The sequence below is a fragment of the Streptomyces sp. NPDC053427 genome, assembly GCF_044544985.1.
Classification (GTDB): domain Bacteria; phylum Actinomycetota; class Actinomycetes; order Streptomycetales; family Streptomycetaceae; genus Streptomyces.
Map to the genome: position 1 here is coordinate 1 of NZ_JBITYA010000010.1, position 54,092 is coordinate 54,092.

Annotated in this window: 57 protein-coding genes and 1 riboswitch (1 of these 58 running past the window's edge); of the genes, 28 read left to right on the forward strand and 29 right to left on the reverse strand. The window is 72.8% G+C overall.

What is annotated here, in order from left to right; genetic code table 11:
* Together ACIGWZ_RS26430 and ACIGWZ_RS26435 are read right to left on the reverse strand one after the other, a co-directional pair.
* Positions 1-1,141: CapA family protein (locus tag ACIGWZ_RS26430; protein ID WP_400068777.1), on the reverse strand; the 1,141-nt coding region annotated here is incomplete at its 3' end.
* A gap of 44 nt (positions 1,142-1,185) precedes the next feature.
* On the reverse strand, positions 1,186-2,664 hold the full coding sequence (locus ACIGWZ_RS26435) for a protein kinase (RefSeq protein WP_400068779.1): 1,479 nt from the start codon (positions 2,662-2,664) through the stop codon (positions 1,186-1,188).
* Between the two features lie 244 nt (positions 2,665-2,908).
* Between ACIGWZ_RS26435 and ACIGWZ_RS26440 the strand changes: the two genes are divergently transcribed.
* The gene (locus ACIGWZ_RS26440) at positions 2,909-3,802 is read left to right on the forward strand and encodes a D-alanyl-D-alanine carboxypeptidase family protein (protein ID WP_400068781.1); all 894 of its coding nucleotides are present in this window, start codon (positions 2,909-2,911) and stop codon (positions 3,800-3,802) included.
* A 95-nt stretch (positions 3,803-3,897) separates the two neighbouring features.
* Here ACIGWZ_RS26440 and ACIGWZ_RS26445 read toward each other — a convergent pair whose 3' ends face one another.
* On the reverse strand, positions 3,898-4,644 hold the full coding sequence (locus ACIGWZ_RS26445; RefSeq protein WP_400068783.1) for a PP2C family protein-serine/threonine phosphatase: 747 nt from the start codon (positions 4,642-4,644) through the stop codon (positions 3,898-3,900).
* 7 nt (positions 4,645-4,651) lie between these two features.
* Positions 4,652-5,785: a site-2 protease family protein gene (locus tag ACIGWZ_RS26450; RefSeq protein WP_400068785.1), complete on the reverse strand. Its 1,134-nt coding sequence runs from the start codon at positions 5,783-5,785 to the stop codon at positions 4,652-4,654.
* Between the two features lie 148 nt (positions 5,786-5,933).
* Between ACIGWZ_RS26450 and ACIGWZ_RS26455 the strand changes: the two genes are divergently transcribed.
* The gene (locus ACIGWZ_RS26455) at positions 5,934-6,221 is read left to right on the forward strand and encodes a hypothetical protein (protein ID WP_400068787.1); all 288 of its coding nucleotides are present in this window, start codon (positions 5,934-5,936) and stop codon (positions 6,219-6,221) included.
* A 111-nt stretch (positions 6,222-6,332) separates the two neighbouring features.
* Here ACIGWZ_RS26455 and ACIGWZ_RS26460 read toward each other — a convergent pair whose 3' ends face one another.
* Positions 6,333-7,112 carry an aminotransferase class IV gene (locus ACIGWZ_RS26460; protein WP_400068789.1) on the reverse strand — a complete coding sequence of 260 codons (780 nt, stop codon included), beginning with the start codon at positions 7,110-7,112 and terminating at the stop codon, positions 6,333-6,335.
* Positions 7,113-7,369: 257 nt separating this feature from the next.
* Here ACIGWZ_RS26460 and ACIGWZ_RS26465 point away from each other — a divergent pair, with 257 nt between their 5' ends.
* A complete protein-coding gene (locus ACIGWZ_RS26465; RefSeq protein ID WP_400068791.1) occupies positions 7,370-7,540 on the forward strand; it encodes a DUF5708 family protein in 171 nt (56 codons plus the stop codon).
* A gap of 68 nt (positions 7,541-7,608) precedes the next feature.
* The gene (locus ACIGWZ_RS26470; RefSeq protein WP_400068793.1) at positions 7,609-8,298 is read left to right on the forward strand and encodes a DUF1707 domain-containing protein; all 690 of its coding nucleotides are present in this window, start codon (positions 7,609-7,611) and stop codon (positions 8,296-8,298) included.
* Between the two features lie 654 nt (positions 8,299-8,952).
* On the opposite strand, the gene ACIGWZ_RS26475 is transcribed toward ACIGWZ_RS26470, so the two are convergent.
* From ACIGWZ_RS26475 to ACIGWZ_RS26490, 4 genes are all read right to left on the reverse strand, one after another.
* The gene (locus ACIGWZ_RS26475) at positions 8,953-9,363 is read right to left on the reverse strand and encodes a DUF6344 domain-containing protein (RefSeq protein WP_400068795.1); all 411 of its coding nucleotides are present in this window, start codon (positions 9,361-9,363) and stop codon (positions 8,953-8,955) included.
* A gap of 378 nt (positions 9,364-9,741) precedes the next feature.
* Positions 9,742-9,948, reverse strand: coding sequence for a hypothetical protein (locus ACIGWZ_RS26480; protein ID WP_400068796.1), 207 nt, complete (start codon positions 9,946-9,948; stop codon positions 9,742-9,744).
* 216 nt (positions 9,949-10,164) lie between these two features.
* Complete coding sequence (locus tag ACIGWZ_RS26485) at positions 10,165-10,353, reverse strand: hypothetical protein (protein WP_400068798.1); 189 nt, start codon at positions 10,351-10,353, stop codon at positions 10,165-10,167.
* Positions 10,353-10,670, reverse strand: coding sequence for a hypothetical protein (locus ACIGWZ_RS26490; RefSeq protein ID WP_400068800.1), 318 nt, complete (start codon positions 10,668-10,670; stop codon positions 10,353-10,355). Before ACIGWZ_RS26490 ends, ACIGWZ_RS26485 begins: the two co-directional genes overlap by 1 nt.
* 284 nt (positions 10,671-10,954) lie before the next feature.
* Here ACIGWZ_RS26490 and ACIGWZ_RS26495 point away from each other — a divergent pair, with 284 nt between their 5' ends.
* Positions 10,955-12,187 carry a helix-turn-helix transcriptional regulator gene (locus ACIGWZ_RS26495; RefSeq protein ID WP_400068802.1) on the forward strand — a complete coding sequence of 411 codons (1,233 nt, stop codon included), beginning with the start codon at positions 10,955-10,957 and terminating at the stop codon, positions 12,185-12,187.
* Here the strand turns inward: ACIGWZ_RS26495 and ACIGWZ_RS26500 are convergent.
* The 4 genes from ACIGWZ_RS26500 to ACIGWZ_RS26515 all read right to left on the reverse strand — a co-directional run bounded on the left by ACIGWZ_RS26500 (position 12,168) and on the right by ACIGWZ_RS26515 (position 14,736).
* On the reverse strand, positions 12,168-12,830 hold the full coding sequence (locus tag ACIGWZ_RS26500) for an HAD family hydrolase (protein ID WP_400068804.1): 663 nt from the start codon (positions 12,828-12,830) through the stop codon (positions 12,168-12,170). The two genes, ACIGWZ_RS26495 and ACIGWZ_RS26500, sit on opposite strands and share 20 nt — an antisense overlap.
* Before the next feature lie 153 nt (positions 12,831-12,983).
* Positions 12,984-13,466 carry a DUF5994 family protein gene (locus ACIGWZ_RS26505; protein WP_400068806.1) on the reverse strand — a complete coding sequence of 161 codons (483 nt, stop codon included), beginning with the start codon at positions 13,464-13,466 and terminating at the stop codon, positions 12,984-12,986.
* 50 nt (positions 13,467-13,516) lie between these two features.
* Positions 13,517-14,503, reverse strand: a complete 987-nt coding sequence (locus ACIGWZ_RS26510) for an acyl-CoA desaturase (protein ID WP_400068808.1) — start codon at positions 14,501-14,503, stop codon at positions 13,517-13,519.
* On the reverse strand, positions 14,500-14,736 hold the full coding sequence (locus tag ACIGWZ_RS26515) for a hypothetical protein (RefSeq protein ID WP_400068810.1): 237 nt from the start codon (positions 14,734-14,736) through the stop codon (positions 14,500-14,502). Before ACIGWZ_RS26515 ends, ACIGWZ_RS26510 begins: the two co-directional genes overlap by 4 nt.
* 202 nt (positions 14,737-14,938) lie before the next feature.
* On the opposite strand from ACIGWZ_RS26515, the gene ACIGWZ_RS26520 reads away from it, so the two are divergent.
* Positions 14,939-15,394: a tellurite resistance TerB family protein gene (locus tag ACIGWZ_RS26520; protein ID WP_400069437.1), complete on the forward strand. Its 456-nt coding sequence runs from the start codon at positions 14,939-14,941 to the stop codon at positions 15,392-15,394.
* An 88-nt stretch (positions 15,395-15,482) separates the two neighbouring features.
* On the opposite strand, the gene ACIGWZ_RS26525 is transcribed toward ACIGWZ_RS26520, so the two are convergent.
* Positions 15,483-16,058 (reverse strand): TerD family protein, encoded by a 576-nt coding sequence (locus tag ACIGWZ_RS26525; RefSeq protein WP_400068812.1) that lies wholly within the window; start codon positions 16,056-16,058, stop codon positions 15,483-15,485.
* Positions 16,059-16,294: 236 nt separating this feature from the next.
* On the opposite strand from ACIGWZ_RS26525, the gene ACIGWZ_RS26530 reads away from it, so the two are divergent.
* From ACIGWZ_RS26530 to ACIGWZ_RS26545, 4 genes are all read left to right on the forward strand, one after another.
* Positions 16,295-16,717, forward strand: a complete 423-nt coding sequence (locus ACIGWZ_RS26530; RefSeq protein ID WP_400068814.1) for a BlaI/MecI/CopY family transcriptional regulator — start codon at positions 16,295-16,297, stop codon at positions 16,715-16,717.
* Positions 16,718-16,720: 3 nt separating this feature from the next.
* Positions 16,721-17,686: a M56 family metallopeptidase gene (locus tag ACIGWZ_RS26535; protein WP_400068816.1), complete on the forward strand. Its 966-nt coding sequence runs from the start codon at positions 16,721-16,723 to the stop codon at positions 17,684-17,686.
* Positions 17,687-17,849: 163 nt separating this feature from the next.
* On the forward strand, positions 17,850-18,098 hold the full coding sequence (locus tag ACIGWZ_RS26540; RefSeq protein WP_400068818.1) for a hypothetical protein: 249 nt from the start codon (positions 17,850-17,852) through the stop codon (positions 18,096-18,098).
* A 276-nt stretch (positions 18,099-18,374) separates the two neighbouring features.
* A complete protein-coding gene (locus tag ACIGWZ_RS26545; RefSeq protein WP_400069440.1) occupies positions 18,375-19,706 on the forward strand; it encodes an LCP family protein in 1,332 nt (443 codons plus the stop codon).
* Between the two features lie 38 nt (positions 19,707-19,744).
* Here ACIGWZ_RS26545 and ACIGWZ_RS26550 read toward each other — a convergent pair whose 3' ends face one another.
* Complete coding sequence (locus tag ACIGWZ_RS26550) at positions 19,745-20,245, reverse strand: VanZ family protein (protein ID WP_400068820.1); 501 nt, start codon at positions 20,243-20,245, stop codon at positions 19,745-19,747.
* 113 nt (positions 20,246-20,358) lie between these two features.
* Entirely contained in the window at positions 20,359-20,631 is a 273-nt protein-coding gene (locus ACIGWZ_RS26555; RefSeq protein WP_400068822.1) for a DUF1876 domain-containing protein, read from the reverse strand.
* 252 nt (positions 20,632-20,883) lie between these two features.
* Here ACIGWZ_RS26555 and ACIGWZ_RS26560 point away from each other — a divergent pair, with 252 nt between their 5' ends.
* Positions 20,884-22,137 carry an MFS transporter gene (locus ACIGWZ_RS26560; RefSeq protein WP_400069441.1) on the forward strand — a complete coding sequence of 418 codons (1,254 nt, stop codon included), beginning with the start codon at positions 20,884-20,886 and terminating at the stop codon, positions 22,135-22,137.
* 67 nt (positions 22,138-22,204) lie between these two features.
* Here the strand turns inward: ACIGWZ_RS26560 and ACIGWZ_RS26565 are convergent, their stop codons facing one another.
* Positions 22,205-22,495 (reverse strand): hypothetical protein, encoded by a 291-nt coding sequence (locus ACIGWZ_RS26565; protein WP_400068824.1) that lies wholly within the window; start codon positions 22,493-22,495, stop codon positions 22,205-22,207.
* A 201-nt stretch (positions 22,496-22,696) separates the two neighbouring features.
* The gene (gene cobN / locus ACIGWZ_RS26570) at positions 22,697-26,320 is read right to left on the reverse strand and encodes a cobaltochelatase subunit CobN (protein ID WP_400068826.1); all 3,624 of its coding nucleotides are present in this window, start codon (positions 26,318-26,320) and stop codon (positions 22,697-22,699) included.
* A 56-nt stretch (positions 26,321-26,376) separates the two neighbouring features.
* Positions 26,377-26,449, reverse strand: a riboswitch (cobalamin riboswitch).
* 157 nt (positions 26,450-26,606) lie between these two features.
* Between cobN and cobG the strand changes: the two genes are divergently transcribed.
* The 3 genes from cobG to ACIGWZ_RS26585 are packed head-to-tail and all read left to right on the forward strand — an operon-like array spanning position 26,607 to position 30,161.
* On the forward strand, positions 26,607-28,004 hold the full coding sequence (cobG, locus tag ACIGWZ_RS26575; RefSeq protein ID WP_400069443.1) for a precorrin-3B synthase: 1,398 nt from the start codon (positions 26,607-26,609) through the stop codon (positions 28,002-28,004).
* A gap of 1 nt (position 28,005) precedes the next feature.
* Positions 28,006-28,638 (forward strand): precorrin-8X methylmutase, encoded by a 633-nt coding sequence (locus ACIGWZ_RS26580; RefSeq protein ID WP_400068828.1) that lies wholly within the window; start codon positions 28,006-28,008, stop codon positions 28,636-28,638.
* Entirely contained in the window at positions 28,635-30,161 is a 1,527-nt protein-coding gene (locus ACIGWZ_RS26585; protein WP_400068830.1) for a precorrin-2 C(20)-methyltransferase, read from the forward strand. Before ACIGWZ_RS26580 ends, ACIGWZ_RS26585 begins: the two co-directional genes overlap by 4 nt.
* A gap of 25 nt (positions 30,162-30,186) precedes the next feature.
* Here ACIGWZ_RS26585 and ACIGWZ_RS26590 read toward each other — a convergent pair whose 3' ends face one another.
* Together ACIGWZ_RS26590 and ACIGWZ_RS26595 are read right to left on the reverse strand one after the other, a co-directional pair.
* A complete protein-coding gene (locus tag ACIGWZ_RS26590) occupies positions 30,187-30,744 on the reverse strand; it encodes a CchlQ (protein ID WP_400068832.1) in 558 nt (185 codons plus the stop codon).
* A gap of 40 nt (positions 30,745-30,784) precedes the next feature.
* Positions 30,785-31,591 (reverse strand): cobalt-precorrin-6A reductase, encoded by an 807-nt coding sequence (locus ACIGWZ_RS26595; protein ID WP_400068834.1) that lies wholly within the window; start codon positions 31,589-31,591, stop codon positions 30,785-30,787.
* 17 nt (positions 31,592-31,608) lie between these two features.
* On the opposite strand from ACIGWZ_RS26595, the gene ACIGWZ_RS26600 reads away from it, so the two are divergent.
* Positions 31,609-32,772, forward strand: coding sequence for a cobalt-precorrin-5B (C(1))-methyltransferase (locus ACIGWZ_RS26600; RefSeq protein ID WP_400068836.1), 1,164 nt, complete (start codon positions 31,609-31,611; stop codon positions 32,770-32,772).
* Here the strand turns inward: ACIGWZ_RS26600 and ACIGWZ_RS26605 are convergent, their stop codons facing one another.
* Positions 32,773-33,519, reverse strand: coding sequence for a TetR/AcrR family transcriptional regulator (locus tag ACIGWZ_RS26605; protein ID WP_400068838.1), 747 nt, complete (start codon positions 33,517-33,519; stop codon positions 32,773-32,775). It abuts the gene before it with no gap.
* Positions 33,520-33,758: 239 nt separating this feature from the next.
* Here ACIGWZ_RS26605 and ACIGWZ_RS26610 point away from each other — a divergent pair, with 239 nt between their 5' ends.
* The 3 genes from ACIGWZ_RS26610 to ACIGWZ_RS26620 all read left to right on the forward strand — a co-directional run bounded on the left by ACIGWZ_RS26610 (position 33,759) and on the right by ACIGWZ_RS26620 (position 36,628).
* Complete coding sequence (locus ACIGWZ_RS26610) at positions 33,759-33,986, forward strand: hypothetical protein (RefSeq protein WP_400068840.1); 228 nt, start codon at positions 33,759-33,761, stop codon at positions 33,984-33,986.
* A gap of 31 nt (positions 33,987-34,017) precedes the next feature.
* Positions 34,018-35,607: an MDR family MFS transporter gene (locus ACIGWZ_RS26615; protein ID WP_400068842.1), complete on the forward strand. Its 1,590-nt coding sequence runs from the start codon at positions 34,018-34,020 to the stop codon at positions 35,605-35,607.
* Positions 35,608-35,689: 82 nt separating this feature from the next.
* Positions 35,690-36,628 (forward strand): MerR family transcriptional regulator, encoded by a 939-nt coding sequence (locus tag ACIGWZ_RS26620; protein WP_400068844.1) that lies wholly within the window; start codon positions 35,690-35,692, stop codon positions 36,626-36,628.
* A gap of 86 nt (positions 36,629-36,714) precedes the next feature.
* Here ACIGWZ_RS26620 and cobM read toward each other — a convergent pair whose 3' ends face one another.
* Together cobM and cbiE are read right to left on the reverse strand one after the other, a co-directional pair.
* Positions 36,715-37,494, reverse strand: a complete 780-nt coding sequence (gene cobM, locus ACIGWZ_RS26625; protein ID WP_400068846.1) for a precorrin-4 C(11)-methyltransferase — start codon at positions 37,492-37,494, stop codon at positions 36,715-36,717.
* Positions 37,495-37,540: 46 nt separating this feature from the next.
* Positions 37,541-38,797, reverse strand: a complete 1,257-nt coding sequence (gene cbiE, locus ACIGWZ_RS26630; protein ID WP_400068848.1) for a precorrin-6y C5,15-methyltransferase (decarboxylating) subunit CbiE — start codon at positions 38,795-38,797, stop codon at positions 37,541-37,543.
* A gap of 214 nt (positions 38,798-39,011) precedes the next feature.
* On the opposite strand from cbiE, the gene tsaD reads away from it, so the two are divergent.
* From tsaD to ACIGWZ_RS26660, 6 genes are all read left to right on the forward strand, one after another.
* Complete coding sequence (gene tsaD / locus ACIGWZ_RS26635; protein WP_400068850.1) at positions 39,012-40,154, forward strand: tRNA (adenosine(37)-N6)-threonylcarbamoyltransferase complex transferase subunit TsaD; 1,143 nt, start codon at positions 39,012-39,014, stop codon at positions 40,152-40,154.
* Positions 40,155-40,615: 461 nt separating this feature from the next.
* A complete protein-coding gene (locus tag ACIGWZ_RS26640; RefSeq protein WP_400068852.1) occupies positions 40,616-42,280 on the forward strand; it encodes an ATP-binding protein in 1,665 nt (554 codons plus the stop codon).
* On the forward strand, positions 42,277-42,705 hold the full coding sequence (locus ACIGWZ_RS26645) for a roadblock/LC7 domain-containing protein (protein WP_400068854.1): 429 nt from the start codon (positions 42,277-42,279) through the stop codon (positions 42,703-42,705). Before ACIGWZ_RS26640 ends, ACIGWZ_RS26645 begins: the two co-directional genes overlap by 4 nt.
* Positions 42,702-43,058, forward strand: a complete 357-nt coding sequence (locus ACIGWZ_RS26650; RefSeq protein ID WP_400068856.1) for a DUF742 domain-containing protein — start codon at positions 42,702-42,704, stop codon at positions 43,056-43,058. The genes ACIGWZ_RS26645 and ACIGWZ_RS26650 overlap by 4 nt, the downstream gene beginning before the upstream one ends.
* On the forward strand, positions 43,039-43,683 hold the full coding sequence (locus tag ACIGWZ_RS26655) for a GTP-binding protein (protein ID WP_400068858.1): 645 nt from the start codon (positions 43,039-43,041) through the stop codon (positions 43,681-43,683). The genes ACIGWZ_RS26650 and ACIGWZ_RS26655 overlap by 20 nt, the downstream gene beginning before the upstream one ends.
* A gap of 35 nt (positions 43,684-43,718) precedes the next feature.
* Complete coding sequence (locus ACIGWZ_RS26660; protein WP_400069445.1) at positions 43,719-44,969, forward strand: cytochrome P450; 1,251 nt, start codon at positions 43,719-43,721, stop codon at positions 44,967-44,969.
* A gap of 93 nt (positions 44,970-45,062) precedes the next feature.
* Here ACIGWZ_RS26660 and ACIGWZ_RS26665 read toward each other — a convergent pair whose 3' ends face one another.
* Entirely contained in the window at positions 45,063-46,274 is a 1,212-nt protein-coding gene (locus ACIGWZ_RS26665) for a cytochrome P450 (protein ID WP_400068860.1), read from the reverse strand.
* Between the two features lie 305 nt (positions 46,275-46,579).
* Between ACIGWZ_RS26665 and ACIGWZ_RS26670 the strand changes: the two genes are divergently transcribed.
* Positions 46,580-47,608 (forward strand): cation diffusion facilitator family transporter, encoded by a 1,029-nt coding sequence (locus ACIGWZ_RS26670; protein ID WP_400068862.1) that lies wholly within the window; start codon positions 46,580-46,582, stop codon positions 47,606-47,608.
* Positions 47,609-47,775: 167 nt separating this feature from the next.
* Complete coding sequence (locus ACIGWZ_RS26675; protein WP_400068864.1) at positions 47,776-48,456, forward strand: DUF899 family protein; 681 nt, start codon at positions 47,776-47,778, stop codon at positions 48,454-48,456.
* A gap of 93 nt (positions 48,457-48,549) precedes the next feature.
* Here the strand turns inward: ACIGWZ_RS26675 and ACIGWZ_RS26680 are convergent, their stop codons facing one another.
* On the reverse strand, positions 48,550-48,855 hold the full coding sequence (locus ACIGWZ_RS26680) for a hypothetical protein (protein ID WP_400068866.1): 306 nt from the start codon (positions 48,853-48,855) through the stop codon (positions 48,550-48,552).
* A gap of 141 nt (positions 48,856-48,996) precedes the next feature.
* Between ACIGWZ_RS26680 and ACIGWZ_RS26685 the strand changes: the two genes are divergently transcribed.
* Complete coding sequence (locus ACIGWZ_RS26685) at positions 48,997-49,986, forward strand: hypothetical protein (RefSeq protein ID WP_400068868.1); 990 nt, start codon at positions 48,997-48,999, stop codon at positions 49,984-49,986.
* A 274-nt stretch (positions 49,987-50,260) separates the two neighbouring features.
* Here ACIGWZ_RS26685 and ACIGWZ_RS26690 read toward each other — a convergent pair whose 3' ends face one another.
* The 4 genes from ACIGWZ_RS26690 to ACIGWZ_RS26705 all read right to left on the reverse strand — a co-directional run bounded on the left by ACIGWZ_RS26690 (position 50,261) and on the right by ACIGWZ_RS26705 (position 53,977).
* Positions 50,261-50,821 carry a DUF4291 domain-containing protein gene (locus ACIGWZ_RS26690; protein ID WP_400068870.1) on the reverse strand — a complete coding sequence of 187 codons (561 nt, stop codon included), beginning with the start codon at positions 50,819-50,821 and terminating at the stop codon, positions 50,261-50,263.
* Positions 50,822-50,917: 96 nt separating this feature from the next.
* On the reverse strand, positions 50,918-51,859 hold the full coding sequence (locus tag ACIGWZ_RS26695) for an NADP-dependent oxidoreductase (RefSeq protein WP_400068872.1): 942 nt from the start codon (positions 51,857-51,859) through the stop codon (positions 50,918-50,920).
* A 208-nt stretch (positions 51,860-52,067) separates the two neighbouring features.
* Positions 52,068-53,261, reverse strand: a complete 1,194-nt coding sequence (locus ACIGWZ_RS26700) for an ABC transporter permease (RefSeq protein WP_400068874.1) — start codon at positions 53,259-53,261, stop codon at positions 52,068-52,070.
* Entirely contained in the window at positions 53,258-53,977 is a 720-nt protein-coding gene (locus ACIGWZ_RS26705; protein ID WP_400068876.1) for an ABC transporter ATP-binding protein, read from the reverse strand. Before ACIGWZ_RS26705 ends, ACIGWZ_RS26700 begins: the two co-directional genes overlap by 4 nt.
* Before the next feature lie 18 nt (positions 53,978-53,995).
* Here ACIGWZ_RS26705 and ACIGWZ_RS26710 point away from each other — a divergent pair, with 18 nt between their 5' ends.
* On the forward strand, positions 53,996-54,092 hold the 5' end (the start) of the coding sequence (locus ACIGWZ_RS26710) for a sensor histidine kinase (protein WP_400069447.1). It continues 128 nt past the right edge of the window; only the first 97 of its 225 coding nucleotides appear in the window; the start codon lies at positions 53,996-53,998; its stop codon lies beyond the right edge, outside the window.

Genomic DNA, 54,092 nt, shown 5'->3' on the forward strand with positions numbered 1-54,092 from the left:
ACGGGCCCCGACCGGCACCCGGCAGGGGGTGGAGGGTGAGCATGCCCTCCGCTCCCGAGGCGCCGGAGCCGGTGCACGGGCGGAAGCCGCTGCTCATCCGGTCGAGGAGCGCCCGCAGCCAGTTCGTGTCCGCGGACGAGGCGTGCCGCAGGGTCATCCGCCGGGCCTGGAGCGGGGCGATGCGCAGGTCGTGGAGCCGGCCGGTGTCCGCCTCCAGCGCGGCCAGGTACAGCGGGCGCAGGTCGTCGCGGTAGCGCTCGTAGCCGGTGATGCCCTCGTAGTCGTCGATGAAGTCGCCGCAGCCGTGGAGGATGAGCTTTCCCCGGTAGACCTCCAGGGGGCGGGGGTGGTGCGAGGAGTGCCCGTGGACGATGTCCACGCCGCCGTCGACGAGCGCATGGGCGAAGGCGATCTGCTCACGGCAGACCCGGTAGCCCCAGTTGGAGCCCCAGTGGACCGAGGCCACCGCCACATCGCCCGGCCGCTTCGTCTGCCGTACCCGCCCGGTCACCTCGGCCGCGGCAGCCTCCGACGGCCCGGCCACGAACGCGACGCCGCCGCGCCGACCGGTGGCGGCCCAGGTGCGCGGGATCCCGCTGGACGGCATCCCGAAGGAGAGGACCAGCACCCGGCGGCCGGCGGCGCCGGGGACGACCGCCGGCCGCCGGGCCGCGGCGGCGTCCGCGCCCGCCCCCGCCGTCCGCAGGCCCGCGTCCGCCAAGGTCCCGAGCGTCTCGGTCAGGCCGAGGGGGCCGAAGTCCAGGACGTGGTTGTTGGCCAGTACGCAGACATCGGGGCGGCCGGCGGCCAGGCAGGGCAGGTTCGCGGGGTTCATCCGGTAGTGGATGCCCTGGCCGGGCGCGTAGGTGTCGTGCCGCGTGACGCTGGTTTCCAGATTGATCAGCCGGGCGGCGGGCGCGGCCTCGTCGAGCACCGCCAGCGCGTCCCCCCAGGGCCAGGAGAACCCGACCGGACGGGGAATGCGGCCGTTCGCCTCCTCCGCCAGCGCGACATAGGTGCGCGCGTCGCGGACGTACCCCTCCCGCAGCGCCGGGTCCCCGGGATACGGAAGGATCTGGTCGACGCCGCGGCCGAGCATCACATCGCCGCAGAGGGACAACGTGATCAAGCCGCCGTCCATTTCTCCAGGCTAGGTCCTGTCCGGTCGGGGCCGCGCCCGCGGGCCTACGGGGCGCGGTGGTCGGCCGTCCGGGTGCGGGCCTTCAGCACCTGCGCGCCGATGGCCAGCGTCACCCCCAGCAACAGCACATAGAACACCCCGATCTTGCGCAGGTCGTCGAGGAAGAACCAGACGGCCGTCAGGGCGGTGAACCAGAACGCCACCAGCGCGAATCCGCCCGCGCGCTCGTCCCGGTAGCCGGCGGCCAGGCAGAGCCCGGCGACGATGGCCAGGACCAGGGCGATGATGACGAAATGGGTGTCCCAGCCGACGTTGCCGCGGGCGAGTTCGGACCAGGCCGCCACGGCCTCGGCCACCGGGCCCCAGGCCACCGCGCAGGCGAGCCGCGCGGACCACAGCAGGAACACCGCCCCGGCCACGGCGGCGAGCAGGGCGACGCGGTTGAACTGGCCGATCTCGATCATGTCCGTGCGGGATATCGCGACCGACAGGACGCAGCCGAGCAGCGCGACCGCGCCCTCGGCGGTGGGGTGGAACACCACGCGCAGCGGTCTTCTCCGGCGGGCGGACCGCGGGGCGGGGGCCGCCGGGGCCGGGGCGGGGGCTTTCGTGGCGGGTGCGGCGGCCGCACGGGCGCCCGGCGCCGGGTCCACCGTGGTGGGCGTCCGCACCGGGGTCGCCGGCGCCGGCCCGCCGCGGGAGGCCTCGCCGAGTGCTGCCCTCATGGCGGAGGCGTCCGCGAAGCGGTCCGTCCGGTCCTTGCGCAGCGCGGTGACGACGACCGCGTCGAGGGCGGGCGGCAGCTCCGGGCGGAGCTGCGAGGGCGGCACCGGTTCGGCGGCCAGGTGCTGGTGCATGACGGAGAACGGTGAGTCCCCGGTGTACGGGGGACGACCCGTCAGCAGCTCGTAGAGGAGACAGCCCACGGCGTACAGGTCGGTGCGGTGGTCGGTCTCGTGGCCGTTGATCTGCTCCGGGGCCAGATAGGCGGGCGTGCCGACCGCCACGCCCGTGCCGGTCAGCCGGGTGGCGACCTCGCTGAGCGCCTTGGCGATGCCGAAGTCGACGACCTTGACCCTGCCCGTGGCGGTGAGCATGACATTCGCGGGCTTGATGTCCCGGTGCACGATGGCGTGCCGGTGGCTGTGCTCCAGGGCCTCCAGCACCTGGCCCGCGATGTCGGCCGCCTGCGCCACCGGCAGCGCGCCGTCGCCCAGGACGCGGCTGAGGGTCCTGCCCGCCACGTACTCCATCACCAGATACGGCTCGGTGCCGCCGCCACCGTCGTCCTCCCCCACGTCGTGAACGGTGGCCACACCGGGGTGGTTGAGCGCGGCGGCGGCGTGCGCCTCGCGCTGGAACCGCGTGAGGAACTCCGGCTGCAGCGCCAGCTCGGCGGAGAGGGTCTTCACGGCGACGGTCCGGCGCAGCCGGTGGTCGATGGCCCGGTACACCGTGCCCATCCCGCCGTGCCCGAGCTGTTCCACCAGCTCGTAGCGCTCCCCCAACATTCTGTGCTCCACCGGATTCCTCCACGGCCGTCAGCGCCAACAGGACGGAAGACGTGCAGGAAGAGGGTGGGGTTCCCCCCAACGGGTGTGACGGAAGACGGATCCGGGCGGGCCCCGGGCGCCGCCGTCGGGCCACCGGTCCGGCACGCGGACCAAAAAATTCCGTCATTCGCGCATCCATGGACCCGTCTCAGTCGTCTCAAGAGCAAGCGGCATTCTCATGTGACCGCACTGCGTGGGTATTTGGAGTATTCGATTGAAAATCCGCATTAAGGGCATTCGTCGCGCATCCGCGGTAGCCGTCACCGCAGGCGCCGTTCTCTCGGCCGGGGCGTTCGCCGCTCCGGCGCAGGCCGCCGCGCCGGTGGCTCCCACGATCACCGCCAAGGGCGGTTTCGTGATGAACAACGGCACCGGCAAGAGCCTGTTCACCAAGGCCGCGGACACCCGCCGTTCCACCGGATCCACGACCAAGATCATGACGGCTCGGGTGGTTCTCGGGCAGTCGAACCTCAACCTGGACTCCAAGGTCACGGTCCAGAAGGCCTACAGCGACTACATCGTCGACAACGACTGGGCCTCGTCGGCGCGTCTGATCGTCGGCGACAAGGTCACCGTCCGTCAGCTGCTGTACGGGCTGATGCTCCCGTCCGGCTGCGATGCGGCGTACGCGCTGGCCGACAAGTTCGGCAGCGGCTCCACCCGGGACGCGCGGGTGAAGTCGTTCATCGGCAAGATGAACTCCACCGCCAAGAGCCTCGGCCTGACGAACACGCACTTCGACTCGTTCGACGGCATCGGTAAGGGCTCGAACTACTCGACGCCGCGCGACCTGACCAAGCTCGCCAGCAACGCGATGAAGTACTCCACGTTCCGTTCGGTCGTGAAGACGAAGTCGACGAAGCAGAAGGTCACGACCAAGAGCGGTGGCTACCGCTACATGGAGTGGACCAACACCAACACCCTGCTCGACAGCTACTCCGGCACCATCGGCGTCAAGACCGGCTCCGGCCCCGAGGCCAAGTACTGCCTGGTCTTCGCCGCCACCCGCAACGGCAAGACCGTCATCGGCACGGTCCTCGCCGATTCGTCGGTGGCCGCCCGTACGACGTCGGCGAAGAAGCTGATGGACTACGGGTTCAAGAAGTAACCCGGAACGGATACAGGCGAGGGGCCTGCGCGCGGCCGGTGGCCGCGGGTGGGCCCCTTTGCCGTGTGTCGGGGAGGGCCGGCGCCGCGGGGCGGTCACTCGCCGACGGCGATCAGCGCCAGCGTGATGTTGTCCGGGCCGCCCGCTTCGATCGCGGCCTTCCACAGCTCGAACGCGGCCTTGCCGTTGTCGTTGCCGTGGGTCCGCAGCAGAGCGTCGAGTGCGTCCTCCGGTACCGGGTCGGTCAGGCCGTCGGTGCAGGCCAGGTAGCGGTCGGAGAGGGAGAGGGGGGTGACGGCGAGGTGCGGGACGACGGGGGTGAAGCGCAGGCCGCCGCCCAGGGACTGGGTGATGAGGGAGGTGGTGCGGCGGCCGGGGGAGGGCGGCGGGCTGTCGTCGGTGCTCAGCTGGCGGAGGCCGTCCGGGGTGGCGGCGAGGACCTTGCTGTCGCCGACGTTGAAGACGAGGAGCGAATCGGGGAGGACGACGACGCCGGCGACGGTGGTGCCCATGGTGGCGAGGGCCGGGTCGCGGCCGGCGGCGGCGTAGACCGCGTGGTTGCAGACGTTCAGGGCGTCGCGCAGCGCTTCCTCGGAGTCCAGGGCCGCGCCGACGGTGGCCAGTTGGCGGACGGTCAGCTCGCTGGCCACCTCGCCACCGGGCTGCCCGCCGATACCGTCGGCGACCGCGACGACGAGGGGATGGCCGAGCGGGAAGACCAGGGTCTGGGGGTTCTCGGTGACCGTGCCGCACAGCGTCCAGGGGCCGGCCACCAGGCTGTCCTCGTTGTGGTCGCGGACCAGCCCGGTGTGGCTGAGGGCGGTGACCGTCACGTACCGCATCGCCGCATCACCCTCGCGTCCCGTCGCCGAGCGTGTGCCGTTGCATCAGCCGGGCGACGTCCTTGCCGGTGACGATGCCCACCAGATGCCCCGCGTCGACGACGAGGAGGCGCATCCCGGTGCGCAGGCTGATCCGGTCGAGGGCCTCGGTCAGCAGATCGTCCGGGGCGGCGACCGCGCACTGGGAGAGGGGGATGGCCAGCTCCCGCACCCGCAGCGACGCGCGGCTGGCCGCCGGGACCGCCGCCAGCCTGCGGATCTGCACGACTCCGCTGGGGCGCCCCTCGAAGTCGAGCAGCGGCACCACGGAGTGGCGCGCGTGCACGGCGACCTCGTCGATGAAGTTCTGCGCGGTGAGCCAGTCGGCGCCGGTGGCCACGGGGGCGGTCATGGCCTCGGAGACGCGGAGGCCGCGCAGCGCGGTGTGGAGGGCGGCATGCCGCCGTTCCGCCCCGGCCACGACCATGACGAAGAGGCCGATGAAGACGAGCCAGAGGCCGATCGGCGCCCCGCGCAGCAGGACGACCCAGCCGGCGCCGGCCATCAGCACTCCGGTCACCTGGCCGCCCCGGGACGCGGCCAGGTCGGCGCGTTCCCGGTCCCCCGTGCGCCACCACAGCAGCGCCTGCACCACCCGGCCGCCGTCGAGCGGCACGGCCGGCAGCAGATTGAAGACGCCGAGGAAGAGGTTGGCCCAGCCGAGCCAGAACAGGACGACGGCGGGAACGGCGGCCCAGCCCGACAGCGCGTGCAGCCCGATGCCCGCGCCGAGCGCCGCGCCGCCGACGACCAGGCTGGTGAGCGGGCCGCTGACCGCGACCAGAAAGGCCGCCGCGGCGGTCTTGGGGCGCCCCATCCGCGTCATACCGCCCAGCGCCCACAGCGTCACGTCCTGGACGGAGATCTCCTTCCGCCGGGCCGTGGCGGCGTGGGCCGTCTCGTGCAGGACCAGGCTGCCCATGAGCAGCGCGGCGCCCACGACGCCGGCCACGGCGTAGACGAGGGGCGGGCGTCCCGGGATCCATACGGGGAGGGTCTGGCGGGCGAGTCCGTAGGCGAACAGGATCACCAGCAGCGGCACGCTCCAGTGCATCCGCAGCGGTACCCCGACCACCCGTCCGAGCCGGATCGAACCGTTCATCGCCGTCTCCCAGCACACCCCGTGCACCACAATTGTCGCTCTCGGGCCGCCCGACGGGTAAGGGGTGCACCGAGACCGGAGGTGACCTTTTTGTTTCGGATGTCGGATTTACCCTGGGGGGTACGTGCGGCGACGTCGGAGGTACACCATGAGCCGGAGCCACCACTTCCATGTGGATCAGGAAGGCAACTCGATCACCGTGAACGTCGGGCCCAGCCGGGAAGGCGAGATAGAGCTGCTGGTCAACGGCAAGGTGGTCGCGTACCGCAAGGTGCACGGGCGAGGAATGAACGTGCTGAGCGGGGAGCTGCCCGGGGAGCCCGCGCACCCGTTCCGGGTCCTGGTGCGGGAGCCGCACCTGGTGCCGACCACGCCCCGGTGCACGCTGGAGCTGGACGGGGTGGAACAGCCGATGCCGGAGCGGCTGGTGATCTGAGCCGGCGGCGCCGGACGGGGCGGGGCCGCTCCTCGCGGCGGCGCGCCCGATCCGCGCGGCGGCGCGCCCGATCCGCGCCGGGCCGGTGCGCGCCCGGCCCTTGCTTGGGCCCTACAGCGGCTCCCCGGGCAGCGCGTCGTAGCGCTCCCGCAGCGCGGCGAGTACGGGGTGCGCCGCGTCCAGCCGGATGTCGTCGACGGCGCCGATCGCCCGTACGCCGATGGCGGTGTTGGTCGCGAACGCGGCCCGCACGGAGCGGAGCGCGCCGACGGCCAGGGGCGAGACGACGTGACCGTGCGCCTCCTGGAGCAGGCCCATGGTGACTCCCGGCAGGACGTCGGCCCGGGGCCACACCACCTCGCCGTCCGCCGCCACGAACCCCACGTTCCAGGTGGGCCCCTCGGAGACCAGCCCGTCCGGCCCCACGAACAGCGCGTCGTCGAACCCGGCCCGTTGCGCCGCCCGCCGCTGGTACAGGGATCCGAACAGCCCGGTGTGCTTCACCCGCGCCACCTCCCGCTGATGGCGCACGGTCCGCACCCGCACCGGCGGCAGCGGCAGCGGGCCCGCCGGCCGGACGCTGACCAGCACATGGGGATCGTCCGCGGCGGCCGGGCGGCCGATGTCCAGCCCGGGATCGAGGACGGTGACCCGTACGACGCACGCCCCGGCCCGGTCGCCCACGGCCTCGGCGACGTACCCGCGCACCCTCCCCGGATCGAGCTCCGCGCCGAAGACCGTCCGGCAGTCGCGCACCAGCCGCGCCAGGTGCCGGGACAGCCCCCGCACCCGCCGGTCCGCCACCCGCATGGTGGTGAAGTGGCCGTAATTGGTGAGCGCGAGGGTGCGCAGGGCGTCGGGGTCCGCGGGGTGTCCGTTCAAGAGCGCCATGGGGCGAGTGTGTCAGCGGGGCGACGGCAGGCAGGTACGGGGCGCGGGCGGCGTCCCGGGGCCCCGCGGGTACGTCGGCGAGGCCGTGGGCGACCGGCCCGGCGAACGGGGCTGCCGGACCGCCGTACATAGAAAGTGGCAGGCGGCGGCCGGTAAGTGCCTACCTGCGGATGATCCGAACGGCCCGGCCGGGCGGGACGCTGGTCCGTATCACCAACTCCGGCACCACACAAGGGACGAGGGATCTCATGAAGGGTATGGCGATCGGCATTTTCCTGGCGATCGTGGGCGTGATCCTCTGGCTGACCACCAAGGAAGTGGAAACGCCGGTCGTCTCGCTGCACAAGGCGGGGCTGATCCTGGCGGTCGTGGGCGCCGCGGAGGCCTTGTTCGCGCTGGTGGGGCTGGGCAAGAAGGCGGGCAAATAGCGGTCGCGCAGGCCCCTCGTCCCCGACGTTCCCCCCACCACTACCGCGGACCCAGCGGAGGCCCCCGCATGACGCAGTCCCCACGCCCGGACCTGAACAAGGAGTTGCCGCCACCCCCGGCCCCTGCTTCCCCGGCCTCGGTGCTCGCCTCGGACGCCGAGCGCGAGGACATGGTCGAACGGCTCAGGGAGGCCGCCGCGGAAGGCCGGCTGACCCTGGAGGAGCTGACCGAGCGCTGCGAGGCGGCCTATCTGGCCCGCTTTCGCGAGGAGTTGGCGACCGTCGGGGAGGATCTGCCCACCGTGGCGGTCGCCGCCGGATCCGGCGAGGCGTCCGGGAAGCGCGCCTTCTGGGCCGTGTTGGGTGACGTCACCCGACATCACCCCGGCCTGGAGGGCCGCCTGGAGGCAACCGCGGTCCTCGGCGATGTGTCCCTCGATCTGTGCGCCTCACCGGCACCGTCGAGCGGCGAACTGGTCGTCGTGGCCCGTGCGGTCATGGGCGATGTGCATCTGCTGCTCCCCGAAGGCGTGCGGGTCGAGGTCGACTGCGGCAACGTCTTCGGCGACATCCGCGATCTGACCCGCGCGCACTCGACACCGGACGCCGTCACCCCGCGCGTCCGCGTCACCGGCTTCGCCCTCTTCGGCGACATCGTCCTCGCCCACCCCAGCAGCGACCGCCGCACGTACTGGCGGAGGTGGCTCGATGAGCGCCTCGGCCGCGCCGGGACGGAGGCGATACCCGACAAGGCCTGATTCCCCGAGCCCTGCCCTGAGCCTGATTCCCTGCCGTACGGAGGGGTCCATTCCCGGCACGCCCCCCTGGCGTGCCGCCTCTCCGTACGAAGAAGACGTGCCCCGACCGCACCACCCGGCTCTCCTCCGAGCCGGTACGGTCCGGCACGCGCGAAGGTCCGGCGGTGTGCGGCGGTGGGAGCCGCACATCGCCGGGCCGCTCTCCACGGCCCGGCGCACAACAAAGAGCCGCCCATCGCTGGACGGCTTCGGCCGACGGAACCGGGCAACCATCGCGTCGGCCGCACCCGGCGTACGGCTACGCCTGAGGGGCCCGCGAATGCCAACGGCTCCACATCGGGGAAAAGTCAACGCCTGTGCGCCGCACCGGAGTCACGTCACCGTCTCCGCGCAGCGCATTGATCAAAGTCTCACCGAACGACGTCTCGGCGATCGACGCCTCGAGGTCTCGATGTCTCGACGGTCGGCATCTCTGTGCTCACCGTCTCCGCGCTCACCATTTCTCTCCGCGATCACGGTCCTGCCATCACGTTCCCTGCGATCGCATTCCTGCGATCACGGCCTTCGGCTGCCTCTCGGGCCCGGCATCCCCGGCGCGGGGTCCTCACGCACCGTCCCGCCGCACAGCGGCGGCCTTGCCGGGTCGGGGCGGCGTCAGACCGAGCAGGCGGAGTGCTCCCGGCGGCGGGCCGCCGGGATGGCCGCGGGAACGGCGGGCCGGAGTTCGGCGCTGGTGGTCAGGCGGCTGCGGGAGGTGGGGGAGGCGCCGTGGGCCTCGGCGCGGATCCGCTGCTTGATGGTCGGCGGGAGCTGGGCGCTGACGAACCTGCGCTGCGCATGGCCGAGTTGGCCGTAGAGCGGTACCGAGGGTGTGGGTACGGGTGGCAGCGAGGGCTCGGTGCGCGGCCGGGCGATGGTCGGCGCCGCGGGGCGCGGGGCGGGGCCGTACAGCGTGGCCTCCCGGCGGGCGGCCGAGGCGTGGGCGGAGACGCCCAGGGATGCGAGCAGCTTGCCGAGCACGGCAAGGCATACCGCCCAGAACTTCATGACCTTGGTCGCAGCCATGGCCCCTCACTTTCATCGGGATCCCAGCGGGAGAGGTACACGGGTTGCACATCCGCCGGAGATCTGTTGCGTTTTCTTATGATGAGTACGCAATGCGAGGATCCGAGGACCGACGCCCCCGAAGCGGCGTTCTTCCGATGAACACCATCCGGATGGCGTAACCGCCCCCGAACCACCAGGTCGTAGGGCTCGGTCAACCGATCGGCTGATGCCGTTCCGAGCGCGCCGGGCGATGCGGCGGGAGACGCCGGGCGCGGATCCTCGGCGCTCGGCAATGGACTGCGCAAGACCTACGCGGGCCGTGGCCGACGGCGTCTCGTTCGAGGCCGAGGGCGGAGACTTCGGGCCCTCCTGCACAGCGGTTGTCCCCGCACCGGCCTACGTGGCGGTTGCGGCACCGCCCGTCGTGGGGTCGGCCAAGGTCGCGCCGAAGTACTGGACCGCCGACAGTTCGTAGCCCGTGTGGTGCGTGGTGCCTGCGTGCTGGAGACACCAGACCTGCGCCTCGTCGGCGTCGGCCGTGTCCGTCGATTGCCCGCCGCACGTCAGGCAGGTGCCGACGTAGCGCAGTGCCATGTCCGTCATGGCCGACAGCGTCCACCGGGCGAACCGATACCGGGCCCTCATGCCGTGCCCTCCGGGCGTTCCGGGGTGTCGCTCCCCGCTGCCTGGACCGCGTCGATGCACGCGCCGAGACCGCGCAGCATCTCCGCGAGATCCTCCTCGCCCGCGCTCACGCCTGCGCCGCCTTCAGGTAGGCGCTCGCTGCCGCCTGGCTGTCTGTGCGCGCCTCGGTCGTCATCAGCCCTCCCGTTCCGGGTGGGGGTGGCGGCGAATCTCGACGTTGCAGTCCGTCGCCTTCGACATGTCCCCCACGGCGCAGGCTTCCGCGCGCTGCTTCACCAGGGCCCCGCACACATCGCACTCGACAACCGGTACGGGCTCCGCCGCCGGTTCCATGAGGTGAACGGGGCGGCAGATGCGGGGCATCAGCCCATCACCTCCACCCCGTGAATCCAGCGGGGCCCCGCGTCGTACCCGTGCACGGCCAGCCACAGCGCCCGCCGCCGACCACGCTGATCCCGGCGTTCTCGCCGCTCCTCGGTGCTGAGGACGTACGGACGGATCAGGTACGAGTCCTCGCCGCGTAGCAGCTCCGGCGGCCGGACGGGCAACTGGGGATGCCGGGGCGTCGGGGCCGCCCCGCACGGGGTGGCGGTGCGAGGGCCGGCCGCGCGATGGCAGCCCCGGGCGGGCAGTAACCGGCACAGCAGCCATTCGAAGATCGTTCCGATAGTGTGCAGCACTGTCGTCAACCTCCCAGGGATTGAGGGCCACGCCCCCGGACGTCCTCAGCGTCGCGGGGGTCTTGTACGTGGCCGGTCGTGTAGGGAAAACCACGCCCCTGCACCGGAGCGTTCGAGTCCGGGGGCGTGCGTCAAGAATTGCGCTGCCGTTCGCCAATAACGAGGACTTCCAGAGGACTTTTAGGCGTGCCAATAAGGACACTTGAGGCCCATACGAGTGATTGGCAGTCGCAGTGAGGACTTTGGAGGGACACTGTCCGGAGACCCCACGACGGAGGTGCAACGTGGCGCGGTCCGCAGGAAACCGCCAACTCAAGTCGGCTCGTGTAGCGGCTGGTTACCCAACCCAGCAGGCATTCGCTGAGGCACTCGGCGTCGATGTACGCCAGGTTCGCCGCTGGGAGTCCGACAAGCCACCCTGGCCGCACCCAGACATGCAGCAACGCCTCACGCAACTCACCGGCCAGAACGTGGAATCACTGGGGTTTGTCATCCCCGCCGGACGCGACCGCCCAACCGAGAGGCGAAGCGCCCCGGTGTCGCTGCGCGGTGGAGCGGTCCACCTGCCCGCCGTACCTTCACAGTCCGGTGCATCCGTGCAGCCCGCATCGGTTGCGTCCGACTACGAGCGCATCACCCGCTCCCATCGACACCTGTATTGGTCCGTGGCCCCCGCCACCCTCCACCCATCCGTCCGCGCTCACGCTGACCTGGGGTGCGCTCTGCTCGCCGAGACCGCTGGGCGTACCCGCCACACTGTGGCGGCGGCCCTCGCCGAGACCTGGCTGCTCGCGGGGCGCATCGAATTCTTCGACCTCCGGGAGCCTGACGACGCCGGCCCCACTTTGCTCCGCGCTCTTCAGGCCGCGGGTGAGGCAGACGATCCTCTTATGGGGGCCGCGATCCTCGCCCACAGCGCCTTCGTCCCCGGTTGGACGGGTGATCGCGAGAAGGCCGGGGAGCGGATTGCGGCGGCCCGGGCGTATGCCCGGCGCGGGCCTGCGTCTGCGGAGTTCCTGTCGTGGCTGGACGCAGTCGAGGCGGAATGCGAGAGCAGGTGCGGGAATACGCGCACCGCGCTGCACCTGATCGGACACGCAGAGGAAGCCCTGACGCGAGGCTCCAAGTACTCCAACCCGGAATGGATGGACTGGTTCAATCCCGTACGTCTGGCGGCGTTCAAGGGCAACACCCAGCTGCAGGCCGGGCACCTGCCGCAGGCGCGCACCACACTGCTGGGCGCCCTTGACCAGATGCCACCCTCGGATGGCAAACAGCAGACCGTGATCTACGGCGACCTGGCAGCCGTAGAGGCCGCCGCCGGGCAACCGGAGGAAGCATGCCGGTACGCCTGCCTCGCGCTCGATCAGCTGGAGATCACCTGGTACGCGACAGGCATGGAGCGCATTCGGGAAGTGCGCCGCGCACTCGCCCCGCACCAACACGATCAGTGCGTGCGGGACCTCGACGAGCGCCTCTACGGTTGGGCGACGACCGTCAGCGCGCTGTCGCGTTGAATGCGGCAATCGCCTCCGGAAGTTCCGAGAGCGAATCGATCCGGAATGTCGGCAGTTCGCGCGCCTCCGGGGTATTCCACTGGATGGTGGCCCAGGGCCCGCGGTGGACGAGAGCGGTGCGCATTCCGGCAGCCGCACCGGGCCGCAGGTCGTTGTCCACACGGTCACCGACGTAGAGGATCTCGTCCGGCTGGAAGGGGACCGCTGCGGCGACGCGGGCGAAGAATTCGAGATCCGGCTTGCTGGCAGCCCAGTCGTCCGATGTGCCGATGAGGTCGACGTCGTCCGCGAAGAGGCTCCGCAGGATGCGCCCCGCCCGTACGGTCTGGTTCCCGGCGATGCCGAGCCACAGCCCCTCTCTACGCAGCTGTGCCAGCGCCGGGCGGACATCCGGATAGAGGTCCGATTCCTCGAAGTGCTCCGGTTGGCCGGCAGCCGCGCGCGCCTCACGCTGCTCGTACAGGTCGAAGCCGGGCCGGAACTCCTGGAATACGTCGCGGTAGTCCCGCCCCTGCGCGATCACCGCCCCGAACATCGCTGCGAAGGTGTGCCGCGGCACACCGAGCCAGTCAGCCCACGTGCCGTACTCCCGCGTCTCATCGACCAGGCACTCACCGACGTCGAAGACCACCGCGCGAATCATGCGGACACCATACTGACCGGCTGTTTCGGGGTGTATGCGTACCGGTAGTTGTAGCGAGGCAGCCGTACGCGTGCACGCCGGGGTGAGGCTGCCCGCAGGACGCATCGGCCCCCGTCTCTGACGCTCACTCGCCGAGGCCGCCCTGCCGGGCGTTCAGCCCGGTTCCGGCTCCGTCGCCTCCTCCGCCACCCTGGCCATGATCTGTACGGCCTCCGCCTCCGGGGTGTCCGGCGGGATGATCCGTAGGTCCCAGCGGCCGTGGCCGGCCGCCACCAGGCAGACGGTGTCCGCGTCCGGGCCCTGCCGGACCTTGATCCGGCGCAGGCGGACGACATGGCCCTCGACCAGGATCCGGGTGGGCAGCGCGGACCAGATCGCGCCGTTCACCGTGGCGTGCGTGATGCGGGGCCAGTCGAAGGGCAACGCCCTGAGCAGTTCGGGAAGTTCGGTGAGCAGGTCGGTGGAGTGGGGCCACCAGGTGCCGTCGATCCGCCGCAGGACGGGGCCGGGCGGGGCGATGGTCAGCCGGGAGACGGCGGGTGGCTCCAGGTGCTCATGGGGCGTAGGTGCCGGGTGTTCGTGGGGACGGTGTGATGTCGGGTGGTCGTGGATGGGCCCGAGGGGGGCGGTGGTCATGGTGTGCTCCTGGCGGTGCACAGGGGGTGGGGTCCTGGTGGTACCCGGTCTCAGCCCGCCTCGATGCGGCGGGCGGCGACCCGGGCGGGATCCGGCCAGCGCACGTTCCACACCCAGCCGGCGCGTTCGAAGAGCCGGATCAGGGCGGCGGATACGTCGATCTGGCCGCGGTCGACGCCGTGCCGGGCGCAGGTCGGGTCGGCGTGGTGCAGGTTGTGCCAGCTCTCGCCGAAGGAGAGCAGGGCCAGCGGCCACAGGTTCGTCGCCCGGTCGTGGCGGCGGGTGCGGAAGGGCCGCGCGCCGATGACATGGCAGAGGGAATTCACGCTCCAGGTGACGTGGTGCAGGAGGGCGATGCGGATGAAGCCCGCCCAGAGGAGGGCCGTGAGGCCGGTGACCCAGGAGCCGCCGATCGCCCAGCCCAGCGCGAAGGGGAGGCCGAGGGTGGCCAGGCAGAGGGCGGGGAAGGCGCGGTCGACGGCGCGGATGCCGGGGTCGGCAAGGAGGTCGGGGGCGTAGCGCTCGTGCGAGGTGGGGTCGTTGCCGAACAGCCAGCCGATGTGGGAGTGGACCAGGCCGCGCAGCTGTCCGCGCAGGCTGGTGCCGTAGCAGTAGGGGGAGTGCGGATCGCCGGGACGGTCGGTGAAGGCGTGGTGGCGGCGATGGGTGGCGACCCAGTCGATGACATCGCCCTGGAAGCTCAGCGATCCGGCGAGGGCGAGCGCGACGCGCAGCGCGGGGGTGGCGGTGTAGCTGCCGTGGGTGAGGCCGCGGTGGAAGCCGACGGTGACGCCCAGGCCGCTGATGACGTAGAAGACGGCCAGGAGGACGAGGTCGAGGGGGCCGACGACGCTGCCCCAGAGAAGGGGGACGGCGAGCCCCAGGCCGACGAAGGGCGCGGCGACGATGATGCCGGTGACCGTGACGTACATCCGGCGGCCGCTGCCGGGCGGGGCTTCGGTGCCGTCGGTGGGGAACGGCGACGTCCCGTCGTACTCGGACGGCGGGGGAGTGGGGGGTCGGGTCGCGGAGGTCACCGGATGTCGCCCCTCCAAGGGGGTTCGCCGCGGGAGGGCGGCGGGGATTGCGGTGGCTCGGAGTCCGCTTCGTCCTGCGGCCGCTTCGGCGTCCGGTGCAGGAACGGCGGGTGCAGGTCGGCGTGGTGGTGAGTGGCCATCCGTCCGGCCTGTTGGCCGTTGAGCCGGGCGAGGAACAGCACGCCGAGCGCGATCAGTGCCAGCAGTACGACGACGGTCAACAGAATCTGCACGGCGCTCACCTCGTCCCGTCCCTCGCTGGTTCCACGGTACCCGTACAACCCCCCTCAATGCTCCTATAGCGGGCGTTTGAGGGCTGATGTGGCGAGGCCGCCTGAACCATAACTTCTACAGCGTTGTAGATTTTACTTCCGCATGACCGCACGGCCCGGCGACATCAGCGCTGCCGCCTCCGCACGACCGAAGGAGACAGACATGGCCCTGTGGGACCGGATCAAGGATTCCGCCCAGACGATGCAGACCCAGCTCGTCGCCAAGAAGAACGACCTCAAGAGCGGCGCCTTCCGGGACGCGAGCATGGCGATATGCGCCCTGGTGGCGGCCGCGGACGGCTCCATCGACCCGGCGGAGCGCCGGCGGGTGGCGCAGCTCATCGCCACCAACGAGGTGCTGCAGAACTTCCCCGCGGACGATCTCCAGCGCCGCTTCGACGGCTACCTGGACAAGCTCACCGCCGACTTCGACTTCGGCAAGGTCGCGGTGCTGCAGGAGATCGGCAAGGTGAAGAAGAAGCCGGTCGAGGCGCGGGCCGTCCTCCAGATCGGCATCGTCATCGGCGGCGCGGACGGCGACTTCGACAAGACGGAGCAGGGCGTGGTGCGCGAGGCGTGCTTCGCGCTGGACATCGCTCCGGAGGAGTTCGCTCTCTGAGCGCTCGGTGAGCGCGGCCCGGTAGGCGGGGCGGGAGGGGAAGCGGCCCCGCCCGCCCCGCCGCGGGTCTCAGACGTTCACGCCGACGTCAGACGTTCACGCCGAAGTCGGCCGCGATGCCCGCCAGGCCGGAGGCGTATCCCTGGCCGACGGCGCGGAACTTCCACTCCGCCCCGTTGCGGTAGAGCTCACCGAAGACCATCGCGGTCTCGGTCGAGGCGTCCTCGCTCAGGTCGTAGCGGGCCAGCTCCACCCCGTCCGCCTGGTTGACGACGCGGATGAAGGCGTTGCGGACCTGGCCGAAGCTCTGGCCGCGGCTCTCGGCGTCGTGGATGGAGACGGGGAAGACGATCCGGGCGATCTCGGCGGGCACGCCGGACAGCGTGACGTTGACGGACTCGTCGTCGCCCTCGCCCTCACCGGTCAGGTTGTCGCCGGTGTGCTGCACCGAACCGTCGGGGCTGGTGAGGTTGTTGTAGAAGACGAAGTGGGCGTCGGAGGCGACCTTGCCCGCCTCGGTGCACAGCAGGGCGCTGGCATCCAGGTCGTAGTCGGCGCCCGTCGTCGTCCGTACGTCCCAGCCGAGGCCGACCGTGACCGCGGTCAATCCGGGTGCTTCCTTGGACAAAGAGACGTTGCCGCCCTTGGCCAGCGAGACTCCCATGGTTCCCTCCAGGTGTTGCCTGCGTTCCGGGGTCAGCGGAAAATCTACAGGAGTGTAGAAGTAAGGCGGCGGGTTCTGCGGCGCCGGGCGACGACCGGCGAACGCCCCCGGATCCGGCGTCCGCCCCGCGGGCGGCGGCACCGATCGCCCCGCGGCGCCCGGCCGCGCGCCGGCCCGCCGTAAAATGCCCCGACGTCCCGGCCGGCGGGACGCCCGGCGCGACGGGAGGCGGCGGCATGGGAGGCAAGCCCTTCGGGAACGCCCGTCGGCGCGGGCAGGGCCAGCTGGAGGCCCAGGTACTGGCCGCGCTGCACCGCTCGCCCGGCCCGGCCACCGCCGCCCGGGTACAGGAACGGCTCGGCGGCGACCTCGCGTACACGACCGTGATGACGATCCTGTCCCGGCTGCACGCCAAGGGCGCCGTCACCCGCGAGCGGGCCGGCCGCTCCTACGTCTGGACCCCGGCCGCCGACGAGGCCGGGCTGGCCGCGCTGCGGATGCGCCGCGTCCTGGACGGCGAACCCGACCGCGACGCCGTCCTCACCAGCTTCGTCTCCGCGCTCTCCGCCCACGACGAGCAGCTGCTGCGCACCCTCCTCGACCGTGCGACGGCCGAGGATCCGGCCTCCGGCACGGACCCGGAAGCGCGCGGAGGCTGACCGGTGGGCGTCTTCGTCTTTCTGCCACTGGTGCTGCCGCTCACCGCGCTGCCGATCGCCCGGCTCGCGGAGCAGCACCTCCATCCGCGCGGCAGCACCCGCCTGCTGACCCTGCTCGCCGCCGTGCTCGGCCTGTGCAGCACGCTGTCCCTGGGGCTGCTGATGGTCGTCGGGACGGCCCAACTGCCCGGCAACCCCTTGCCCGACGGCTGGTCCGACCCGCAGGTACGGGCCGCGGTGCCGGGCGCCGAGGTGGCCGGCGCCGCCGCGATCCCCCTGCTGGCCGCCGCCCTCATCGCCTGCGCCACCGCGCTGCGCCGGCACCGCCGGATCCGCGCCCGTACGCACCGCGCGCTGGACGTGCTGCCGGGCGGCTCGGACACCGCCGTACTGCCGGACGACGCGCCCTACGCCTACGCGGTGCCCGGCGCCCCCGGACGGCTCGGGCGCCCCGGCAGGCCCGGCCGGATCGCGGTCTCCCGGGGCATGCTGCGCAGCCTGGACCGCGACGAACGGCGCGCCCTGTTCGCCCACGAGCGGGCCCATCTGAGCTGCCGTCACCACCGCTACCTCCTTCTCGTGCGCCTCGCCGGCTGCGTCAACCCCCTGCTGCTGCCGCTGCGGTCGGCGGTCGCCTTCAGCACCGAGCGCTGGGCCGACGAGGAAGCCGCCCGGGTGGTCGGCGACCGGCGGCTGACGGCCCGCGCCGTGGGCAAGGCGGCGCTGATCGCCCGCCCGACGCCGTATCCGCAGCTGGCGCACTTCGCGGCGCCCGAACCGGGGCCGGTGCCGCGCCGGGTGGCCGCGCTGCTGGCGCCCGTGCCGCCGGCCCGCAGCTGGCCGCCGGCGCTGACCCCGGCGGGCCTGGCCGCCCTCGTCGCCGCCGCGGGCACGGCCGCCTCCGCGCTCTCCGCGCTGAACGCAGCGGTAGCCCTCTTCGTCGTTCTGAAGGCGGCAACGCCGCTGTGAGTGCACACTTGGCGCAAGTACTCCCCGTACTCCCGCGCCGCTCGGCCCCGTGCTGTGATCCACCACACACCGGCCGGCTTCTCGATCGACTTCTACAGCCCTGTAGATAGTGTCGGTAGGCTTGCGTCCCACAGATGCGCAACAGGCGCGGCCGGAGGGGGAGATGGCGACGAGGTGCGGACTCCTGACCTGGGACAGCCCGCCTCCGGACGGGGAGGTGCGATGGGTCTATCAGCCAGTGGAGGTCCATCACCCCGACGGCAGCTGGCAGTTGGGCCGGATCAGCGGCTGGTGGACGGACGAGGCGGGCCAGGAGTGGTGCCGACTACGCACCGTGCCCGGCGGCGCCCCGCCGCGGTGGCTGTGCTACGACCCGGATTCCGTGCGGCTGCTCCCCAGCACCGGGATCTGACGGCCCGTTCCCCCCGCGGCTCCAGCATCTCTTGCTCTCCCCGTATCTCCCGCACCTCCCGTGCGATACATCTGAAGGACCAGAAGGGCCACCGGCGTGGATGACAGGCAGACCCAGCAGCTGAGGGAGGTCCGGCAGTCCGACAGCGGATCCGGTACCTCCGGCGCGTCCGCATCGGCAGACGCATCCACCGCCTCCCGACGCGCCGCCGACCGGTCCCGCCGCGCCGGAAAGCGCGCCCCCGACGCCCGCTCCCGCCGGTCCGGCAAGGTCCGCATGACCCGCCGCGGCCGGATCCTGGCCTGGACGGGCGGCGTGCTCGGCGTGGTGCTGCTCGCCGGAGGCGGCATCGGCGTCTGGGCCTACATCCAGCTGGACGGCAACATCCGCGGCGGGAACATCGACGTCGACGGCCAGCGGCCCGCCAACCTCAGCCCCGGCTCCAAGAACATCCTGCTCGTCGGCTCCGACACCCGCGCCGGCGCCAACGCCAAGTACGGCAAGGGCCTGACCACCATGCAGTCGGACACGCTGATGGTGCTGCACATCGCCGCCAACCGTGAATGGGCCACCGCGCTGTCCTTCCCCCGTGACTCCTGGGTGCGCATCCCCGCCTGCACCCGCGGCAACGGCTCGAAGTCCACCCCGCACCGCTTCAAGATCAATGAGGCGTTCTCCATCGGCGGCGACACGGGCAACACCCCCAAGGCCGCCAGCTGCGCCATCAAGACCGTCGAGCAGAACACCGGGCTGCGGATCGACAACTTCGTCACCATCGACTTCCAGGGCTTCAAGGGCATGGTCAACGCCCTGGACGGCATCGAGGTCTGCCCCAAGCACGCCATCCACGACAAGAAGGCCCACCTCGACATGGACGCGGGCTGCCAGACCGTACGGGACGAGAAGGCGCTCGGCTACGTGCGTACCCGCTACAGCGTCGGCGACGGCACGGACCTCGGCCGCATCGGCCGCCAGCAGGAGTTCATGAAGGCGCTGGGCAAGAAGGCGCAGGAGAAGCTGACCAGCCCCGGCGACCTCTACGACTTCCTCACCGCGGCGACCAAGTCCGTCTTCACCGACCAGGACCTCAAGGGCATCAAGCCCCTCACCAGCCTCGCCTCGACGGTCAAGGACATCCCCAGCGACCGGCTCACCTTCGTGACCGTCCCCAACTACTACCGCGAGGTCGACGTCCCCACCGACCACGCCAATGTGGTCTGGCAGTACCCGCAGGCCACCCAGCTGTTCAGCGATATCGCCCACGACCGCGAGCTCGGCGCCGCCGGGAAGAAGAAGCTCGCCGAGGCCGCCAAGAGCCCGGTGACCGCCCACTCCGTACGGGTCCGCGTCCTCAACGGCACCGGCACGTCCGGCCAGGCGGCCGCCGGCGCCGAAGCGCTGCGCATCCTCGGCTTCGCGGTCACCGGGACCGGCAACGGCCCCGCGACGAACACCACCACGATCACCTACCCCGCCGCCCTCAAGACCCAGGCCGAGGTCCTCGCCGCCCACTTTCCCGACGCCAAGACGAAGCAGTCGGCCGAGGCGACGCCCGGCGAGGTGACGCTGACGGTGGGGCCGGACTTCACCAAGGACGCCGTGAGATAGGGCGACGGGCGCGCCCGCCAGGCGTTACGGGACAGCCCTCAGCGGCACTCCTGCACCCCGCGGCGCCCCCGGACGGCGACGAGCCATCCCACCAGCGCCCCGATCGCCACCCCCAGGGTGTTGTTCGCCCAGTCGACCGGCTGGCAGGACCGTACGGGATCCAGCGTCTGGAGCAGCTCGACGAGCACCCACGCGCCCGACCCGGCGAGCGTCACGGCCACCGGCCGGCGCGAGACCGCGGTGCCCAGCAGCCCCATCGGGATCCAGAGCACCACGTTGACCGCGTTGTGCGCGAAGCCGCCGGTCAGCGTGCGGACCGACGCACCGGCCAGGCACGCCCCGAGCCGCCCGGCCGCACCGGCGGCGATCTGATCGGGCAACGTCATCCCCAGGCACACCCCCACCGCCAGCAGCGCCCCCAGCGTGGCCTGCGCGGACCGGCCCGTCCGCCGCGCGACCGGCCGGTACGCCACGACCGCGGCAACGACGAGGAGCAGGGTGAGCGCCGCCATCACGGCGGCGTGCGGTGTGGAGGGCATACGGAGAACGTACGCCGCGCATGGCACGTCATGCCATCTCTGCACGGGATGCCGTCTTGAAAAGTCCGTGAACTCCCCCGCCGCCACGGCCCCGTCCCGCACCCGCTCCCCGCTCAGGGACGCAGCCGCTCCACCGGCTTGGCGGTGTGCACCTCGATGTCGTGCGCGGCCCGCTGCAACAGCTGCTGGCTGAGGTCCGACAGCGCCCGCGCCGCCGACAGTTCGTCCCCGATGGCGGGGACGTCCTCGTCCGCCGGGTTACGACGGGCCGTCCCCTGGCCGACCATCTGCCCGCCTTCTTTGCCGCGCAGCCGGGCCTCGGCCCGGACCTCACTGCCGGATTCGGTGATGTTGATCTCCGCGTCCCACATCTTGTTCTCGGTCACCGGAAGCCTCCTCGTACGCCCCCGAGCAGCGCTTGTACCGCCCCCACGACACTCCTCACAAAAATCGTCGCACCGGCGCGCGGAGACCGCACATGGGGCCCGCCGCACCCCCGACCGGGGGATTTCCCCATGGCCGGGGCCGCCGCGGCCGGTCCCACTACCAGGTCGTAAACCTGCCGGATACCGTCCCGCGGCTCTGCTGGACTGGTGAGCACCGCTTCCCCCGCCACCACCGCTCACCGGGACACCTCCATGCCTGTCGCCTCCGACGTCACCGCCCCCACGGGCACGACCACCGCCCGCAGCCCCCTTCTCTCCTGGCTCGCCGTCACCGCCGTCACCCTGGGCATCTTCTCCCTCGTCACCACCGAGATCCTGCCGATCGGCCTGCTGACGGCCATCGCCGCCGACTTCCGCATCTCGGACGGCACGACCGGCCTGATGATGACCCTCCCCGGGCTCCTGGCCGCGGTCGCCGCCCCCACCGTCACCGTGGCCACCGCCCGCATCGACCGCCGCCTGATGCTCTGCGCCCTCATCCTTCTCCTGGCGCTGGCCAACTTCCTGGCCGCGGCCGCCCCGGTCTTCTGGCTCGTCCTGGTCTCCCGCGTCCTGGTCGGGATCACCATCGGCGGCTTCTGGTCCATCGGCGCCGGCCTGGCCGACCGCCTCGTCCGCCCGGAGTCGGCCGGCCGGGCCACGGCGATGATCTTCTCCGCCGTCCCCCTGGGCTCCGTACTCGGCGTACCGGCCGGCACCTTCCTCGGCGACCTCGCCGGCTGGCGCGCGGCATTCCTCGCCATGGGGGTGCTCACCACGGCGGTCTTCCTCCTGCTCCTGCTGCTGGTCCCCGCCCTGCCCGCCGTCCGGCCCACCCGCCTCGCCGCGCTGCGCGCCCTGCTCCGCGGCGGCCGCACCAGGTTCGCGCTGCTCACGACCTTCCTCATCGTGCTGGCCCACTTCGGCGCGTACACCTATGTGACGCCGTTCCTCCGGCACGTCACCCATGCCGGCCCCGGGTCGGTCACCGTCTTCCTGCTCGTCTACGGAGCCGCCGGCGTCCTCGGCAACTTCCTCGGCGGCGCGGCCCTCACCCGCTACCCGCGTGCCACGTTCGGCGCCGCCGCGGGCGCGCTCGCCGGCGCGACCTTGCTGCTGCCGGTGTTCGGCCGGTGGGAGGGGGGCGCGATCGCGCTGCTGATCGTCTGGGGAGCGGCTTACGGCGCCGTTCCCGTCTCGTCCCAGACCTGGTTCGCCCGGTCCGCACCCCATGCACCGGAGGCCGCCGCGGTGCTGTTCACCGCGTCGTTCCAGGCGACCATTTCGCTCGGCGCGCTGGTCGGCGGGGTGGTCGTGGACCACACGGCGCCGTCGGCGGTCATGCTGCTGGGCGGGGTGACCGCGGCCCTTGCGGCACTGACCGTGTGGCGGTACAAGGCGCGTCGAGGCCCTGCGGAGGGGCGCGTTGCCAGTGGCGCCCGGGAGGGTGGCAGGCACGAGCGATGAGCCGCGCGGCCGGAGCGCGCTGCTTCACCGGCCCGGACCCGGCGCCGTCATCACCGGGCCGTCGGGTTCAGCGGTTGCAGTGCGGGGGGCTCCAGTGGCCCCTGACCCACTTCTTGACCCAGTGACCGTTTCCGTGGTGATCGCCGTGGTGATGGTCGCCGTGGTGCCCCTTGACCCAGAACGTGACCCAGTGGCCCCCGACCCAGGTGCACCTGGCGTGGTGGACCGTCGAGATGCTGGTGGTCGAGGGCGCGGGGGCGGCCGCGGCTGTGCCCGCTGTGCCGATCGCCGCGCCGCTCGCCAGCAAGGCGCCGGCTGCCGCTACGGCGAAGGAGCGCCTCATACGTTGCGCCTGCATGGGCTCCACCTCATTCTTGTCCGCGCGACCTCCGACGAGGGTTGCCGCTGACCGAGGAGACCGGCCGAGGGCGGCACCGTCGTCGCGCTGCCTGCACTTCCAGGGTGGGGTATTCACCCGAATGGAGCAAAAGGGCGGCACCACCGCGGGCGGCGCGAGTGCCGCCCGCGGGCCGACCGGCGGGCTCGCGCCCGCCGCCCCTCAGTCCTCCCCCTCCAGCTCCCCCTCCGTCTCCAGGAACGCCTCCCGCAGCGCCGCCAGCGTCTGCGCGTCCGGCTTCTCCCACATGCCGCGGGATTCGGCCTCCAGGAGGCGTTCGGCGATGCCGTGCAGGGCCCAGGGGTTGGCGTCCTGGAGGAAGGCGCGGTTCTCGGGGTCGAGGACGTAGGTCTGGGCGAGCTTGTCGTACATCCAGTCGGCGACGACTCCGGTGGTGGCGTCGTAGCCGAAGAGGTAGTCGACGGTGGCGGCCAGTTCGAAGGCGCCCTTGTAGCCGTGGCGGCGCATCGCCTCGATCCAGCGGGGGTTGACCACGCGGGCGCGGAAGACGCGCGAGGTCTCCTCGACCAGGGAGCGGGTGCGGACGGTCTCCGGGCGGGTGGAGTCGCCGATGTAGGCCTCGGGGGCCTTGCCCTTGAGCGCCTTGACGGTGGCGACCATGCCGCCGTGGTACTGGAAGTAGTCGTCCGAGTCGGCGATGTCGTGTTCGCGGGTGTCGGTGTTCTTCGCGGCGACGGCGATGCGCTTGTAGGCGGTCTCCATCTCGTCGCGGGCCGGGCGCCCCTCCAGGCCGCGGCCGTACGCATAGCCGCCCCAGACGGTGTAGACCTCGGCGAGGTCGGCGTCGGTGCGCCAGTCGCGGGAGTCGATCAGCTGGAGCAGGCCCGCGCCGTACGTTCCCGGACGGGAGCCGAAGATCCGGGTGGTGGCGCGGCGTTCGTCGCCGTGGGCGGCGAGGTCGGCCTGGGCGTGGGCGCGGATGAAGTTGTCGGCGGCGGGCTCGTCCAGCCCGGCGGCGAGCCGTACGGCGTCGTCCAGGAGGCCGATGACGTGCGGGAAGGCGTCGCGGAAGAACCCGGAGATGCGGAGGGTGACATCGATACGGGGGCGGCCCAGCTCGTCGAGCGGGATCGGCTCCAGGCCCGTGACGCGGCGGGAGGCGTCGTCCCAGACCGGGCGGATGCCCAGCAGTGCCAGGGCCTCGGCCACATCGTCGCCGCTGGTGCGCATGGCGCTGGTGCCCCACAGGGACAGGCCCACCGACTGGGGCCAGTCGCCGTTGTCGGTGCGGTAGCGCTCCAGGAGGGAGTCGGCGAGCGCCTGGCCGGTCTCCCAGGCGAGGCGGGAGGGCACGGCCTTGGGGTCGACGGAGTAGAAGTTGCGGCCGGTCGGGAGGACGTTGACCAGGCCGCGGAGGGGCGAGCCGGAGGGTCCGGCCGGGACGAAGCCGCCGTTCAACGCGTGGACGGCGTGGTCGAGTTCGTCGGTGGTGGCGGAGAGGCGGGGGACCACCTGGCGGGCGGCGAAGTCGAGGATGTCGACGACCTGCCGGCCGTGCCCGGCGGCTACGGAAGCCACCGCCGCCGGATCCCAGTCGGCGTCCTCCATCGCCTGGACGAGGGCGCGGGCCGTCTCCTCCGCCTGGTCGGCCGTCGTACGGGTCGCCGCGGACTCGTCCAGGCCGAGCGCCTCGCGCAGGCCGGGCAGGGCCGAGGTGCCGCCCCAGATCTGGCGGGCGCGGAGGATGGCGAGGACGAGGTTGACGCGGGCCTCGCCGGCCGGGGCGCCGCCCAGGACGTGCAGACCGTCGCGGATCTGGGCGTCCTTGACCTCGCACAGCCAACCGTCGACGTGCAGCAGGAAGTCGTCGAAGCCGTCGTCGTCGGGGCGGGCCTGAAGGCCCAGGTCGTGGTCGAGCTTCGCGGCCTGGATCAGGGTCCAGATCTGGGCGCGGATGGCGGGGAGCTTGGCCGGGTCCATGGAGGAGATCGCGGCGTACTCGTCGAGGAGTTGCTCGAGGCGGGCGATGTCGCCGTACGACTCGGCGCGGGCCATCGGCGGGACGAGGTGGTCGACGAGGGTGGCGTGCACCCGGCGCTTGGCCTGGGTGCCCTCGCCGGGGTCGTTGACCAGGAAGGGGTAGACGAGGGGGAGGTCGCCGAGGGCGGCGTCGGGGCCGCAGGCGGCGGAGAGTCCGGCGTTCTTGCCCGGCAGCCATTCCAGGTTGCCGTGCTTGCCCAGGTGGACCATCGCGTCGGCGCCGAAGCCGCCGTCGTCGGCGGAGGCCGCGATCCAGCGGTAGGCCGCCAAGTAGTGGTGCGAGGGCGGCAGATCGGGGTCGTGGTAGATCGCGATCGGGTTCTCGCCGAAGCCGCGCGGCGGCTGGATGAGGACGAGGAGATTGCCGCGGCGCAGGGCGGCCAGCACGATGTCGCCGTCGGGGTCCCGGCCGGGCTCGCCCGCGTGGCTGCGGTCGAGGAACATCTCGCCGGGCGGCGGGCCCCAGTGCTCCTCCACCGACTCCCGGAGTTCCTGCGGAAGAGTGGCGTACCAGCGGCGGTAGTCCGCGGCCGGGATGCGGACCGGGTTGCGCGACAGCTGCTCCTCGGTGAGCCACTCCTGGTCGTGGCCGCCCGCCTCGATCAGGGCGTAGATCAGCTCGTCGCCGTCGCCGGACGCCAGGCCCGGCACCTCCTCGTCGCCGAAGTCGTAGCCCTCGGCCCGCAGGCGGCGCAGCAGCGCGACCGCGCTGGCCGGGGTGTCCAGGCCGACGGCGTTGCCGATCCGGGAGTGCTTGGTGGGGTAGGCGGAGAGGACGAGGGCCAGGCGCTTCTCGGCGGCCGGGATGTGCCGCAGCCGGGCGTGGCGGACGGCGATGCCGGCGACCCGGGCGGCGCGCTCGGGGTCGGCGACGTACACCGGGAGGCCGTCCTCGTCGACCTCCTTGAAGGAGAACGGGACGGTGATCAGGCGGCCGTCGAACTCCGGGACGGCGATCTGCGAGGCGGCGTCGAGGGGGGACAGGCCCTCGTCGTTGGCCTCCCAGGCGGCGCGCGAGCCGGTCAGGCACAGCGCCTGGAGGATCGGCACGTCCAGGGCGGCGAGCGCGCCGGCGTCCCAGGACTCGTCGTCGCCGCCGGCCGAGGCCTCGGCGGGCTTGGTGCCGCCCGCGGCCAGCACGGTGGTGACGATGGCGTCCGCGGCGCGGAGCGCGTCGATCAGCTCGGGCTCGGGGGCGCGGAGGGAGGCGACGAAGAGGGGCAGCGGGCGGGCGCCCGCGTCCTCGATCCGGTCGCACAGGGCCGCTACGAAGCCGGTGTTGCCGCTCATGTGGTGGGCGCGGTAGTAGAGCACGGCGACGGTCGGGCCGGTCACGTCCGTACGGGCCTGCCGCTCCAGCGGTCCCCAGGTGGGGGCGGCGGCGGGCGGCTCGAAGCCGTGGCCGGTCAGCAGCACGGTGTCCGAGAGGAAGCGGGCGAGCTGGTCGAGGTTGGCCGGGCCGCCGTGCGCCAGGTAGGCGTGCGCCTCGGCCGCGATACCCACCGGGACCGTGGACTGCTCCATGAGCTGGGCGTCGGGCGCCTGTTCACCGGTGAGGACGACCACCGGGCGGTGCTGGTCCTCGGCGAGCAGCAGGTCCAGCCCCTCCTGCCAGGCGCGGATGCCGCCCAGGAGGCGGACGACGACGAGGTCGGTGCCCTCCAGGAGCGCGGGCAGCTCGGCGAGGTCGAGGCGGGCGGGGTTGGCGAGCCGGTACGGCACGGGCCCGGTCGCAGCGCGGGCGCTGAGCAGGTCGGTGTCGGAGGTCGACAGCAGCAGAAGCATGCGAGCGCAGGCCTTCCTCGGGGTGTCCGCGCCCCGGGTGGTCGTAAGGACGGCGGGAGTTCCTGACTCACCCGGCGGTGGCCGGGTTCACAGTGGCGGGACCGCGCCGGATTCTCACCGGGCTTCCTCCCTCGGGCCCTGGGGCCCGGCGCCGTCGCTGGCGTCCGGCGGGTCAGCCGACCCACCGACCTGCATAGTAAGGGCTGTGCCGTGGGTACGGGAGGGCACCTCCCGGACCGCCGCCGCGGGCGCCTCCGCCCCGGATCCGGGGCGCACCGACGTCGGTATGCTCGCCGCCATGCCGCCCTCCCCCTCGCCGCGCCCCCATGGCGCCCCGCCGCCCGTACGGGACCGCGGTGACGCCTGCCCGGGAGCGCTGCGGCTGCACTCCGCCGCGGACGGGCAGCTGGCCCGAGTGCGGCTGCCCGCCGGAGATCTGACGGCGCGTCAGGCAACGGCGCTGGGGGACGCCGCGGACCGGCTCGGCGACGGCCGGCTGTCCCTGACCTCCCGGGGGAACGTGGAACTCCGCGGACTGCCGGACGGCTGCGGCGGCGAACTCGCCGGTCTGCTCGGCGACGCCGGGCTGCTGCCCTCCGCGCGCCACGAACGCATCCGCAACATCCTCGCCTCGCCGCTCGCCGGACTCGACCCTCACACCCCGTCTGACGTGCGGTTGTGGGCCCGGCGGCTGGATGAGCTGCTGTGCGCGAGCGCCTCGGCGCCGGCGCTTTCGGGCCGGTTCCTGTTCGTCCTGGACGGCGGGCGGGGCGATGTGGCCGCGCTGGGCGGTGATGTGAGGTTGGTCGCAGAGCGGGGCCCCTCCGGGGACGGCCGGGACGGTGCGCTGCTGCGGGTCGGAGACGATCCGGCGGCGGTACGGGTCGCCGGGGCGGATGTGCCGCGGGCCGCGCTGGCCGCGGCAGAGGCCTTTCTCGCGGCGGCCGAGGCGAGCGGGTCCGGTGCCTGGCGGGTGACGGAGCTTCCGGCCGGGCACGCGCTGACGGCGCGCGGCGTCGCGCGGTGGCTGCGGGAGGCGGGCATCGCGACGGAGTACGTGGCGGAGTCCGCGGACGCGGATCCGACGGCACCTGCTGCCGCTCGCACACCCCCCGACGCGCCTCCCCTCCCCGGCATCGTCGAAGGCCCCGACGGCCGCCGCGCCCTCTCCGTCCTGGCTCCGCTCGGCCGCCTCACCGTCGCCCAGTGGCGCCTGCTGACCGCCGTGGCCGCCGGTCACGGATCCGGCGAGCTGCGCCTCACCCCCTGGCGCGGCGTCGTCGTCCCCGGGCTGTCGGCCGCGGCCGCCGCCCCCCGGCTGCGTGAACTGGCCGCCGCCGGACTGATCACCGACCCTGACTCCCCCTGGTACCGGATCGGCGCCTGCACCGGTCTTCCCGGCTGCGCCAAGTCCCGTACCGATGTCCGCGCCGACGCCGGGTACGCCGTCACCACCGGCACCGTTCCCGTCCCCGCGGACGGCGCCGGCCTGCCCGTCCACTGGTCGGGGTGCGAGCGCCGCTGCGGCCGTCCGCAGGGCGGCGCGTGGGTCGACGTACTGGCCGACGCCGGTGCCGGGGGCGGCTACCGGGCCTCCGTCGTACGCCCCGCAGCCGCCCCCGCACCTCCGCTCCCGCAGCAACGCCGCAACGACCCCCGTCCCCACCACCCCGAGGCGCAGTGACGTGACAGTGTTCGACTACGAGAAGGACGGCGCGGCGATCTACCGCCAGTCCTTCGCCACCATCCGCGCCGAGGCGGACCTCGCGAGCCTGCCCGCCGACGTCAGTCAGGTCGCGGTCCGGATGATCCACGCCTGCGGCATGGTCGACCTGGTACGCGATCTGGCCTTCACCCCGGGGGTGGTGGCCGCCGCCCGTGCCGCGCTCCGTGCCGGTGCCCCGATCCTGTGCGACGCCAACATGGTGGCCAGCGGCGTGACCCGGAAGCGGCTGCCCGCGGACAACGACGTCGTGTGCACCCTGACCGACCCGTCCGTCCCGGACCTGGCGGCCCGGATGGGCACCACCCGCAGCGCCGCGGCGATGGAGCTGTGGCGCGACCGCATGGCGGGCTCGGTGGTCGCGATCGGCAACGCCCCCACCTCCCTCTTCCGTCTCCTGGAGATGATCGAGGAGGGCGCGCCCCGCCCGGCGGCCGTCATCGGCATACCCGTCGGCTTCATCGGCGCGGCCGAGTCCAAGGATGCGCTGATCGCCCATCCGTCGAAGCTGGACCACATCGTGGTGCGCGGGCGGCGCGGCGGCAGCGCCATGACCGCGGCCGCGATCAACGCCATTGCGAGCGAGGAAGAGTGAGCGTGAGCGAGCAGCAGGCCAACGCCCCTGAAACCGGCCGTCTGTACGGCGTGGGGCTGGGCCCCGGCGACCCATCGCTGATGACCGTACGGGCCGTACGCGTCATCGCCGAGGCCGATGTGGTGGCCTACCACAGCGCCCGGCACGGACGCTCCATCGCGCGTTCCATCGCCGCCGAGCACCTCCGCCCCGACCACATCGAAGAGGCGCTGGTCTACCCGGTCACCACCGAGTCGACCGACCACCCCGGCGGCTACCGGGGCGCGCTGGATGAGTTCTACGAGGAGGCCGCGGCCCGGCTCGCCGTCCACCTGGACGCCGGGCGCACCGTCGCCGTCATCTCCGAGGGCGACCCGCTCTTCTACGGCTCCTACCAGCACATGCACAAGCGGCTGGCCCACCGCTACCCGACCGAGGTCATCCCCGGCGTCACCTCCGTCAGCGCCGCCGCGGCCCGTCTGGGGAAGCCGCTCGCCGAGGCCGACGAGGTCCTGACGATCCTCCCCGGCACGCTCCCGGAAGAGGAACTGACCGCCCGTCTGGCGTCGACCGATGCGGCCGTCGTCATGAAGCTGGGCCGCACCTTCCCCACCGTCCGGCGCGCCATGGAGCGCTCCGGCCGCCTCCCGGAGGCGTGCTACGTGGAGCGCGCCACCATGCCCGGCGAACGCACGGACGCCCTGTCGGCCATCGACTCCGACACCGTCCCCTACTTCTCCGTCGCCGTCGTCCCCAGTCGGATCGCCAACCCTCCGCAACCTGCCCACCAGGGCGAAGTGGTGGTCGTCGGCACCGGCCCGGCCGGCCCCCTCTGGCTGACCCCCGAGTCCCGCGGCGCCCTGGCCGCCGCCGAGGACCTCGTCGGCTACACCACCTACCTCGACCGCGTCCCGGTACGCCCCGGCCAGCGCCGCCACGGCTCCGACAACAAGGTCGAGTCCGAGCGCGCCGAGCTCGCCCTCGACCTGGCCCGCCGCGGCCGCCGGGTGGCCGTGGTGTCGGGCGGCGACCCCGGCATCTTCGCCATGGCCACGGCCGTCCTGGAGGTCGCCTCCCAGGACCCCTACCGCTCGGTCCCGGTGCGGGTGCTGCCCGGCGTCACCGCCGCGAACGCCGCCGCGGCCCGCGCCGGCGCCCCCCTCGGCCACGACTACGCGGTCATCTCCCTCTCCGACCGCCTCAAGCCCTGGGAGGTCATCGCCGAACGCCTGCGCTCCGCGGTGGCCGCCGACCTGGTCCTGGCCCTCTACAACCCCGGCTCCCGCAGCCGCACCTGGCAGGTCGCCAAGACCCGCGAACTCCTCCTGGAACACCGCGCCCCGGACACCCCGGTCGTCCTCGGCCGCGACGTGGGCGGCCCCGAGGAGTCCGTCCGCACCGTCCGCCTCGCCGACCTCGACCCCACCCAGGTCGACATGCGCACCATCCTGCTCATCGGCTCGTCCCAGACCCAGGCGGTACGGCGGGACGACGGCACGGACCGGGACGTGGTGTGGACGCCCCGGCGGTATCCGGAGGCGTAGGGAAGGCCGCGGCCCCTGTCCTCGGTCACCCGGACGCCGGTGCGGTGCTCAGGGGCTCCCGGCACAGCGTGCAGCGGTCCGTGCCGTCCCATGCGCCCCAGCCGAACACCCCGGGTGTCAGGGCCTCGCCCTCCAACTCCGTGCGGACCGCCACGCGGTAGGCCCAGACGGCCGAGAGGTAGGGGTGGTAGACGTCGTGGAAGGCGGGTGACGTGTGCCGGGCGCCCGCGGCGACCGTCCGCTGGAGGGCGCGCAGGCGCTCGAACATCTCCTGCCCGGCGCCGGCGATCTCGGCCGTCGCGTCGATGTACAGCCGCTCGCGCACCTCGTGGATCGCGGCATCGTTCAGCGCCGCGCGGGCGGCGACGTCGAGATCGGGCTCGGCGTCCGGGTCCTGGGCGATGTGCCGCAGGCGCGTATGGCACACCCCGGCGGCGGTGATGAACTCGATGTACACCGCCCGGCGCCGCGCCTGGCTGCTGCGCTCGCCCTCATGGCGGTGCCGCAGGTGATCCGCCAGCACCGTGCCGGAGATCGCCATCACGCCACCGCTCACCGTCGCGACGAGGGTCCCCCAGTCCATGCCGTCCCCCTCACGGTGTCGTGGCGTCAGGCAGTATCGCTCAACTGGGCCTGTTCTGCGATCGATTCGCCCCGCCTGGCGCCGTCCCCGAAAGGCGCCGCCACCACTCCACCGCGGCCGCCGGATCCGCCACCTCGGGGACCCCTTCCGGCGTCGGCGGGCGGGTCACGACGATGACCGGCACGCCCGCCTCCCGGGCCGCCGTCAGCTTGGCGGCGGTGGCCGCGGCGCCGCTGTCCTTGGTCACCAGGACGTCGATGCGGTGCTCGCGCAGGAGGGCACGCTCGCCGTCCAGGGTGAAGGGGCCGCGGTCCAGGAGGGTCGCCATCCGGGGCGGGTGCGGGGGTTCGGGGGCGTCCACGGAGCGGACGAGGAACCAGAGGTCGGCGAGGTGGGCGAAGTGGGCGAGGCCCATGCGGCCGGTGGTGAGGAAGACGCGGGTGACGGGGAGGGTGGGGAGGAGGGCGGCCGCCTCGTCGAGGGAGGCGACCGGGTGCCAGTCGTCGCCCGGGGCCGGTACCCAGCCGGGCCGGCGGAGGGCCAGCAGGGGAACATGGGCGGTGGCGGCCGCTTCGGCCGCGTTGTGACTGATCGTGCCGGCGAAAGGATGGGTGGCGTCGATGAGCGCGTCCACCGCGTGCTCGCGCAGCCAGCGGGTGAGGCCGGCGGGGCCGCCGAACCCTCCGATGCGCACCTCTCCGTCGGGCAGCCGGGGCGCGGCGACCCGGCCGGCGAGCGAGGTCGTCACGCGCAGGCCCGGATCCGCCGCCAGGGTCGCGGCGAGGCGGCGGGCTTCGGTGGTGCCGCCGAGGATCAGTACGTGGGCGAGGGGGCGCTCGTCGATCATGAGGTGTGGGTTTCTCCGTGGCTGAAGGACAAGCGAAGGGTACGGGGCACGCCGCGGGAGGCCGTAGCGCCCAGCTCGCGCACACCGGGCTGCGGCCCGGGTGGACGACCGGGGCGTGTGCGACGGCGGCGAGCACGGCCGCGTACACGGCGCTGCTGAGCGGCGACTTCCCGGATCCGGTGACGATCACGCTACCGAAGGGGCAGACGCCGTCCTTCGCCCTGGCCGTGGAGGAGCTGGCGCCGGACCGGACCGGTGCCATGGCCGGGGTGGTGAAGGACGCCGGGGACGATCCCGATGTGACGCACGGGGCGCTGGTGCGGGCGCGGGTGCGGCGGCTGGCGCCCGGCTCGGGGGTGCGCTTCGCGGCGGGGCCGGGGGTCGGGACCGTCACGCGGCCGGGGCTGCCGCTGGACGTCGGCGAGCCCGCGATCAATCCCGTACCGCGGCAGATGATGCGGGAGCATCTGGCGGCGGTGGCCGAGCGGTTCGGTGCCACCGGGGCGGATGTCGAGGTCGAGATCTCGGTCGATCACGGGGAGGAGATCGCCCGCAGTACGTGGAACCCCCGGCTGGGGATCCTGGGCGGGCTGTCCATCCTGGGCACCACCGGCATCGTCGTTCCGTACTCCTGCTCGGCCTGGATCGACTCCATCCGCCGCGGGGTGGACGTGGCGCGTGCGGCGGGGCGGCGGCATGTGGCCGGGTGCACGGGGTCGACGTCGGAGAAGACCGTGGTCGCCCTGCATCATCTGCCCGAGGACGCGCTGCTGGACATGGGGGACTTCGCGGGGGCGGTGCTGAAGTACATCCGGCGGCATCCCGTCGAACGGCTCACGATCTGCGGCGGCTTCGCCAAGCTGTCGAAGCTGGCGGCCGGTCACCTGGATCTGCATTCGGAGCGGTCGCAGGTGGACAAGGGTTTCCTGGCCGAACTGGCCCGGCGGGGCGGCGCGGGGGAGGAGCTGGCGGGCGCCGTCGCCGAGGCCAATACGGGGCTCGCCGCGCTCCGGCTGTGCGAGGCGGCGGGGGTGCCGCTGGGCGACCTGGTGGCGGCCACCGCCCGGGACGAGGCCCTGGCCGTGCTGCGCGGCGCCCCGGTGACCGTCGACGTCATCTGCATCGACCGGGCGGGGCTGGTGGTGGGACGGGCGGAGCCGCGGGGGCCGGACGGCTCGTAGCTAGGACGCGTCTTCGTGGCCGATTCTGACCGCGATGCCGTCGAGCACGCAGTCCAGCCCCGTCTCGAACTGCCAGGCCGCGTCGTCCTTGTGTGCGGCCCCGACGGTGTAGCGCCGGTAGGTCGGGTAGCGACCGGTCTCCATCAGATAGGTCATCTGGGGCGCGAGCGCGCGGCGCCTCTCGTCGCCGCTGTCCCAGCCGTTGTCCGCCATGTACTGGCGCAGCGCCACCTCGGACTGCGTCGCGCCGTGCACATAGGCGTTGACCGCGCGGAAGGCGGCCATGATCGTGTCGGTGTCCATGCCGTGCATGTCGAGCGCGGCCAGCTGGCGTTCCGCGGCCGCCATCCGGTTCGGCGTCAGCACGAAGTGCGGCGCGGGCAGCTGGGCCAGCCAGGGGTGGCGCAGCATCATGGCGCGGTTGCCCAGCGCGTAGCCGCGCAGGACCTCGCGCCAGCCGGTCACCTCGTCGGGGACGGCGAGTTCGGTCATGACCTGGTTGACCATCAGCGCCCACAGGTCGTCCTTGCCCGCGACATGGCGGTACGCGGCCATCGGCGCGACGCCCAGCTCGGTGGCGAGGCGGCGCATGGTGACGGCGGCGAAGCCCTCGGCGTCGGCGACCCGCACCGCCACCGCGGCGATCTTCTGGGGCGTCAGTGCGGCACGGGGCGTGGCCGTGGGGCGCTCCAGGCGCTCCCACAGCACGGGCTGATCCGCACCGTCGCTCTTCTTCCGGGCTGCCACGTGGGGCTCCTCTCCGGCCGCTCTCCGGCCGGCCGATCGTGTACAGCGTATCGCCAGTAGACGATGTACACATCGACGTGTACGTTGTACGCATCTCGATACGCCGTACGCGGAGTCGTACGCGGGGTGGTACGCGGCAGGGGGATTTCCATGGGCACGCAGCCGCAGCAGCTCCACATCGCGGTCGCCGTCGGCAGCACCCGGGAGGCCTGCGCGCGGTCGAGCAACTCCGGCTCGTCATGGCGGAGTTGCACGCCACCACCGTCCGCCACACGGTCGGCCGCCACCACGCCTGGGGCCTGTTCGACGAGACGCACGCGAGGAAGGACGCGGGGAGCGACACCGCGGCCGAGGCCATGCTCGATCAGCTCGCCCATGAGGTCTCCCCTGCTCGAGCGAAGCCGAGAGCTCGGGGAAGGGCCCAGGCGCCGCGGGACGCCGGAACCGCCCGTCCGTACGCCGGCTGACACGGCACCGGGGATTTCCGAGGAGGGAAGAATGCACAAACGTACAGAAGAGGACACGACCGGGACCGGCACCAGCCACCCGCCGAACCCGGCGCCGCCATCGCAGCTCGCCGTCCTGGGGCTGCTGCTCGGCATCATCCTGGCGGCACTCGACGGCACGATCGTCGGCACCGCCCTGCCGACGATCGTCGGCGACCTGGGCGGCCTCGAGCACTTCTCCTGGGTGGTGACGGGCTATCTGCTCGCCACCGCCGTCACCACCCCGATCTGGGGCAAACTCGGCGACATGTACGGCCGCAAGGGCGGCTACCTTGCCTCGATCGTGGTCTTCCTCGCCGGCTCCGTGCTCTGCGGGCTCGCCCAGGACATGGGCCAGCTGATCGCGTTCCGCGCGCTTCAGGGGCTCGGCGCGGGCGGCCTCTTCGTGGGCGCGCTCTCCCTTATCGGGACGCTTCTGCCGCCCGCACAGGCGGGGCGCGCGCAGTCGATGATCGGCGTGATGATGCCGGTCACCATGATCGGCGGCCCGCTGCTCGGCGGCTTCCTCACCGACCAGCTGAACTGGCGCTGGGTCTTCTACGTCAACGTGCCCGTCGGCGCCGCCGCACTCCTGATCGTCGGGCTCCGCATCCGGCTCCGCGGCGAGCGCAGCGCGGCCCGCATCGACTTCCCGGGCGCCGCACTCCTCACCGCGGGCATTCTGGCGCTCACCCTGCTCGGGGCCTGGGCCGGCACGACGTACGACTGGATCTCACCGCAGATCGTGGGGCTCGCCGCGCTCTCGGCCGCCGCCCTCGTCTGGTTCGTCCGGGTGGAGCGACGGGCGCCCGAACCCATCATCCCGCCGCGCCTGTTCAGCGACCGCAACTTCACGCTCGCGCAGGTGCTGACCTTCCTGGTGGGCGCGGCGATGCTGGCCGCGGCGAGCTATCTGCCGCAGTACATGCAGTTCGTACAGGGCATGTCGTCGACGCAGAGCGGGCTGCTGCTCCTGCCGCTGATGCTCGGGATGATGGGGGCGCAGCTGTTGATCGGACGTGCGGTCGGCAACGGGGGCGGATACCGCCGGTACCTCATCGCGGGCGGCGCCCTCGCGACGGCGGGCGCCCTGGCCCTGCTCACGGTCGGCGTCAACACCCCCACGGCCGTGGCGTCCGCGCTGACGCTCGTCTTCGGCGCGGGCCTCGGCTGCCTGATGCAGCCCGCGATGCTGATCACCATGAACAGCGCGGATCCCCGCGACATGGGCGCGGCCAGCGGCACCACCACGCTCCTGCGCTCCATCGGCGGCTCGCTCGGCGTCGCCGTGCTCGGCTCCGTCTACGCCGGACACATGGCGACCACCCTCACGGACCGGCTCGGCCGGGACGGAGCGCGGCTCGCCGGCGGCCACGACATGCCCCCCGCGGTACTGCGCGGACTGCCCGAGCCGGTGCGGAACGCCTTCCGGGAAGGCGTCACCGGCGGCATGCACGGCGTCATGATCGGTACGGCCGCGCTGTGCGCCGTCAGCTTTGCGGCCGCCTGGCTGATCCGCGAGGTGCCGCTGCGGGGGGCGGCAGCCCCCTCCGGTGAAGGGGACTCCTCAGGTGAGGGGGACTCTTCAGGGGAAGCGGTGTGACGCTTGCTCAGCAACGCGGAGGACGTCCCGGCCGGGGAAGTGACTTGAGTCTCCCGTGACTGGAGACAGCAGAGTTGGGGACATGAGCGCGACGACCCTCTTCTCGATCGGGGAGCTTGCCCGGCGGACCGGCCTGCCCGTGAGGACCATCCGGTTCTACTCCGATTCGGGGGTGGTCGCGCCGACCACCCGAAGCCCCGCCGGCTATCGGCTCTACGACCTCGACGCACTGCTTCGTCTGGAACTCCTCCGCACACTGCGCGAGCTGGGCCTGGACCTGGCCACGATTCAACGGGTACTGGACCGCGAGCTCTCGGTGGCGGAGGTCGCCGCGGCGCACGCCGACGCCATGGACGTCCGGATCCGGGTGCTGCAACTGCGTCGGAGCGTTCTGCGAGTCGTGGCCGGACGCGGGTCCGATCCCGAGGAGATCAAGCTCATGCACAGGCTCACCCAGTTGTCCGGCGAGGAACGCCGACGGTTGATCGATGATTTCCTGGAGGGCACCTTCGGCACGGTGGATGCCGACCCGGCCGCGGTGGCAATGGTTCGCGCTGCCACTCCCGACCTTCCCGATGATCCGTCCAGCGAGCAGGTCGCCGCGTGGGTGGAGCTCGCCGAGCTGGTCGGCGACGAGGACTTCCGGGCCCGGATGCGCCGGACGGCCATGCGCCAGGCCGCCGGGCGCACGCTCGACATCGAGAGCGAGGCCGGCGAGGAACTGATGGAGTTCACCCGTCGGAAGGTGGCCGAGGCCATGGAGTCGGGCATCGACCCGCTCGGCAACGGGGCCGTACCCGCCATCGACGACCTTGTGCAGCGCTTCGCCGAGGTGTTCGCGCGCACCCCTGACGCGGAATTCCGGGACTGGATGGCCCAGCAGTTCGAAGAGGCGCACGATCCCGGGGTGGACCGGTACTGGCGGCTGGTGTGGAGCGTCAACGGCTGGCAGGTGGTACCGAGCCTGATTCCGGTGTACCCCTGGCTCATTCAGGCCCTGCGGAATGACCGCGCCGCATAGTCACCGCAGTGGAAACCGCCCCGGATCCCTGAACGAGTCCACGAGGCGGCCTGCGGGCATGGCGCGAGGCCGTCCGAGCTGCCCCGCTACGCCCCGCTCTCCCCGTTCTCCCCGCACGGCGCATGCGGGCGCTCCCGGTCCGCCGAGTACAGGTGGCTGTCGCGGAACTGCTCGGCGCCCAGCGTCCGGCCGACCATGATCACGGCCGTACGGACCACGCCCGCGGCCTTCACCTGGTCGGCGATGTCGGCGAGGGTGCCGCGCAGCACGAGTTCGTCGGGGCGGGAGGCCATCGCGACGACGGCGGCGGGGCAGTCGGCGCCGTAGTGCGGGAGGAGTTCGGCGACGACCCGGTCGACGTACATGGCGGCCAGGTGGAGAACCAGGAGGGCGCCGCTGCGGCCCAGCGTGGCCAGGTCCTCGCCCTCGGGCATGGGGGTGGCGCGCTGGGCGACGCGGGTGAGGATGACGGTCTGGCCGACGGTGGGGACGGTCAGTTCGCGCTTGAGGGCGGCGGCCGCGGCGGCGAAGGCCGGGACGCCCGGCACCACCTCGTACGGCACCCCGGCCGCGTCCAGGCGCCGCATCTGCTCGGCCACGGCGCTGAAGACGGACGGGTCGCCGGAGTGCAGTCGGGCGACGTCGTGGCCCTCCTCGTGGGCGCGGACCAGCTCCGCGATGATGGCGTCGAGGTCCATCTGCGCGGTGTCGATGAGCCGGGCGCCGGGCGGGCACCCGTCCAGCAGCTCGCGCGGCACCAGGCTGCCCGCGTAGAGGCAGACGCCGCAGGAGGCGAGGGTACGGGCGCCGCGCACGGTGATCAGGTCGGCGGCGCCGGGACCCGCGCCGATGAAGTGGACGGTCATCGTTCCTCGTTCTCCAGATGCTCCGTGGGTGGTGTGGGGCGTGGTTTCACGTGAAACGACGCCCCACGTCGGGGACGGCCGGCTTCACGGCCGCCCACTGGGTGACCGGCATCGCCTGCCGCCAGCCCGTGAAACCGCCGACCGGGACGGCATGCGCGACGGCGAGGCGGACGAGGTCGCCGCCGTGCCGTCGGTAGCGTTCGGCGAGCAGCGCCTCGGACTCCAGCGTCACCGTATTGGCGACGATCCGGCCGCCCGGCGGCAGCGCTTCCCAGCACGCGTCCAGCAGCCCGGGGGCGGTCAGTCCGCCGCCGATGAACACCGCGTCCGGCGTCGGCAGGCCGACGAGCGCCGAGGGCGCCGCGCCCTGGACGACGCGCAGCGAAGGGACCCCGAGCGAGCGGGCGTTACGGCCGATCCGCTCGGCCCGCACCGGATCGCGTTCCACGCTGACGGCGCGGCAGCTGCGGTGCGCGCGCAGCCACTCGACGGCGATGGAGCCGGAGCCGCCGCCGATGTCCCAGAGGAGCTCGCCGGGGGCGGGGGCGAGCGCGGCGAGGGTGGCGGCGCGGACATGGCGCTTGGTCAGCTGGCCGTCGTGCTCGTATGCGTCGTCGGGAAGGCCGGGGACGAGGGAGAGGCGGCGGGCGTGCGGCTCGCGGACGCAGTCGAGCGCGATGACGTTGAGGGGATCGGCCTCGGGCGGCTCCACCCAGTCGGCCGCCGTGCCCTCGGCCACCCGTTCACGTCCGCCGCCGAGCTGTTCGAGGATCCGCATACGGGTGGGACCGAAGCCGTGGGCGCGCAGCAGCGCGGCGACCTCACCGGGCGTGCCCGCACCGGCGGACAGCACCAGCAGCCGCCGCCCGTCGTACAGCGCCCCGGCCAGGTTCTCGGCGGGCCGCCCGACCAGCGTGACGACCTCCGTCTCCTCCACCGGCCAGCCGAGCCGCGCGCAGGCGTACGAGACGGAGGAGGGATGCGGCAGCACCCGCAGCGGGGGCGCCTCTTGTCCCCGTACCTCGTTCAGCGTCCGCCCGATCCCGTAGAACATCGGGTCGCCGCTGGCCAGCACGCAGACCCGGCGCCCGGCGTACGCGGCGAGCAGCCCCGGCACGGCGGGCCGCAACGGCGACGGCCACGGCACCCGCTCGCCCGCGCACTCCGCCGGCAGCAGCGCCAGCTGCCGCGCCCCGCCGATCACCACCTCGGCCTCGCGCAGGGCCTGCTGCGAGGCGGCCGGCAGACCGTCCCAGCCGTCGGCCCCGATGCCGACCACGGAGAGGGGTGCTGCGGGGGTCACTGCCGGTACCTCGGGGTTCGTTCGGGGGCGGGGCGGGATGCGGGGGAGGGACGGGATGCAGGGGAGGGGGTGGGAAGGGAACTCTACTGACCGGCGAGTACGGGTCGCCCGTGGGGGCGAGCCAGGGGCACCCATCAACCCCCGCACACCCTTATTGCATATAGTTTGCAATTGCGGTCAGGAGAGAAGAACCCGGGAGGAAGGGAGCGGCGCGGTGGGCTCGCCGGTGGTGCTGGGGATCGAATCGTCCTGCGACGAGACGGGGGCGGGGCTGGTGCGGGACGGGCGGCTGCTCGGGCAGGCGCTGGCGTCGAGCATGGACGAGCACGCCCGGTTCGGCGGCGTCGTCCCCGAGATCGCGGCCCGTGCCCATGTGCATGCCCTGACCCCGGTCGTCGGGGCCGCGCTGGCCGATGCGGGGCTGCGGGCCGGGGACATCGGGGCGGTCGCGGTGACGACGGGGCCGGGGCTGTCCGGGGCGCTTCAGGTGGGGCTGGCGGGGGCCAAGGGACTGGCGTATGCGCTCGGTGTGCCGCTGTACGGGGTGCACCACCTGGCGGGGCATGTCGCCGCCGACACCCTCGAGCACGGCCCGCTGCCCGACCCCTGCGTCGTCCTGATCGTCTCCGGCGGCCACACCTCCCTCCTTCTCGTACGCGACCTGGCGCGCGACCCGATCGTGCACCTCGGCGACACCCTGGACGATGCCGCCGGCGAGTGCTTCGACAAGGTCGCCCGGGTCTTCGGGCTGCCGTATCCCGGCGGCCCGGCCATCGACCGGACAGCGCGCGAGGGGGATCCGCGCGCTGTCCCCTTTCCCCGTCCGCTGACCGCGGGCCCGCCCGGGAGCCGCTTCACCTTCTCCTTCTCGGGCCTGAAGACGGCCGCGGCCAGGTGGGCGGAGAGCCACCACGCCGCGGGCCGCCCCCTCCCCCTCGCCGACGGCGCGGCCTCGCTCCAGGAAGCGGTGGCCGATGTCCTCACCCGCAAGGCCGTGGCCGCCTGTACCGAGCACGGGGTCTCGACGCTGGTCGTGGTGGGCGGGGTGGCCGCCAACTCCCGGGTGCGGTCGCTGGCCCAGGAGCGCTGCGCGGCGGCCGGGATCCGCCTGCGGGTGCCGCCGCTGCGGCTGTGCACGGACAACGGCGCGATGATTGCGGCGGTCGGGGACCTGCTGGTCCGGGCGGGGGCCGAGCCCGCCCCGCTGGAGGTGTCGGTCGATCCGTCGGCGCCTTTGGAGTATGCGGCGCTGCATCCGGTGGCCGGGGAGCGGGTCCTGCGGCAGACGCTCAGGCCGGCCGGCCATCGGTCCAACTCCGCGTCCGTCCTCGCCCCTTCCGCCGCCGAGGGGTCGTAGCCGCTCCGGTACCGCAGAGCCACCCGGGCGCGCTCGGCACGTTCAGCGCGCTCCCGCCGGGGCGAGCAGCGGGTACCAATACGTACCCGTACCCGACGTGTCGTGGCCGCCGCGGCGGCACCGCATCCCGGCCAATACCCGGGGAAGCCGGGATGACCTGCGCATACGGCGGGTCAACGGCGGAGGTCGATAGGGAAGTTGCCGGATTCCGGCGAGCCGCTAAAGTGCCTGGACGATCTTCGATCATTCCTTCGTCGTACGCCTAGCCCTACCTGGAGAAACACACACCGCAGCACACGCCGGAACCCGCCGCGGTCCGCACCGCAGAACGCATCGCGGGACGAACTCCCCCACGTATCAGGGGCCTCGATTCCCTCAGGGGTTTCGCTCCCCCCATTCGTCCCGACACAATCACCACCCCGCACCGCCCGCAGCCGCCATCGCTCACGAGGACCTGTTTGATGTCAGCACGGATACCCCCCCGCCGTCAGGCAGCGCACACGCCGTTGGGAGCGGCCCTGCGCACCCTGGCGGTCTCTCTTGTGGTGACCGGGGGGCTGTGCGGGTGGGCGGTGATGCTCGCTCCGCAGTCCGTGCGGACGCTGTTGGCCTGCGGTGGCGGGGCCGGTGCGGTGGCGCTGAGCGCCGCGGTGGCAACCGCCGTTCATCAGCAACGGCTCGTACGGCACTACCGGTCGCGGATCGGGGACATCCGGGACGAGGCCGACCGGCTGGCCGACGAGACGCTGCCCGCGCTGGTCGCGGAGCTGCGGGACGGCGCATCGGTGGACACCGCGCTCAGCCGTACGACCACGCCGACGGCCGGGGCGCACCAGCGGATCATGCGGACGCTGGCCGCGGAGGTCGGACTCGGTGAGCGGATGCGGGCCGCGGCGATGTCCGCGTGCGCCAATGCCGCCGGCCGGGTGCAGGCGCTCGCCACCGGGATGCTCGCGGACCTGCGCGAGATGGAGGACCGGCACGGCGAGGAAGTGCTGGGCGACCTGATGAAGCTGGACCATACGACGGCGCAGGCGGGGCGGCTGGCCGACAGCATCGCCGTACTGACCGGGGCCCGCTCCGGCCGCCGCTGGAACAAGCCGATCGCGATGGAGAGCATCCTGCGCGGCGCGATGGGGCGGATCAGCGCCTATCGCCGTATCCAGCTGCACAACAGCAGCGAGGTCGCCATTGCGGGGCACGCGGCCGAGGGCATCATGCATGCGCTGGCCGAGATCATGGACAACGCCACATCGTTCTCGCCGCCGCTGTCCCCCGTGCATGTGTACGTGGAGGAGGCGCAGGCCGGTGTGGTGGTCAGCGTCGAGGACAGCGGACTGGTGATGAGTGAGGCCGCGCTGCAGCGGGCCCAGCAATCGGTGTCCGCGGCCACGCTGGACCTGATGTCGCTGTCCGGGACGCGGCTGGGGCTCGCGGTGGTGGGCTGTCTGGCGCGCAAGCACGGGTTGAACGTGTCCTTCCGGCCGTCGGCGCGCGGCGGCACGGGCGTCATCGTGCTGATTCCGCAGCAGTTGGTGACGGAGGCGCGGCCGCCGGCCCCGCAGGCGGAGCGGCCGCCGATCGCCGACACGGCCGTGACGGCAGCGCGGCCCGCGGTCCCGGCTCCCCGGCGCGCCCCCGAGGCCGAGCCGGAGGGCGGGTACCCGCTTCCGACGGGGACCGAGCCCGCGCCCCAGGACCGGCCCGCGCCCGGGTTCGAGGCCCCGGCGCCGCTCCCCAGGCGAACCTCCCGCGCCCAGGCCCCCGAACCGCGGGCCGAACCCGAACCCGAACCTCAGCCCGAACCCGAGCCCGCCCCGCCGACCGAATTCGGCGAAAGCGGCCTGCCCAAGCGCCGCCGTGGCCAGACCCTGGCCTCCGCACCCATGGGTACGGGACCGGCGCACGGCCGGGCGCCGGGCGCCGCCGGGACCGCGCGGCCCGCCCGCTCCCGCGAGGAGTCGGCGGCCCGGTTCCGCGCCTTCCGTAAGGCCGTCCAGGGCACGTCCGCCCCGGACGCCGCCGACGGCACCCGTACCGATGCCGCCCCGGACACCCGTACCGGCGGCTCCCCCGCGTCACCCCCCGCACCCTCTCCAGCACGTCCGGAGGACGAGACCCGATGAACACCACCGACCACAGCCTCGATTGGATGCTGGAGAACCTGCTCCAGAAGACCCCGGGCGCCCGGCATGCGCTGGTCCTGTCCCGCGACGGGCTCAAGCTGTGCCACTCCAAGGACCTGACCGTCGATCAGGCCGACCAGCTGGCCGCCATCGCCTCCGGGATCCAGAGCCTGTCGCACGGCGCGTCCGTGGAGTTCGGGGACGGTACGGGCGGCGTACGGCAGGCGATGACGGAGTTCCACGGCGGCCTGCTGTTCATCGTGGAGGCCGGGAACGGTGCCCATCTGGCGCTGATCGCCGTCGAGGACGCCGACGTCGGCCTCATCGGCTTCAACATGAACGAGCTGGTGGAGCAGATCGGCGAGTATCTGCAGGCCGCCCCGCGCGGTGAGGGCGGGACCGGCACGCCGGGGCAGCCCGCATGAAACGGCTCGGTCCTGACGATGATCCGGACCGGCTCTACACCGTGACCGGCGGCCGCAGCCGGTCGGCCGACGACCGGACGCTCGACCTGGTGACCCTCATCGTCAGCGAATGCGATCCGACACCGGGCATGCAGTCCGAGCATGCCCGGATCCTGACCATGTGCCGTCGCCCGCTGGCCGTGGTCGAGGTCTCGGCGGAGCTGCGGATGCCGGTCAGCGTGGTCCGGATCCTGCTGTCCGACCTGCTCGACCGCGGGCAGGTCACCGCCCGCCATCCGCGGACTCCCGCGACCGCCCAACTCCCCGCCGCCGACCTGCTGAAGGAGGTGCTCGATGCACTCCACCGCCTCTGAGAACGCGGCCACGGCCGTAGCGGCCGGCACCGACGCCGACCGCGTTCCGCTGAGCGCCACCGCCGACAACGGGCTGAAGATCGTGATCGTCGGCGGCTTCGGCGTCGGCAAGACCACCATGGTCCGCTCCGTGAGCGAGATCCGGCCGCTGAACACCGAGGAGACGATGACGCGGGCGGGCGTCGGCGTCGACGACCCCACCGGCGTGGAGGGCAAGTCGACCACCACGGTCGCCTTCGACTTCGGCCGGATCAGCATCAACGACAGCGCGGTGCTGTATCTGTTCGGCGCGCCCGGCCAGGAACGCTTCTGGTTCCTGTGGGACCGGCTGTTCTCCGGCACGCTGGGCGCGGTGGTCCTGGTCGACACCCGGCGGCTGGACGACTCCTGGTACGCCATCGACCGGTTGGAGGCGCACGGGATGCCGTTCATCGTCGCGCACAACGACTTCGGTGGGGAGCCGCACACCCTGGAGCAGATCCGCGACGCGCTGGATCTCTCCCCGGACGTGCCGCTGATCGGCTGCGACGCGCGCGACCGCGAGTCCAGCAAGACCGTGCTGATCGCGCTGGTCGACCATCTCCACGCCCTGTCCCTCCGGGAGACCGCGGAGAGCGCACCGTGACCGAGCAGCAGCACCCCCGGACCGGCGGCTGCCCCATGCGGCCCGGCACGGACGCCATAGCGCTGTACGGCACCGACTTCGGCACCGACCCGGCGAAGCTCTACCGCGAGATGCGGGCGCGGTACGGGACGGTCGCGCCGATCCTCCTGGACGGTGACGTCCCCGGCTGGTTCGTCCTGGGCTACCGCGAACTGCACCAGGTCACCAGCAACCCCGAGCTGTTCGCGCGCGACTCGCGGCGCTGGCACGCCTGGGAGCAGATCCCCGAGGGCTGGCCGCTGATGCCGTTCGTCGGGCACCAGCCGTCGGTGCTGTTCGCCGAGGGGGCGGAGCACCGGCGGCGGGCCGGGGCCATCAGCGACGCGCTGACCGCGATCGACCAGTTCGAGCTGCGGCAGATCTGCGAGCGGCTGGCGGACGGGCTGGTCGATGCGTTCGCCGGGTCCGGCGAGGCCGATCTGATGGTCCACTACGCAGCCCGGCTGCCGCTGCTGGTCATCGCCGAACTCTTCGGCTTCCCGGGCACCGAGGTGTCCGAACTGGCCGCCGACATCGCCGCGTCGCTGAACGCCGACGACGGCGCGATCGCGGCGCACCAGCGGGTCGCCGCCCGGATGCAGCGGCTGGTCAAGGCCCGGCGGGCCAGGCCGGGCGCCGATGTGCCGTCCCGGCTGCTGGCCCATCAGGCGGGGCTGGCCGATGCGGAAGTGGTCATCGACCTGCTGGTGGTGATGGCCGCCGCCCAGGCGCCGACCGCCAACTGGATCGGCAACACGCTGCGGCTGATGCTGACCGACGACCGGTTCGCGGTCAGCCTCTCGGGCGGGCGGCGCAGCGTCGGCCAGGCCCTCAACGAGGTGCTCTGGCACGACACCCCGACCCAGAACTACATCGGCCGCTGGGCGGCGCGCGACACGCAGCTCGGCGGCCGCCGGATCCGTGCCGGGGATCTGCTGATCCTCGGCCTGGCCGCCGCCAACACCGACCCGCAGGTACGGCCGGACTTCAGCGAGGCGGGCTCCGACGGCAACCAGGCCCATATGTCCTTCAGCCATGGGGAACACGCCTGCCCCTATCCGGCCCCGGAGATCGCCGAGGTGATCGCCAAGGCGGCGGTGGAGGTGCTGTTGGACCGGCTGCCGGACGTGATGCTGGCGGTGCCCGCCGAGGACCTGGTGTGGCACCCGTCGCTGTGGATGCGCGGCCTGGTCGGGCTGCCGGTCGGGTTCACCCCCGCGTACACGCCGATTCCGGCGATGCGGGCCTCGGGCGCGGTCTACGGCTGATCCGGGTACGGGGCGGTGTTTCACGTGAAACACCGCCCCGCGAAGGGAGTTGCACCGCCCGGCGAAGGAAACTGCGCCGTCCGGCGAAGGGACTTACCCCGCCGGCACGAACCGCACCGGCAGCGCATCCAGCCCCCGCGTGAACACCCCCTGCTCCCGCGGCTCCGCGCCCGGCGCCGGCGTCACCTCAGGCAGCGCGTCCAGCAGCTGGGCCACGCCCACCTCGACCTCCGCCTTCGCCAGCAGCGCGCCGACGCAGAAGTGCCGCCCGAGGGCGAACGAGAGATGGTCCGCGGCGGCCGAGAAGGCGGTGGTGGCCGACAGGTCCGCACGGTGGATGTCGAAGGTGTCCGGGTCGGCGTAGCGCCGCTCGTCCCGCCCGGCCGCGCCGATCAGACAGGTGACGGTGGAGCCCTTGGGCACCTCGCCGCCGCCGATGGTGACGTCCTCGGCGACCTGCCGCATGATCATGTGGACCGGCGGGGAGTACCGCAGCGTCTCCGCGAACGCCGGGGCGATCAGCGAGTGGTCCGCGCGCACCGCGGCCAGCTGCTCGGGGCGGCGGAGCAGGTTGTGCATCAGGCTGGATATCGCCTTGTCGGTGGTCTCCCCGCCGGCCGTCAGCAGCAGGCTGCAGAACGCCTTGATGTCCTCGTCGCTCATCCGCGTCCCGTCGATCTCCGCGGCGCAGAGCGTGGACAGCAGATCGTCGCCGAGGTGGTCGCGGCGCTCGCGGATGACCGGCAGCAGATACGCGGCGAACTCCTCGCGGGTGCGCAGCCCCGCCTCGGCGACGTCCGGGTCCTGGGCGAGGTTGCCGAGGAATCCGATGATCGCGGTGTACCAGCGATGAAAGCGCTGGTGGTCGCCCCGGTCCAGCCCCAGCATGTCGACGATGACATTGACGGGGAAGCGGGTGGCGAACTCCGCAACCAGGTCGGCGCTGCCCGCGTCCCGGAACCCGTCGATGAGCTCACGGGCATTGCGCTCGATCACCGGCAGGAACGACCGCTCCAGGGTGTTGCCCCGGAAGGCCGGCGCGACCAGCGCCCGGCGCACCGCGTGCTCCCGGCCGCTCATCTGCAGGATGGTCCTGCCGTGCACCGGCTCCAGCTGCCAGTCGTAGTTGTCCGTGGTGAACGCCGGGTCCTTGAAGGCCCGTTCGACGTCCTCGTACCGCGAGACGATGTAGCTCTGTGTGGCCTCGTGGTGCAGCAGCGGGAAGTCGTCGCGCAGCACGCGATAGGCGGAATACGGATCCGCGGCGAATTCCGGCGACAGGATGTCCGGCGCTTCTCGGTTCACGGGCACGACTCTCCTCGGTAGGTGTACGGGACACGGACCGCGGCGTCGCGGGCCGTCCGCAACCCCAAGATCGTCTCTTTGGCATGCCCTTATCAAGAGGTTCCCGCCGTCGGCATCGCACCGAACCGGAAACCGTCGGTCCGCTTCCGCGCCTCGGCCCGCCCCGCGCGCTCATCCGCGCACACCGCTCTGACCAGGCACGATACGCCGTTCGACGGTAATGACAACGGTCACCGGTGCAGCCTTTGGATCTTTCGCCGAAGTGCGGTTTGCTTCGCAACGACGACCCAGGAAGGAGCGCGCCCATGACCGAGCACGCCCACAGCCACGGGCACGGCCACAGCCAGGCAGGCGGCCACTCGCACGGCGTCTCCCCGGACGCCGACCGGCGCTGGCTGCGCGCCGCGCTCCTGCTCCTCACCGCCTACATGGCGGTCGAGGTCGTCATCGGCGTCCTGGCCCGTTCCCTGGCGCTGATCTCGGACGCCGCGCACATGCTCACCGACGCGGTCTCCATCGTCCTGGCGCTGATCGCGATGCGGCTGGCCGCCCGCCCCGCGCGCGGCGGCTACACCTACGGCCTCAAGCGCGCCGAGATCCTCTCCGCCCAGGCCAACGGCATCACCCTGCTGCTGCTGTCCGCCTGGCTCGGCTACGAGGCGGTCAAGCGGCTGATCTCACCGCCCGAGGTGACCGGCGGACTCGTCCTCGTCACGGCCCTCTCCGGCATCGTCGTCAACCTCATCTGCACCTGGTTCCTCTCCCGGGCCAACCGCTCCAGCCTCAACATCGAGGGCGCCTACCAGCACATCCTCACCGACCTGTTCGGCTTCGTCGCGACCGCCGTCTCCGGCCTGATCGTGCTGACCACCGGCTTCGAACGGGCCGACGCGATCGCCTCGCTCGTCGTCGTCGCGCTGATGCTGAAGGCCGGTACGGGCCTGGTCCGCGAGTCCGGCCGGATCTTCATGGAGGCCGCGCCGGCCGGCGTCGACCCGGACGCGCTGGGCGACCACCTGGTGGCCGAGGACCAGGTCATCGAGGTCCACGACCTGCACATCTGGCAGATCACCTCCGGCCAGCCGGCCCTGTCCGCGCACATCCTGGTGGCCCCCGGCGGCGACTGCCACAAGGTCCGCCGCCGCCTCCAGGAACTGCTGAGCACGGAGTACGGCATCACCCACGCCACCCTCCAGGTCGACCACGTGGGCGAGGAGTCCGCCGCCCCCGACGTCCTGACCCTCGGCCCCCGCACCGACACCGAGCCGCCCGCCGCCGACCACTGCGAGAACGCCCACGGACCGGTCCACCGACCGGGGCCGCACCGGCACTAGCGTCGCTCCGACGGCCGCCCCGGGCCGCGTCCGCGGACCCCGCCCGCCGCGCCCCCGCGCCCCGGCGCCACCTGGCGAGGCACTGCGCGCCGGCAGACAATGGTGGACGGAACGGATGGTGGCCAGGAAGCTGCGGCCGCACGCCGGTAGTCGTCCAGGAGACAGCGATGCGCCAGACCAATCTCGCCGGGGAGACGGCCCCCTACGTCACCGCCCGCGAGGAGCTGCGCCACGCCGAGATCGAGCTGATGCGGCACCGCGAACGCGTCGCGGACCTGCGTCGGCGGCTGCCGCCGGGACCCGTCGTCGATGACTACGCATTCGAAGAAGGCCCCGCGGACCTGGGGGCCGGTGACGCCCCGACGCAGACCGTACGCCTCGGCGAGCTGTTCACCCGGCCCGGTCGTGACCTGGTCGTCTACCACTTCATGTACGGCAAGCGGCAGACCCGGCCCTGCCCCATGTGCACGATGTGGATCGACGGGTTCAACGGCATCGCCCACCACCTCGCGCAGAACATCGACTTCGCCGTCGTCGCCGCGGCCGAACTGCCCACGCTGCGCGACTACGCCCGAAGCCGGCAGTGGACGAACCTGCGCCTGCTCAGCGCCGGAGCGAGCACCTTCAAGTACGACCTCGGCAGCGAGGACGCCGAAGGCAACCAGGACTCGACGGTGTCGGTGTTCACCCGCGACGACACCGGATCGGTGCGCCACTTCTACTCGGCGCACCCCCGCATGTCCGAGGACATCGACCAGCGCGGCATCGACCTGCTGAGCCCGGTGTGGCACGTCCTCGACCTCACCCGCCGCGGCCGCGGCGACTGGTTCGCCTCGGTCAGCTACTAGAACGTCCGGCGGATCACGGCCGGGGCGGCCTCGGACCGCGTCCCCACCCGTAGGTGAAGGCCTCCTCGAACTGCTCGACGTGACTGATCATCGTCAGTCTTCATCGTCCGGGTAGCCCCACTTGATGTCCGCCTTCGCGGCCAGCGCCACCGCCTGCACCGCGCCGTGGACGCGGCTCTCGAACGTCGGCTGCCACTGGCCGAAGCGGGTGATGATCAGCGGGTACTCGGTGCCGCCGACCACCTCGATCCGGCCCTCCCACTCGTCCACCACGAAGCTGATGTCGTGCTGGATCCCCTCGTCTTGCGCCACGTCGTTGAGGGCGTCCGCGATCCGCTCCGCCTGCTCCGCGTCCAACGGCCCGGTGACGGTGATCTCAAGGTCAATGTTGACTGACATACCGTAATGCTATGGGCAGAGCCCGGGGATGTCCGGAGTACCTGATCACCCGTTGGCACCGCCCCGGCTCGCGCCCGCCGCCCGTCCGGTCTTGCCTGGAAATCTGGCCATAGTCCCTCCCACCAGGAAGGACCGGACGCGATGTCAGCGAGCGCACCCGTACGCCCCCGCGGCCGGGTGACGGAGGCGGAACGCCTGCCCGAACAGTCCCGGCGACGGCCCGGCCGCGCGCTGGGCGCGGGTGCGCTGCTGCTCATCGGTGCGCTCCTCCTGCCGCTGAGCCTGGCCACGGTATGGGCGCGCAGCGAACTGACCGACACCGACCGGTACGTGGCCACCGTCGCGCCCCTCGCCGCGAACCGCGCCGTCCAGGACGCCATCGTCCACGACGTCACCAACGGGGTGATGACCCATGTCCACCTCGACGGCCTGCTGAAGGCCATTCCCCGCCCCGAACGGGCCGCGCTGCTCAAGCGCTTCACCCGGGGGCTGCGCGAGTTCGTCGGCAAACAGGTCCGCCAGGTCGTCACCGGCCGCGCCTTCCCCGCGGTGTGGACCGCCGTCCACCGCAGCGCCCACCAGGCGCTGGACGGCACCCTCACCGCCTCCGGGGACGCCCCCGTGACCCTCGACCTCACCCCGATCCTCGACCGCGTCCGGCAGCAGCTCGCCGGCAACGGACTGGGCATCGACATCGCCCACCGGATCCCCCGCATGGGCGCCGAGGTCGTCCTGCTGCGCTCCCCCGACGTCCCCCGCGCCCGCCTCGCCTACCGGGCCGTCCGCACCGCCGCGCCCCTGCTCCCGTCGGCCGCGGCGCTCTGCCTGCTGGCCGGGCTGCTGCTGGCGCGGCGCCGGCGACGGGCGCTGATCTGCGCGGGAGCGGGCTGCGCGGCGACGGCTGCCCTGCTCGCGACGGCCCTCGCGCTGCTGCGGGCCCGTGTGCTGGAGGGGCTGCCGGCCGTGGTTCCGCGGTCCGCCGCCTCCGCGTACACCGATGCGCTCACCGGTTCGCTGCGTGACGGGGTGGGGACCGTCATCGGGGCGGCGCTGGCGACGGCCGTGCTGGCGGCGGTGGGGCCGCCTGCGGTGCGGGTGGTGCGGCGGCTGTGCGCCGCCGGGGCCGGGTGAGCGCGGACGGCCGGGGCGGGCGGCCCGGTGACGGGTGACGGGTGCCGTTTAGGCTGTCGGCATGACCTGCCAGTGGTGCCGAGGCACCGGTTACACGACTCGGGCGCTGGCCTACGCGTCCGGCGTGGACCCGTTCCGGGGGTCGGCGGAGACCGTGCACCGGGCGGCGGAGTGCCGGCACTGCCGGGGGACCGGGACGTATGACGCGCGGCGGGATCCGACGCTGGATCAGTGGCGCGGCGAGGAGCGGCCGGACGCGCCGTAGCCGCCCCGCTCAGCCGTCGATGCGCAGGCGGGCGGCGATCGGGCGGGGGACCTCGTACGGGCGCTCCGGGGGCAGCAGGCGCTGGGCCTGGGCGGTGCGACCGCTCCGGACGAGCGCGGCGATCTTGCGTACGCGGTCGGTGAGGTCGGTGAGGCCGACCACCCACTCCTCCGCGTAACTGCCGATCAGAGCACGCCCGATGCCCACCTGGATGCTGTAGTGGTTGAGCGGGGCGCCGCGCAAGGAGCGTTCGGGGTCCCACTGGACGTGTACGGGAGCTTCGGCGACCGCGGCGGGGTCGGCGGTCGTCAGAACGGCGCGGGAGAGGGCCTCTTCCCAGCCGGTCCGGGTGATCCGCACGGCCAGGATCCGCTGCTGGCCCGGCTTCTGCGCCCAGTTGCTGCGGTGCATCAGCCAGCGGAACGACGGCTTGATCCAGGTCATGCGGCCGAACGAGAACGGCGGCACGAAGCGGCCGGCCCGCAGGGCGGCGTCGGCGACGGCGGGTGCGTAGGCCTGGTAGACGACGAGGGTGGTCGCGTCGTGGTCGGCGCGTATCTGGCGGAGCATCGGAGGCAGGCTGCCGGACCGGGGCCCCGCGCTGCCACTGGTTTTCACAAGGCGCGCGGTCCCGCGGGGCGGCCGCCCCGCGGGACCGCGCGGGGCTCAGATCGCGACCACCGTCTTGCCCTGCGCCCGCCCGGTGCGGCTTGCGGAGAGCGCCTCGGGGGCCTCGTGCAGGGGGACCTCGCGACCCACGAGGACGGTCAGCCGGCCCGCGTCGACCTGTCCGGCGAGGATTTCCAGCAGCTGGGGGGAGGGGCGGTTGACGAAGTTGAAGCCGCGGAGGTTGTGTTCGGTGAGGACGTCCGCGTCGGCCGAGCCGATGAGGGAGACGGCCGTGCCGCCGTCCCGTACGGTCCTGGTGAGTTCGACGAATCCTTCGGGGTCGCTGGTCATGTCGATCAGTACGTCGACGCCGTCGGGGTAGGCCGCGAGGACCTGGTCCGCGACCGGCCCCGCGGTGTGGTCGAAGGTCGCGGCGGCGCCCAGGTTCCGCATCAGTTCCGCCATCGCCGGGCGGGCGGTGGCCAGCACCTCGGCGCCCCGACCGGCCGCGAGTTGGGTGGCGAAGGTGCCGACGCCGCCGGTGGCGCCGACGATCAGGACCCGTCGGCCCTCGCTGATCCGGGTCTCCTCGACCAGGTTGTACGCCGTCATCCCGGCCGTCGGCACGGCGGCGGAGGTCGCGTAGGTGACGCTGCGGGCGGCCGGGGCGATCGCCTGCTCGTCGGCGACCGCGATCTCGCAGTACGATCCGCCGCCCTGCTCCGGCCGCTGGAACTGCCCGAACACCGCGTCCCCGACGGTGAACCGCCGCACCCCGGTCCCGACCGCAAGCACCTCACCGGCCCCGTCCGACCCCAGGACCAGCGGGAAGACGGCCGGTACGGCGCTGCCGAACTTGCCGTCGGCGAGCTTCCAGTCGACCGGGTTGAGCCCGGCGGCGGCCAGCCGCACCAGGACCTCACCCGGCCCTGGCTCGGGCTGTGGCAGTTCCATGAGCTGCGGCTGTTCACCGAATGCGCTGACTGCTACGGCTCTCATGTGGCGTTCCCTTCCACCCTTCCCCAACCGGAGGTCACCCGTCCCCAACCGGCGGCCGAAGTGGATCGTAAGCACGCCGGTGGGGCCGGATGCGGCAGGAGACGAGGCGGTGTTCCGGAAGCAACTCGTATGGCCGGGATCAGGCCCCCGTTCGACGGTGTCCCGCCCCGGTCGGGCCCGCCGGGGGTGCGGTCGGGCCCGACTCCGCCTATACGGCGTGCAGCGCGAGCGTCGGGGACAGCCGCGCCGCCCGTACGGCCGGATAGAGGCCGGCGACGGTGCCGATCACCAGCGTCGCGCCGAAGCCGCCGCCGACCGCCCACGGCGGCACCACCCAGGGGATGCCGCCCGAGGCCGCGAAGGCGTAGGTGGCGGCCGCGCCCAGCACGATCCCGGCCAGGCCGCCGAGGCCCGACAGCAGGAGCGACTCGGTGACGAACTGGAGGCGGACCTGGCCGCGGGTGGCGCCCATGGAGCGGCGCAGGCCGATCTCGTGACGACGTTCCAGAACCGAGATGATCATGGTGTTGGCGACGCCCACACCCCCGACGAGCAGCGCCACCCCGCCCAGCCCGAGCAGCAGGTCGGTGAACGCACCCTCGGTCGCCGCCTTCGCCTGGAGCGCCGAGGACGGGTCGGTGACCTGGACGTTGCGCGGGTTCTCCGGGTCGACGGTATGCGGGATCAGGTCGCGTACGTCCTGGACGGAGGCGTCGGTGGAGCGTTCGTAGAGCGCGGTGGGGTGGCCGTCGAAGGCGAGCAGCTTGCGTGCGGCCGGCCAGCCGACCAGGGCGGCGCGCTCGATCTCGGGGGCGAGCGGGAGCGGGTCGAGGACGCCGATGACGGTGAAGTAGCGGCCGCCGATGGCGACCTGCCGGCCGACGGCTACGCCGAGCCGCCGGGCGGAGACATGGCCGAGGACGACGGAGGGGTAGCGGCCGTTGGCGGCGTTGAGCCAGGTGCCGGAGGTCATCGAGCCGCGCAGTGTGCGCAGGAGTCCCTCGCTCGCGGCCTTGACGGTGATGCCGCCGGTCTCCTCGGGCGGGATCTTCTCGCTGCGCCGGACCGGCTGCCCCAGGTCGCCGGTGGCGCCCACCTGCTGGACCCCGTCGATGCGGCCCACCATCCCCGGCGACCGCTCCGACAGCTGCACCTTCTCCCCGAACATGCCCTGGCCGGGCGTGGCGACCAGCATGTTCGTACCCAATGCGTCCAGTGTGCGCAGCAGTTGGGCCTTGCTGGAGGCGGAGATGCCGACCACCGCGATCATGGTCGCGATGCCGATGGCGACACCGAGGGCCGACAGGACGACGCGCAGCGGGCGGGTGCGCAGGCCGGCGGAGCCGACGTGCAGGACATCGCGGGGCCGCAAGGGGGCGGGGGTGAGCCGGGTGCGCCTCATCGCGCCACGCTCCGGACGTCGTCGACGATCCGGCCGTCGCGGATCCGGACCTGCCGGGGCAGCTGTGCGGCGATCTCGCTGTCGTGGGTGATGACGGCGATGGTGGCGCCCTCCTTGTTGAGGTCGTGCAGCAGGGCCATGACCGCGGCGCCGGAGGCGGAGTCCAGCGCGCCGGTGGGCTCGTCGGCCAGGAGAAGGTCGGGTTCGCCGACCACGGCCCGGGCGATGGCGACGCGCTGCTTCTGGCCGCCGGACAGCTCGTGCGGGCGGTGGCCCATCCGGTCGGCGAGACCCACCCTCTCCAGCGCCCGCGCCGCCCGGCGGCGCCGTTCGGCGCGCGGCAGTCCGCTGTAGAGCAGGCCCTCGGCGACGTTGTCCCGGGCGCTGATGCCGGGCACCAGGTGGAAGGACTGGAAGACGAAGCCGATGTGCTGGGCGCGCAGCGCGGAGAGCTTGCGGTCGCTGAGGGTGGCGATGTCGTGGCCGGCGAGGGTGACCGCGCCGGCCGTGGGGCGGTCCAGGGTGCCGACAATGTGCAGCAGGGTGGATTTGCCGGAGCCGGACGGGCCGACGATGGCGAGCAGTTCGGCGCGCGCCACCGTCAGGTCCACACCGCGGAGGGCGGCGACCCCGCCGGGGTATTCCTTGGTGACGCCGGACAGTTCGACGACCGGTTCGCGCCACAACCACCCCGACGGCCGGATCACCCTCAGCATCGACGGCCGCCCCTGAAGATCACCAACACCGGCCCGCCCGTCCCCGCCGAGTCCGTCCCGTACCTCTTCGAGCCGTTCCGCCGCCTCGAAGCGCGCCGCCACGCTCCCGGAGAGG

Bases quoted from the DNA above. Each gene is read 5' to 3' on its own strand.
- ACIGWZ_RS26645 (WP_400068854.1), top strand. From the start codon at position 42,277: ATGAACACCACCGACCACAGCCTCGATTGGATGCTGGAGAACCTGCTC.
- ACIGWZ_RS26550 (WP_400068820.1), bottom strand. From the start codon at position 20,245: ATGCCCTCCACACCGCACGCCGCCGTGATGGCGGCGCTCACCCTGCTC.
- ACIGWZ_RS26590 (WP_400068832.1), bottom strand. From the start codon at position 30,744: ATGGACTGGGGGACCCTCGTCGCGACGGTGAGCGGTGGCGTGATGGCG.
- ACIGWZ_RS26565 (WP_400068824.1), bottom strand. From the start codon at position 22,495: ATGCAGGCGCAACGTATGAGGCGCTCCTTCGCCGTAGCGGCAGCCGGC.
- ACIGWZ_RS26480 (WP_400068796.1), bottom strand. From the start codon at position 9,948: ATGACGGACATGGCACTGCGCTACGTCGGCACCTGCCTGACGTGCGGC.
- ACIGWZ_RS26475 (WP_400068795.1), bottom strand. From the start codon at position 9,363: ATGGCTGCGACCAAGGTCATGAAGTTCTGGGCGGTATGCCTTGCCGTG.
- ACIGWZ_RS26450 (WP_400068785.1), bottom strand. From the start codon at position 5,785: ATGAACGGTTCGATCCGGCTCGGACGGGTGGTCGGGGTACCGCTGCGG.
- ACIGWZ_RS26500 (WP_400068804.1), bottom strand. From the start codon at position 12,830: ATGATTCGCGCGGTGGTCTTCGACGTCGGTGAGTGCCTGGTCGATGAG.
- ACIGWZ_RS26660 (WP_400069445.1), top strand. From the start codon at position 43,719: ATGCGGCCCGGCACGGACGCCATAGCGCTGTACGGCACCGACTTCGGC.
- ACIGWZ_RS26640 (WP_400068852.1), top strand. From the start codon at position 40,616: ATGTCAGCACGGATACCCCCCCGCCGTCAGGCAGCGCACACGCCGTTG.
- ACIGWZ_RS26455 (WP_400068787.1), top strand. From the start codon at position 5,934: ATGAGCCGGAGCCACCACTTCCATGTGGATCAGGAAGGCAACTCGATC.
- ACIGWZ_RS26465 (WP_400068791.1), top strand. From the start codon at position 7,370: ATGGCGATCGGCATTTTCCTGGCGATCGTGGGCGTGATCCTCTGGCTG.
- cobM (WP_400068846.1), bottom strand. From the start codon at position 37,494: ATGACCGTCCACTTCATCGGCGCGGGTCCCGGCGCCGCCGACCTGATC.
- ACIGWZ_RS26595 (WP_400068834.1), bottom strand. From the start codon at position 31,591: ATGATCGACGAGCGCCCCCTCGCCCACGTACTGATCCTCGGCGGCACC.
- ACIGWZ_RS26615 (WP_400068842.1), top strand. From the start codon at position 34,018: ATGCACAAACGTACAGAAGAGGACACGACCGGGACCGGCACCAGCCAC.
- ACIGWZ_RS26670 (WP_400068862.1), top strand. From the start codon at position 46,580: ATGACCGAGCACGCCCACAGCCACGGGCACGGCCACAGCCAGGCAGGC.
- ACIGWZ_RS26505 (WP_400068806.1), bottom strand. From the start codon at position 13,466: ATGACCACCGCCCCCCTCGGGCCCATCCACGACCACCCGACATCACAC.
- ACIGWZ_RS26700 (WP_400068874.1), bottom strand. From the start codon at position 53,261: ATGAGGCGCACCCGGCTCACCCCCGCCCCCTTGCGGCCCCGCGATGTC.
- ACIGWZ_RS26540 (WP_400068818.1), top strand. From the start codon at position 17,850: ATGGCGACGAGGTGCGGACTCCTGACCTGGGACAGCCCGCCTCCGGAC.
- ACIGWZ_RS26525 (WP_400068812.1), bottom strand. From the start codon at position 16,058: ATGGGAGTCTCGCTGGCCAAGGGCGGCAACGTCTCTTTGTCCAAGGAA.
- ACIGWZ_RS26650 (WP_400068856.1), top strand. From the start codon at position 42,702: ATGAAACGGCTCGGTCCTGACGATGATCCGGACCGGCTCTACACCGTG.
- cobG (WP_400069443.1), top strand. From the start codon at position 26,607: ATGCTCGCCGCCATGCCGCCCTCCCCCTCGCCGCGCCCCCATGGCGCC.
- ACIGWZ_RS26520 (WP_400069437.1), top strand. From the start codon at position 14,939: ATGGCCCTGTGGGACCGGATCAAGGATTCCGCCCAGACGATGCAGACC.
- ACIGWZ_RS26690 (WP_400068870.1), bottom strand. From the start codon at position 50,821: ATGCTCCGCCAGATACGCGCCGACCACGACGCGACCACCCTCGTCGTC.
- ACIGWZ_RS26620 (WP_400068844.1), top strand. From the start codon at position 35,690: ATGAGCGCGACGACCCTCTTCTCGATCGGGGAGCTTGCCCGGCGGACC.
- ACIGWZ_RS26460 (WP_400068789.1), bottom strand. From the start codon at position 7,112: ATGGCGCTCTTGAACGGACACCCCGCGGACCCCGACGCCCTGCGCACC.
- ACIGWZ_RS26560 (WP_400069441.1), top strand. From the start codon at position 20,884: ATGCCTGTCGCCTCCGACGTCACCGCCCCCACGGGCACGACCACCGCC.
- cobN (WP_400068826.1), bottom strand. From the start codon at position 26,320: ATGCTTCTGCTGCTGTCGACCTCCGACACCGACCTGCTCAGCGCCCGC.
- ACIGWZ_RS26610 (WP_400068840.1), top strand. From the start codon at position 33,759: ATGGCGGAGTTGCACGCCACCACCGTCCGCCACACGGTCGGCCGCCAC.
- ACIGWZ_RS26655 (WP_400068858.1), top strand. From the start codon at position 43,039: ATGCACTCCACCGCCTCTGAGAACGCGGCCACGGCCGTAGCGGCCGGC.
- ACIGWZ_RS26685 (WP_400068868.1), top strand. From the start codon at position 48,997: ATGTCAGCGAGCGCACCCGTACGCCCCCGCGGCCGGGTGACGGAGGCG.
- ACIGWZ_RS26675 (WP_400068864.1), top strand. From the start codon at position 47,776: ATGCGCCAGACCAATCTCGCCGGGGAGACGGCCCCCTACGTCACCGCC.
- ACIGWZ_RS26705 (WP_400068876.1), bottom strand. From the start codon at position 53,977: ATGCTGAGGGTGATCCGGCCGTCGGGGTGGTTGTGGCGCGAACCGGTC.
- ACIGWZ_RS26695 (WP_400068872.1), bottom strand. From the start codon at position 51,859: ATGAGAGCCGTAGCAGTCAGCGCATTCGGTGAACAGCCGCAGCTCATG.
- ACIGWZ_RS26470 (WP_400068793.1), top strand. From the start codon at position 7,609: ATGACGCAGTCCCCACGCCCGGACCTGAACAAGGAGTTGCCGCCACCC.
- ACIGWZ_RS26445 (WP_400068783.1), bottom strand. From the start codon at position 4,644: ATGCGGTACGTGACGGTCACCGCCCTCAGCCACACCGGGCTGGTCCGC.
- ACIGWZ_RS26680 (WP_400068866.1), bottom strand. From the start codon at position 48,855: ATGTCAGTCAACATTGACCTTGAGATCACCGTCACCGGGCCGTTGGAC.
- ACIGWZ_RS26545 (WP_400069440.1), top strand. From the start codon at position 18,375: ATGACCCGCCGCGGCCGGATCCTGGCCTGGACGGGCGGCGTGCTCGGC.
- ACIGWZ_RS26530 (WP_400068814.1), top strand. From the start codon at position 16,295: ATGGGAGGCAAGCCCTTCGGGAACGCCCGTCGGCGCGGGCAGGGCCAG.
- ACIGWZ_RS26485 (WP_400068798.1), bottom strand. From the start codon at position 10,353: ATGCCCCGCATCTGCCGCCCCGTTCACCTCATGGAACCGGCGGCGGAG.